This window comes from Arthrobacter sp. cf158, assembly GCF_900106835.1.
Lineage (GTDB): Bacteria > Actinomycetota > Actinomycetes > Actinomycetales > Micrococcaceae > Arthrobacter.
This window is the reverse complement of record NZ_FNNR01000005.1, coordinates 1-57,671: the sequence shown is the minus strand read 5'-3', so window position 1 is coordinate 57,671 and position 57,671 is coordinate 1. Positions and strand designations below refer to the sequence as shown.

At 62.7% G+C, this 57,671-nt stretch carries 45 protein-coding genes and 1 pseudogene (1 of these 46 running past the window's edge); 18 read left to right on the top strand and 28 right to left on the bottom strand.

The window, feature by feature from the left end; genetic code table 11:
• The 5 genes from BLW08_RS11315 to BLW08_RS11295 form a co-directional block, all read right to left on the bottom strand.
• On the bottom strand, positions 1–556 hold the 5' portion of the coding sequence (locus tag BLW08_RS11315; protein WP_091325117.1) for a DUF402 domain-containing protein. 14 nt of this gene lie to the left of the window's left edge; 556 of the gene's 570 nt are visible here — the first part of the coding sequence; it begins with the start codon at positions 554–556; the stop codon falls past the left edge of the window.
• Positions 553–2,526 carry a 1-deoxy-D-xylulose-5-phosphate synthase gene (dxs, locus tag BLW08_RS11310; protein ID WP_090825421.1) on the bottom strand — a complete coding sequence of 658 codons (1,974 nt, stop codon included), beginning with the start codon at positions 2,524–2,526 and terminating at the stop codon, positions 553–555. The genes BLW08_RS11315 and dxs overlap by 4 nt, the downstream gene beginning before the upstream one ends.
• Before the next feature lie 177 nt (positions 2,527–2,703).
• On the bottom strand, positions 2,704–5,511 hold the full coding sequence (gene acnA, locus BLW08_RS11305; protein WP_090825423.1) for an aconitate hydratase AcnA: 2,808 nt from the start codon (positions 5,509–5,511) through the stop codon (positions 2,704–2,706).
• A gap of 232 nt (positions 5,512–5,743) precedes the next feature.
• Complete coding sequence (locus BLW08_RS11300; RefSeq protein WP_091325114.1) at positions 5,744–7,111, bottom strand: class I SAM-dependent RNA methyltransferase; 1,368 nt, start codon at positions 7,109–7,111, stop codon at positions 5,744–5,746.
• The gene (locus BLW08_RS11295) at positions 7,108–9,084 is read right to left on the bottom strand and encodes an APC family permease (protein WP_090825427.1); all 1,977 of its coding nucleotides are present in this window, start codon (positions 9,082–9,084) and stop codon (positions 7,108–7,110) included. The genes BLW08_RS11300 and BLW08_RS11295 overlap by 4 nt, the downstream gene beginning before the upstream one ends.
• Before the next feature lie 114 nt (positions 9,085–9,198).
• On the opposite strand from BLW08_RS11295, the gene BLW08_RS11290 reads away from it, so the two are divergent.
• Entirely contained in the window at positions 9,199–9,870 is a 672-nt protein-coding gene (locus tag BLW08_RS11290; protein WP_090825500.1) for a potassium channel family protein, read from the top strand.
• The gene (locus BLW08_RS11285) at positions 9,870–10,607 is read left to right on the top strand and encodes a potassium channel family protein (RefSeq protein ID WP_091325112.1); all 738 of its coding nucleotides are present in this window, start codon (positions 9,870–9,872) and stop codon (positions 10,605–10,607) included. The genes BLW08_RS11290 and BLW08_RS11285 overlap by 1 nt, the downstream gene beginning before the upstream one ends.
• On the opposite strand, the gene BLW08_RS11280 is transcribed toward BLW08_RS11285, so the two are convergent.
• The 4 genes from BLW08_RS11280 to dut all read right to left on the bottom strand — a co-directional run bounded on the left by BLW08_RS11280 (position 10,574) and on the right by dut (position 13,119).
• Entirely contained in the window at positions 10,574–11,356 is a 783-nt protein-coding gene (locus tag BLW08_RS11280) for a DUF3159 domain-containing protein (RefSeq protein ID WP_091325110.1), read from the bottom strand. The genes BLW08_RS11285 and BLW08_RS11280 overlap by 34 nt on opposite strands.
• Positions 11,353–11,619, bottom strand: coding sequence for a hypothetical protein (locus BLW08_RS11275; protein WP_090825502.1), 267 nt, complete (start codon positions 11,617–11,619; stop codon positions 11,353–11,355). The genes BLW08_RS11280 and BLW08_RS11275 overlap by 4 nt, the downstream gene beginning before the upstream one ends.
• Positions 11,620–11,722: 103 nt before the next feature.
• Positions 11,723–12,469: a DUF3710 domain-containing protein gene (locus tag BLW08_RS11270; RefSeq protein ID WP_091325109.1), complete on the bottom strand. Its 747-nt coding sequence runs from the start codon at positions 12,467–12,469 to the stop codon at positions 11,723–11,725.
• A 110-nt stretch (positions 12,470–12,579) separates the two neighbouring features.
• Positions 12,580–13,119: a dUTP diphosphatase gene (dut, locus tag BLW08_RS11265; RefSeq protein ID WP_091325107.1), complete on the bottom strand. Its 540-nt coding sequence runs from the start codon at positions 13,117–13,119 to the stop codon at positions 12,580–12,582.
• A gap of 103 nt (positions 13,120–13,222) precedes the next feature.
• On the opposite strand from dut, the gene BLW08_RS11260 reads away from it, so the two are divergent.
• A complete protein-coding gene (locus tag BLW08_RS11260; RefSeq protein WP_090825437.1) occupies positions 13,223–13,717 on the top strand; it encodes a DUF3093 domain-containing protein in 495 nt (164 codons plus the stop codon).
• A 20-nt stretch (positions 13,718–13,737) separates the two neighbouring features.
• Here BLW08_RS11260 and BLW08_RS11255 read toward each other — a convergent pair whose 3' ends face one another.
• Positions 13,738–14,037: a DUF4193 domain-containing protein gene (locus BLW08_RS11255; protein WP_090825439.1), complete on the bottom strand. Its 300-nt coding sequence runs from the start codon at positions 14,035–14,037 to the stop codon at positions 13,738–13,740.
• 290 nt (positions 14,038–14,327) lie between these two features.
• Here BLW08_RS11255 and sepH point away from each other — a divergent pair, with 290 nt between their 5' ends.
• Entirely contained in the window at positions 14,328–15,656 is a 1,329-nt protein-coding gene (gene sepH / locus BLW08_RS11250; protein WP_091325105.1) for a septation protein SepH, read from the top strand.
• 15 nt (positions 15,657–15,671) lie between these two features.
• Here the strand turns inward: sepH and BLW08_RS11245 are convergent, their stop codons facing one another.
• From BLW08_RS11245 to BLW08_RS11230, 4 genes are read right to left on the bottom strand one after another with little or no spacing between them, the layout of a single operon-like run.
• Complete coding sequence (locus tag BLW08_RS11245) at positions 15,672–16,376, bottom strand: thymidine kinase (RefSeq protein WP_091325103.1); 705 nt, start codon at positions 16,374–16,376, stop codon at positions 15,672–15,674.
• The gene (locus BLW08_RS11240; RefSeq protein ID WP_091325102.1) at positions 16,369–17,598 is read right to left on the bottom strand and encodes an alkaline phosphatase family protein; all 1,230 of its coding nucleotides are present in this window, start codon (positions 17,596–17,598) and stop codon (positions 16,369–16,371) included. The genes BLW08_RS11245 and BLW08_RS11240 overlap by 8 nt, the downstream gene beginning before the upstream one ends.
• Entirely contained in the window at positions 17,595–18,320 is a 726-nt protein-coding gene (locus tag BLW08_RS11235; protein WP_090825446.1) for a DUF5998 family protein, read from the bottom strand. Before BLW08_RS11235 ends, BLW08_RS11240 begins: the two co-directional genes overlap by 4 nt.
• Before the next feature lie 58 nt (positions 18,321–18,378).
• A complete protein-coding gene (locus BLW08_RS11230) occupies positions 18,379–21,066 on the bottom strand; it encodes a bifunctional acetate--CoA ligase family protein/GNAT family N-acetyltransferase (RefSeq protein WP_091325101.1) in 2,688 nt (895 codons plus the stop codon).
• Positions 21,067–21,121: 55 nt separating this feature from the next.
• Here BLW08_RS11230 and BLW08_RS11225 point away from each other — a divergent pair, with 55 nt between their 5' ends.
• Positions 21,122–23,638: a DNA gyrase/topoisomerase IV subunit A gene (locus BLW08_RS11225; RefSeq protein ID WP_091325100.1), complete on the top strand. Its 2,517-nt coding sequence runs from the start codon at positions 21,122–21,124 to the stop codon at positions 23,636–23,638.
• Positions 23,639–23,716: 78 nt separating this feature from the next.
• Here BLW08_RS11225 and BLW08_RS11220 read toward each other — a convergent pair whose 3' ends face one another.
• On the bottom strand, positions 23,717–24,100 hold the full coding sequence (locus BLW08_RS11220) for a VOC family protein (protein WP_090825451.1): 384 nt from the start codon (positions 24,098–24,100) through the stop codon (positions 23,717–23,719).
• Positions 24,101–24,229: 129 nt separating this feature from the next.
• On the opposite strand from BLW08_RS11220, the gene BLW08_RS11215 reads away from it, so the two are divergent.
• Positions 24,230–24,748, top strand: a complete 519-nt coding sequence (locus tag BLW08_RS11215) for a DinB family protein (protein WP_090825453.1) — start codon at positions 24,230–24,232, stop codon at positions 24,746–24,748.
• Here BLW08_RS11215 and BLW08_RS11210 read toward each other — a convergent pair.
• From BLW08_RS11210 to BLW08_RS11195, 4 genes are read right to left on the bottom strand one after another with little or no spacing between them, the layout of a single operon-like run.
• Positions 24,745–25,764, bottom strand: a complete 1,020-nt coding sequence (locus tag BLW08_RS11210; RefSeq protein ID WP_091325099.1) for a GNAT family N-acetyltransferase — start codon at positions 25,762–25,764, stop codon at positions 24,745–24,747. The genes BLW08_RS11215 and BLW08_RS11210 overlap by 4 nt on opposite strands.
• A 9-nt stretch (positions 25,765–25,773) precedes the next feature.
• Complete coding sequence (cydD, locus tag BLW08_RS11205; protein WP_091325098.1) at positions 25,774–29,178, bottom strand: thiol reductant ABC exporter subunit CydD; 3,405 nt, start codon at positions 29,176–29,178, stop codon at positions 25,774–25,776.
• Between the two features lie 19 nt (positions 29,179–29,197).
• The gene (cydB, locus tag BLW08_RS11200) at positions 29,198–30,283 is read right to left on the bottom strand and encodes a cytochrome d ubiquinol oxidase subunit II (RefSeq protein ID WP_091325097.1); all 1,086 of its coding nucleotides are present in this window, start codon (positions 30,281–30,283) and stop codon (positions 29,198–29,200) included.
• A gap of 18 nt (positions 30,284–30,301) precedes the next feature.
• Positions 30,302–31,900, bottom strand: a complete 1,599-nt coding sequence (locus BLW08_RS11195) for a cytochrome ubiquinol oxidase subunit I (protein ID WP_090825463.1) — start codon at positions 31,898–31,900, stop codon at positions 30,302–30,304.
• A 279-nt stretch (positions 31,901–32,179) separates the two neighbouring features.
• On the opposite strand from BLW08_RS11195, the gene BLW08_RS11190 reads away from it, so the two are divergent.
• Together BLW08_RS11190 and BLW08_RS11185 are read left to right on the top strand one after the other, a co-directional pair.
• A complete protein-coding gene (locus BLW08_RS11190) occupies positions 32,180–32,566 on the top strand; it encodes a BlaI/MecI/CopY family transcriptional regulator (RefSeq protein ID WP_011774471.1) in 387 nt (128 codons plus the stop codon).
• A gap of 5 nt (positions 32,567–32,571) precedes the next feature.
• Positions 32,572–33,558, top strand: coding sequence for a M56 family metallopeptidase (locus BLW08_RS11185; RefSeq protein WP_091325096.1), 987 nt, complete (start codon positions 32,572–32,574; stop codon positions 33,556–33,558).
• A 31-nt stretch (positions 33,559–33,589) separates the two neighbouring features.
• On the opposite strand, the gene BLW08_RS11180 is transcribed toward BLW08_RS11185, so the two are convergent.
• Entirely contained in the window at positions 33,590–34,132 is a 543-nt protein-coding gene (locus tag BLW08_RS11180) for a Chromate resistance protein ChrB (protein ID WP_254779829.1), read from the bottom strand.
• Positions 34,133–34,160: 28 nt separating this feature from the next.
• On the opposite strand from BLW08_RS11180, the gene BLW08_RS11175 reads away from it, so the two are divergent.
• Complete coding sequence (locus tag BLW08_RS11175) at positions 34,161–35,372, top strand: MFS transporter (protein ID WP_254779828.1); 1,212 nt, start codon at positions 34,161–34,163, stop codon at positions 35,370–35,372.
• Here BLW08_RS11175 and BLW08_RS11170 read toward each other — a convergent pair.
• A complete protein-coding gene (locus tag BLW08_RS11170) occupies positions 35,369–37,477 on the bottom strand; it encodes a DNA gyrase/topoisomerase IV subunit B (protein ID WP_091325094.1) in 2,109 nt (702 codons plus the stop codon). The two genes, BLW08_RS11175 and BLW08_RS11170, sit on opposite strands and share 4 nt — an antisense overlap.
• Positions 37,478–37,733: 256 nt before the next feature.
• On the opposite strand from BLW08_RS11170, the gene BLW08_RS11165 reads away from it, so the two are divergent.
• Positions 37,734–37,955 carry a DUF7455 domain-containing protein gene (locus tag BLW08_RS11165; protein ID WP_018778705.1) on the top strand — a complete coding sequence of 74 codons (222 nt, stop codon included), beginning with the start codon at positions 37,734–37,736 and terminating at the stop codon, positions 37,953–37,955.
• Positions 37,956–38,177: 222 nt separating this feature from the next.
• Here the strand turns inward: BLW08_RS11165 and BLW08_RS11160 are convergent, their stop codons facing one another.
• From BLW08_RS11160 to BLW08_RS11145, 4 genes are all read right to left on the bottom strand, one after another.
• Complete coding sequence (locus BLW08_RS11160; protein WP_091325093.1) at positions 38,178–39,491, bottom strand: RNA polymerase sigma factor; 1,314 nt, start codon at positions 39,489–39,491, stop codon at positions 38,178–38,180.
• A gap of 244 nt (positions 39,492–39,735) precedes the next feature.
• Positions 39,736–40,995 carry a DUF4192 domain-containing protein gene (locus BLW08_RS11155; RefSeq protein ID WP_091325092.1) on the bottom strand — a complete coding sequence of 420 codons (1,260 nt, stop codon included), beginning with the start codon at positions 40,993–40,995 and terminating at the stop codon, positions 39,736–39,738.
• Between the two features lie 79 nt (positions 40,996–41,074).
• Entirely contained in the window at positions 41,075–42,442 is a 1,368-nt protein-coding gene (locus BLW08_RS11150; RefSeq protein WP_091325091.1) for an MFS transporter, read from the bottom strand.
• 35 nt (positions 42,443–42,477) lie between these two features.
• Complete coding sequence (locus tag BLW08_RS11145) at positions 42,478–43,416, bottom strand: proteasome assembly chaperone family protein (protein WP_090825477.1); 939 nt, start codon at positions 43,414–43,416, stop codon at positions 42,478–42,480.
• Between the two features lie 323 nt (positions 43,417–43,739).
• Here BLW08_RS11145 and BLW08_RS11140 point away from each other — a divergent pair, with 323 nt between their 5' ends.
• The 4 genes from BLW08_RS11140 to BLW08_RS11125 all read left to right on the top strand — a co-directional run bounded on the left by BLW08_RS11140 (position 43,740) and on the right by BLW08_RS11125 (position 49,307).
• Positions 43,740–45,263, top strand: a complete 1,524-nt coding sequence (locus tag BLW08_RS11140; protein ID WP_091325090.1) for a leucyl aminopeptidase — start codon at positions 43,740–43,742, stop codon at positions 45,261–45,263.
• A gap of 293 nt (positions 45,264–45,556) precedes the next feature.
• The gene (lpdA, locus tag BLW08_RS11135) at positions 45,557–46,939 is read left to right on the top strand and encodes a dihydrolipoyl dehydrogenase (protein WP_090825481.1); all 1,383 of its coding nucleotides are present in this window, start codon (positions 45,557–45,559) and stop codon (positions 46,937–46,939) included.
• Positions 46,940–47,052: 113 nt separating this feature from the next.
• A complete protein-coding gene (gene sucB / locus BLW08_RS11130) occupies positions 47,053–48,804 on the top strand; it encodes a 2-oxoglutarate dehydrogenase, E2 component, dihydrolipoamide succinyltransferase (RefSeq protein ID WP_091325089.1) in 1,752 nt (583 codons plus the stop codon).
• Positions 48,805–48,953: 149 nt separating this feature from the next.
• Positions 48,954–49,307 (top strand): hypothetical protein, encoded by a 354-nt coding sequence (locus BLW08_RS11125; RefSeq protein ID WP_090825484.1) that lies wholly within the window; start codon positions 48,954–48,956, stop codon positions 49,305–49,307.
• 101 nt (positions 49,308–49,408) lie between these two features.
• On the opposite strand, the gene BLW08_RS11120 is transcribed toward BLW08_RS11125, so the two are convergent.
• The gene (locus tag BLW08_RS11120) at positions 49,409–49,792 is read right to left on the bottom strand and encodes a VOC family protein (RefSeq protein ID WP_091325088.1); all 384 of its coding nucleotides are present in this window, start codon (positions 49,790–49,792) and stop codon (positions 49,409–49,411) included.
• A gap of 135 nt (positions 49,793–49,927) precedes the next feature.
• On the opposite strand from BLW08_RS11120, the gene BLW08_RS11115 reads away from it, so the two are divergent.
• Positions 49,928–50,356, top strand: a complete 429-nt coding sequence (locus BLW08_RS11115; RefSeq protein ID WP_090825488.1) for an OsmC family protein — start codon at positions 49,928–49,930, stop codon at positions 50,354–50,356.
• Positions 50,357–50,441: 85 nt separating this feature from the next.
• Here the strand turns inward: BLW08_RS11115 and BLW08_RS11110 are convergent, their stop codons facing one another.
• A complete protein-coding gene (locus BLW08_RS11110; protein WP_091325087.1) occupies positions 50,442–53,924 on the bottom strand; it encodes a S41 family peptidase in 3,483 nt (1,160 codons plus the stop codon).
• 85 nt (positions 53,925–54,009) lie between these two features.
• Here BLW08_RS11110 and BLW08_RS11105 point away from each other — a divergent pair, with 85 nt between their 5' ends.
• A complete protein-coding gene (locus tag BLW08_RS11105) occupies positions 54,010–54,909 on the top strand; it encodes a TIGR01777 family oxidoreductase (protein WP_091325086.1) in 900 nt (299 codons plus the stop codon).
• 45 nt (positions 54,910–54,954) lie between these two features.
• Here BLW08_RS11105 and BLW08_RS11100 read toward each other — a convergent pair whose 3' ends face one another.
• A complete protein-coding gene (locus BLW08_RS11100; protein WP_091325085.1) occupies positions 54,955–56,559 on the bottom strand; it encodes a serine/threonine protein kinase in 1,605 nt (534 codons plus the stop codon).
• Positions 56,560–56,710: 151 nt separating this feature from the next.
• Here BLW08_RS11100 and lipB point away from each other — a divergent pair, with 151 nt between their 5' ends.
• Positions 56,711–57,379: a lipoyl(octanoyl) transferase LipB gene (gene lipB / locus BLW08_RS11095; protein ID WP_090825496.1), complete on the top strand. Its 669-nt coding sequence runs from the start codon at positions 56,711–56,713 to the stop codon at positions 57,377–57,379.
• A pseudogene (locus BLW08_RS11090) lies at positions 57,376–57,671 on the top strand (lipoyl synthase); the annotation flags it as partial. The gene lipB and the pseudogene BLW08_RS11090, both read left to right, overlap by 4 nt.

The window sequence follows — 57,671 nt, the reverse complement described above, 5'->3', positions numbered from 1 at the left end:
TCCTGAACCACTCAGCGCTGGTGCTGTTGGTGCCGGTGATGTCGAATGGTGCTGTCATTGTGTCCACTGCCTCGAAAAGGGCTGCACATTCTGCCCGCATACTGTCCACCATCGCCTGGGGATAGCCCATGGCCACCTGGTGTTCTTCAAACTCGTCTTCGTCATCAACAAACACCCCGTGCTGGGTGGAGCGGATAACGTCCAGGTCCATGTCGATCATGTGGAACTCTGTGACGCCTGGTCTGATGGACTTCCATGCATGCTCTGTGGCGAGATCAACATAGATCCTGAAGTCGCCGGGATACGAATCGTCGTAGAACGTGGCAACGAACTCACCCGCGCGCGGGACCAGCAGGATGGCATCTGAGGCCGTGTAGAAGGCCGCCCCTGGACGGGAACAGAACTCCCCCGCGCCTTGGAAGATCCACCAACCATGGATGTCTTCGCCAAGATAGGTACCGGGCACCACCCAGTGTGCAGTCCCGTTCCATTTCCTGTTTCTCGACACCACAAGATCGCCGGGCTGCAAGTCGCCCGGTCCGCTACCGGCACTCACAACGTGGGCAGACTGCCGGTGGTGGGGTGCTCCTGGCCCGGCAGGGGCCTGGCAAAGGGGACCTTTGTACCCAAAACCTGGGCTACGACGTCGTGAGTTATTTTCTGGGCGGTCAGTCCAACCCGCTCCAGGACCTGGCTGCGGGAGCCGTGGACCAGGAACTCGACAGGCAGGCCGACTTCGTTCAGCGCGGTATCAACGCCCGCGGCGCGCATTTCCTGCCGGATCCGGGAACCGACGCCGCCGGCCCGGACACCATCCTCGATGCAGATCACCAGACGGTGGCGTGCGGCCAGGGCAATGATCGATTTCCGGACAGGGAGGACCCACCGCGGGTCCACCACTGTTGAACTGATGCCTTGGGCGCCCAAACGGCCCGCCACATCCAAGGCGAGCTCGGACATGGCACCGACGCTGACAATCAGGACGTCGTTCTCAGTGGAACCTTCAGGTCGCCGGGCCAGGATGTCCACGCCGTCGTGGAGCCGCTCGATGGCGTCCACCTCTGAGCCGACGCTGCCCTTGGAGAAGCGCACCACGGTGGGAGCATCGTTGATGGCCACGGCCTCGCGCAGTTCCTCGCGGAGCCGGGTGGCATCGCGTGGGGCTGCCAAATGCAGGCCAGGCACGATCTGGACCATGGCCATGTCCCACATACCGTGATGGCTGGGGCCGTCCGGACCGGTGACGCCGGCACGGTCCAGGACGATGGTGACACCGGCCTTGTGCAAGGCCACATCCATGAGGAGCTGGTCGAAGGCCCTGTTCAGGAACGTGGCGTAGACCGCCACCACAGGGTGGAGCCCACCGAAGGCCATGCCCGCAGCGGACGTGAGGGCGTGTTGCTCTGCGATACCAACATCGATGACACGCTCCGGATGACGCTCTGCGAACTTGTGCAGCCCGACGGGAATAAGCATGGCGCCGGTGATGCCCACGATGTCGGGGCGATCATCAGCAATGTCGGCAATTTCCTCGGCGAACACCGATGTCCAGGACCTGGCACCTGGCATCTCCGTGGACTCGCCCGTTTCGGGGTCGATGATGCCCACGGCGTGGAACTGGTCTGCTTCGTTGGCCAGTGCCGGAGCGTAGCCATGGCCCTTCTCCGTCATAGCGTGCACAATAACCGGACCACCATAGGCCTTGGCCGTGCTGAGTGCATGTTCCATGGCCTGGAGGTTGTGCCCGTCCACCGGGCCGATGTATTTCATACCCAGGTCCTCAAACATGCCCTGGGGAGCCCACCAGTCCTTGATGCCCTTTTTCATGGCGTGGAGACTCTTGTAGGTGAACTGACCGGCCGGACCGCCGTTCTGGAGCTTCTTCTTCCACCAGTCCAGCATTCCCTCGTAGGCCGGAGCCGTCCGCAGGGAGTCGATGGTGGGCCGGAGCGACGCGAGGTAGTCGGCAAAACCGCCGACGGTAGGGGCATAGGAACGCCCGTTGTCATTGACCACGATCACCACGCGACGCCGCTTGTCAGCGGCAATGTTGTTAATGGCTTCCCACGTCATGCCACCGGTCAGCGCACCGTCACCAACAACCGCGACGACGAACCGGTCACCTTCGCCGGTGAGCTGACGGGCGCGGGAGATTCCGTCAGCCCAGGACAGCGACGAGGAAGCATGTGAACTCTCCACAATGTCATGCTCCGATTCAGCCCGGTCCGGATATCCGGAGAGTCCGCCTTGCTGGCGGAGCGTGCTGAAGTCCTGGCGCCCTGTGAGGAGTTTGTGCACATAGGACTGGTGCCCGGTGTCGAACACGATGCTGTCCCGTGGCGACTCAAAGCTGCGGTGGACGGCAAGCGTGAGTTCAACGACGCCAAGATTCGGGCCGAGGTGACCACCCGTCGCGGCTACGTTGGTGATCAGGAATGCCCTGATTTCTCCGGCCAGTTCTTCCAGCTCTGTGCTGGACAGTTTGGCCAGGTCCTGTGGATCCTTGACGGTTTCCAAAAGTCCCAACGGCCCTCCTTAGGGTGAATGACGTGCTTGTTAACTTTAGCGCGTGCCCGAGGCACGCGCGTTTCCCACTCCCGCGATCCGGCAGCGGCAAATCCCCGGACGCCAACAGCCCCGGCTGGTCAGGCGACCAGCCGGGGCTGTCTGGCAAACGGAGTCAGCTGGAATCCAGCTGCTTCGCTATGCGGAGATCTGGCGCAGAACGTACTGCAGGATGCCACCGTTGCGGTAGTAATCCGCTTCACCCGGGGTATCGATGCGCAGAACGGCGTCGAAGGACTTGGCAGTGCCGTCCTCAGCCGTGGCCGTCACCTTGAGCGTCTTCGGCGTGGTGCCGTTGTTCAGCTCGGTGACGCCTTCAACAGCGAACGTCTCGGTACCGGTGAGGCCCAGCGTGGCCGCGGACTCACCTGCGGGGAACTGCAGCGGAAGGACGCCCATGCCAATCAGGTTGGAGCGGTGGATGCGCTCGTAGCTTTCGGCGACGACGGCCTTGACACCCAGGAGCGCAGTACCCTTGGCTGCCCAGTCACGGGAGGAACCGGAACCGTACTCTTTGCCTGCCAGGACTACCAGCGGGGTGCCGGCTGCCTGGTAGTTCTGAGCGGCATCGTAGACGTAGGCCTGCGGTGCGCCTTCCTGGCTGAAGTCGCGGGTGAAGCCACCCTCCACGCCGTCCAGGAGCTGGTTCTTGATGCGGATGTTGGCGAACGTACCGCGGATCATGACTTCGTGGTTGCCACGGCGTGAGCCGTAGGAGTTGAAGTCCTTGCGCTCCACACCGTTGGCCAGGAGGTACTGGCCCGCGGGGGTATCCGACTTGAAGGAGCCTGCCGGGGAGATGTGGTCCGTGGTGACGGAGTCGCCAAGCTTCAGGAGCACGCGGGCGCCGGCAATGTCCTTGACAGGGTCCGGCTGCGCCTTCATGCCCTCAAAGTACGGGGGCTTCCGAACGTAGGTGGAATCCTCGGCCCAGGCGAAGGTATCGCCTGCAGGGGTGTCGAGTGCCTTCCAGCGGTCGTCGCCGTCGAAGACGCCCTCGTAACCCTTGGCGAACATGGCTTCGTCGATGGAGGAGTCAATGACTTCCTGCACCTCCGTGGGGTTCGGCCAAATGTCCTTGAGGAAGACCTCGTTGCCTTCGGAGTCCGTGCCCAGGGCATCGGTATCGAAGTCGAAGTCCATGGAACCGGCCAGGGCGTAGGCGATGACCAGCGGCGGCGAAGCCAGGTAGTTCATCTTGACGTCCGGGTTGATGCGGCCCTCGAAGTTGCGGTTACCCGAAAGGACTGCGGTGACGGAGAGGTCGTTGGCCTGGATTGCCTCGGAAATTTCCGGCTCAAGCGGGCCGGAGTTACCGATGCAGGTGGCGCAGCCATAGCCCACGATGTAGAAGCCGAGCTTCTCCAGGTAGGGGGTAAGGCCGGACTTCTCGTAGTAGTCTGTGACGACCTTCGAGCCCGGGGCCACGGAGGTCTTGACCCACGGCTTGGAGGTGAGGCCCTTATCCACGGCATTGCGTGCCAGGAGAGCTGCAGCCAACATCACCGACGGGTTGGACGTGTTGGTGCAGGACGTGATCGACGCGATCGACACAGCACCGTGGTCCAGCTCAAACTCGCGGCCGTCAGCGGTGGTTACCTTGACGGGCGACGACGGACGGCCGTTCGCACCGTTGGCGGCCGATACAACCCGGCTCGTCTCCGTGGTGTGCGAATCGGCGTGCGTGAAGGACGGTGAATCGGAAGCGGGGAAGGACTCGTCCAGGGATTCGTCCACGCTGCCGTCTTCGATGGAGACGTAGTTGTGGATGTCCTTGCGGAACTGTTCCTTTGCATCCGTGAGCTCGATGCGGTCCTGCGGACGCTTCGGGCCGGAGATGGACGGAACAACCGTGGAAAGGTCCAGTTCCAGGAACTCGGAGAAGCGCAGTTCACGGGAGGGATCGTGCCAGAGACCCTGTTCCTTGGTGTATGCCTCCACAAGGGCGACATTTTCCTCGGAACGGCCGGTCAGGCGCAGGTAGTCAAGTGTGACGTCATCGATCGGGAACATGGCAGCGGTGGAACCGAATTCCGGGCTCATGTTGCCGATGGTGGCGCGGTTGGCCAGCGGCACAGCCGCGACACCCTCACCGTAGAACTCCACGAACTTGCCAACCACACCGTGCTTACGCAGCATTTCGGTGATGGTGAGGACCACGTCCGTGGCGGTGGCGCCGGCCGGGATGCTGCCGTTGAGCTTGAAGCCGACAACGCGGGGAATCAGCATGGAAACAGGCTGGCCGAGCATTGCTGCCTCGGCTTCAATTCCGCCAACGCCCCAGCCCAGGATGCCCAGGCCGTTGACCATGGTGGTGTGCGAGTCGGTGCCAACACAGGTGTCAGGGTATGCGCGGACAACGCCGTCTACCTCACGGGTCATGACGGTGCGCGCCAGGTACTCGATGTTGACCTGGTGGACGATGCCGGTTCCCGGGGGAACAACCTTGAAGTCATCGAATGCGGTCTGGCCCCAGCGAAGGAACTGGTAGCGCTCACCATTGCGCTGGTACTCGATCTCCATGTTGCGCTCCAGTGCGCCGGAGTTACCGAAGGCGTCGATCTGGACGGAGTGGTCGATGACCATTTCTGCCGGCGCCAACGGGTTGACGCGCTTGGGGTCGCCGCCAAGTTCCTTGACAGCTTCGCGCATGGTGGCGAGGTCAACGACGCAGGGAACGCCAGTGAAGTCCTGCATGATGACTCGTGCCGGGGTGAACTGGATTTCCGTGTCGGGCTCCGCATTGGGATCCCAACCGGCCAGGGCGCGGACATGGTCCGCCGTAATATTGGCGCCATCCTCAGTCCGCAGGAGGTTTTCAAGCAATACCTTAAGGCTGAACGGAAGGCTGTCGGCGCCTTCTACGGAGTTCAACCGGAAAATTTCATAATCGGTGCCGGCTACATTCAGTACGCCTTTGGAACCGAAGCTGTCCACAGTGCTCATGGCAGGACTCCTCTCGCAACAGTTTCATCTTTGTCGCGTGGTTGGCCGCTAGCCAGTTAGGCGGACCTTACTTAGCCGGGCGGCATCTCTCTTGGTCACCCCGGACCGCGACGATGATTCCTGCGGAGCGGGACTACTACGCCCCATCGTAGTGGCATATATCGCAGGAGGGGCAGGCGTCGCCCCAAGCAGGGCCCGCCCGCCCCTTTCCAGCGGGCGGGCGATACCTGGGCTATGAGGCAGGGACTATGAGGCCCACCGTTTCAAGGTGATGCGTGTTGGGGTACAGATCGAAAGCGCGCAGAGACTCCAGCCGCCACCCACCCTGCTGGAAGTAACCCAGATCACGGGCAAACGAGGCTGGATCGCAGGACACATAGGCAATTGCGCGGGGTCCGGCGGCCATCATCTGCTTGACCACTGCCTTGCCTGCTCCGGCGCGTGGTGGGTCCAGGACCAAAGAGTCGAAGTTTCGCGGCCTCTGGTGGAGTACGCGTTCCACACGCCCCTGGACGATTTCCACCTGGGGTTCGCCATGAAGGTTCTTGCGGGCGTCCCGGCTGGTGCCAGGCGCTCCTTCCACAGAAAGAACCGAGCCGGTAACTCCTACGGCGTCGGCCAGGGATGCCGTAAACAGGCCTGCACCGGCGTAGAGGTCGGCGACGGCAGCACCCGGCTGCAAGTACCCACCGCCCGAAAGATAGTCCGTTACAACGCCCACCAGTGTGTCCGGCGCGTCCTTGTGAATCTGCCAGAACCCTTCGCCGGTGACGCGATACTCATGGCCGGCAGCAGTCTCCTGCACCCACGTCCTGCCCCGCAATTGCAGGACCTCGCCCTTCGAAGGGTCAAAGCTCGCCACGGAGACGTCGTGCGGCAATTGCGAAAGGATGCTGTGCAGCCTCTTGGGACTCGTCGACTCTTCCGGAGCCAGGAGAATCAAGGGCCTAGAACCGTTGGCAGGCACAGCAACCTCGACGCGCGCGATTCCCGAAAGGTCCAGGTCCCACAGTTTGAGTTCATTCAACCCCGGGAGAGCCAAGGGCATCTCCTTGATGGGAAGCACCACATCGGAGCGGTGTGCGTGCATGCCCAACCGACCCTTGGAGGTCACTGCAAAGCTGGCGCGCGTACGCCAGCCGAGTCCGTCGTCGTGGTTGTCACCCACTGCCTCCACCTCGGTGGTGCGCTGGAGCCCCGCCAGACGCTGAAGTTGTTCCGCCAGTACCTCAGCCTTCAACGAGCGTTGCCTCTGCAGCGAAATGTGTCCGAGCTCGGCACCGCCAACAGGCGGCCCGCCACGGCTCCAGGACCCCAGGGAGTCTGCAGGCTTCCAGAAGTGTGGGATGCGGTCGGGCGAGCCTTCCAGGACCTCGACGACGTCGGCACGCCAGAAGCGTGACGACTCACCGGAGTCGGTCAACCGGATGCGGACCTTCTCCCCCGGGATGGCGTGCCGAACGAAGATGACTCGGCCTTCATGCCGTGCCACGAAGTGTCCGCCATGGGCGATCGGGCCAACGTCGACCACGAGGTCAGTGCCGGGAGTGCCCTGAAGGCTGCTGGGTTCGGCGAGCGGGGAATTGTTGTGGGGGGTCATTGGGTATCCTGCAGTGCCTTTGCTTCTTCGGACGACTTCAGCTGCCACGGAACGCTGGCAACCATGACTCCAGGTTCAAAGTGGAGCCTCGTCTTGATTCTGAGTGCTGTCTGGTTGTGGACCAGCTGTTCCCACCATTTGCCCACCACATACTCGGGGATGTAGACCACGATCAGGTCCCGCGGTGAGTCACGGCGCATGTTCTTGATGTAGTCCATGATGGGAGTTACGGTCTCGCGGTAGGGACTGGCCAATACGGTAAGGGGAACCGGAATCTCCAGTTTCTCCCAGTCCCTGACGGTGTGTTCTGTCTCCTCGGAGTTGATGTCAACTGTCACCGCATCCAGGCGGGAAGGACGCGATGCCCGCGCATAGGCCAGCGCCCTCAACACCGGCTTGCGGACGTGTGAAACAAGGAGCACGGCGTGGACGCGGGTTGGCAGCGCACGGGGAGATGAGTCCTCATCCACCGCCAGTTCCCTGGCCACATTGTCATAGTGGGCGCGGATGCTCCACATGATGAGGAAAAGAACGAACATCGCCAGCAGGGCGATCCAGGCACCCTGCTCGAATTTGGTGATCAGGACGATGACCAGGACCAGTGCCGTCATGCCGAAGCCCAACATGTTGATGGTGCGCGATTTGAAGATGCGCCGGCGGACAGCCTTGTCCTTGGCCAATTTCAATTCGCGCCCCCAGTGGCGGATCATTCCGAGCTGGCTGGCCGTAAACGAAATGAAAACGCCCACGATGTAGAGCTGGATCAGCTTGGTGACATCGGCGTTGAACGACAGGATCAGGACCAGTGCACCAGCCGCCAATGCCAGGACGCCGTTGCTGAAGGCCAGCCTGTCGCCCCGCGTGCGCAGTTGGCGGGGAAGGTAGCCGTCCTGGGCGAGGATGGAGCCAAGCACCGGGAAGCCATTGAAGGCAGTGTTGGAGGCGAACACCAGGATGACGCCGGTGGCAGCAACCACCACATAAAAGAGGATGGAGCCGGACCCAAAGATGGTGTCGGCTATCTGGCTGATGGCAGGAGTCTGGATGTACCCCTCCGGAAGCGGCTTGCCGTCCACCAGGAACTCCCGCGCCGGGTCCAGGACGATGTGCACTTTTGTAGCGTTGGCCAGATAGAGAATTCCGGCGAGCATCGATGCGGCAATAACTCCGAGCAGCAGCAACGTGGTGGCTGCATTCTTGCTCTTCGGCTTCTGGAAATTGGGCACGCCGTTACTGATGGCTTCAACACCGGTCAAGGCAGCGGCACCCGAGGAAAAGGCCCGGAGAAGCAGGAATGCGCCCGCCAACCCTACCAGGCCCTCATCAAATCCAGGCTCCGGCACAATGGTGAAGTTCGCGGAAGGCGCCTCCCCCAGGGTTCCTGTGATCGCCTGGAAAATGCCCACGCCGGTCATGCCCAGGATGGACGCCATAAAGATGTACGTGGGGATTGCGAAAACCGTCCCGGCTTCTTTAACACCCCGAAGGTTGACCAGGGCAAGGATGATGACGCCCACCGTAGCGATCAACGCCTGTTGTCCATGAAGGGACGGGATGGCGGTGGTGAGGTAGGTGGCGGCCGAGGACATCGACACTGCGACGGTGAGGACATAGTCCACCAGCAGGGCGGACGCTACAGTCAGACCGGCATATTTGCCCAGGTTGACGTTGGCAATTTCGTAGTCACCGCCGCCTGACGGGTAGGCGTGGACGTTCTGACGGTAGGAAGCCACCACTGTGAGCAAGACCACCATGACGGCAAGGCCCACCAACGGGGAGAATGCCACAGCGCTCACTCCGGCGAGGGCGAGTGTCAGTAAGATTTCGTCCGGGGCATAGGCCACTGAGGAAAGGGCGTCCGAAGCAAAGATCGGCAGGGCGATGCGCTTGGGCAACAAGGTATGGGACAGGCGGTCGTTCCGGACCGGCCTGCCCACCAATACGCGCTTCGCAGCATTCAGAATTGTCAGCACTCCGCAAAGCTACTCTGAATCCCCAGCGATGTCATGACGGTTGTCGCAGGCTTACCCCGGCCGCAAAGGTAAAGTCATACCGAGCGGGACGGACGACAGACAAAAGGAGACATGGTGGCTCACTTCGTGATCATGGGTTGCGGCCGTGTTGGCGCAACCTTGGCACACACTTTGGAGGATGCGGGCCATTCGGTCGCCATCATCGACCAGGACGAGCGGGCGTTCCGCCGGTTGCGCAACACCTTTACCGGACGCAAGGTCACTGGCGTCGGATTTGACCGGGACACCCTCAAGCAGGCCGGCGTGGAAGAGGCGTACGCTTTCGCCGCCGTCTCCAGTGGAGACAACTCGAACATCCTGGCCACCCGTGTAGCGCGCGAGACATTCCACGTTGCCCACGTGGTGGCACGCATTTACGATCCCGGCCGCGCCGAAATCTACCAGCGCCTCGGTATACCCACTGTTGCGGCGGTGCGCTGGAGTGCTGACCAGGTTCTCCGCCGGATTCTTCCTGAGCAACATTTGGCCGGCGACTACCGCGAGCCATCAGGCCGCCTTGTGTTGGCCGAAGTGGACCTGCATGAGGGCTGGATCGGACACAGCCTGCATTCCATCGAGGCGGCCTCAGGCATCCGCATCGCGTTTCTCACACGGTTCGGCGAGGGCCTGCTCCCGGAAGAGGGCACCGCCTATCAGGAGGGCGACACCGTTCATGCGATGTTGAGCCTGGAGCGCTCGTCCGAGATCAGCCGAATCCTCGCCAAAGCACCCGCCAAGGAGTCTTAGTGAAAGTTGTCATCGTCGGAGCAGGCAGCGTGGGCTCGTCTATTGCCCGTGAGCTTCTTGCCCACAAGCACCAGATCCTGCTGATCGATCTGAAGCCCGAGGTCATCGGACGCAGCGGGCTGCGGGGTGCCCGCTGGTTGGTGGGAGACGCCTGCGAACTCAGCACCCTCCAGGACGCAAAACTTGAGGATGCCGACGTCGTGGTTTCCGCCACTGGTGACGACAAGGTCAACTTGGTGGTGTCGCTGCTCGCCAAGACGGAGTTCGGAGTGGGGCGCACCGTTGGACGCGTCAACAACCCCAAAAATGACTGGATGTTCAACGATTCCTGGGGTGTCGATGTTGCCGTCAACACACCGCAGCTCATGACGGCGCTCGTGGAAGAGGCCGTTGAGATCGGCGACATTGTGCGCCTGCTGACCCTGCAGACGGGTGTGGCATCCATAGTGGAGTTCACCGTTCCGCATGACTCACACGTCATTGGCAGCACCGTGGGCGGGATCGACTGGCCGGAGGACTCCACCTTGGTTGCCATTCTGCGGGACCAGGCTCCCATCACGCCCACCCGTGATGACGTCCTGGACGGCGGTGACGAACTCTTCTTCGTCACCACCATTGCGGCGGAGGACGGCCTGCGGGCCCTCTTGTCACCAGCGTCAGATGACGGGAACGAAACCCGCGAGAGTGTTTCGGACGTGGCCGATCAGTCTGCTGAGGACGACGGCTTCGACGGCTGAGGGGCCGGCTTGGTGACCAGCCAAGCCACCCAGAGGCCCAGAATGTAAAGCGGGGCCCCCATCAGCAACCTGGTGGTAGCCAGTGCTGTGAGTCCAGGCTCGCCCATGAAATACAGGGGCACCTGCACCACCAGGCGCAATCCAAGCACGGCCACCACGATCCACGTACCCAACTTGTAGGCCCGGAGCCTTTCCGGGTCCTTTCGCCACTCAAGTCCCTCGTTGCGCACGAAACCAAAGAGCAGTCCGGCGACCGGCCATTTAAGGGCGATGGAGAGCACCATGGCAGCGATGTAGGCCATGTTGGTGAAGAAGCCCAGCACATAGAAATCCTCGGCTTTGCCGGTGGTGTTCGCCAACCAGGCAGAAATGCCAACGCCCACCACGCCGGCCAGCGCCTGCGTCAAGGGGCGGCGTTGGATGAGCCTGACCACGGTGAAAACCGCGGCAGCAACCAAAGCAGCGATGAGGGCAGGCGTCAGGTCGCGCGTGACGGTGAATGCCACCAGGAACACCAGGCCCGGGACAATGCTCTCGGCGATGCCTTGCACTCCACCTGCCGATTTGAGCATGTCCACGTGACCGGCACTGTTCCTGTGAAGGCCCGCTTTCTCGGCATAACCGGCAGCAAGATCCGACATGCTGGGTCCGTCCGCGGCGGATTTCGCCGGAACAGTTATCGGTGATTCATCACTTTGGGGCGTCACATGCCCGGTGTCGTTTGGTTCTGATCCGTTGGCCACGGTTATAGGTGCTCCTGACGGGAAAGTATTTCGTAGCGTGGATTGAACATGGCCGGAAGGCCGTCGAGCTGGGTCACCATGCCCTCGAGGCGAAGCTGCACCCCGGCCTCGATGCCCGGAACGCGGGTCCTGCCCAGCCAGATCACGCGGAGGCGGTCAAAGGGCTTCCTGGCTCCCCCGGCCCCGGCCCCTGGCTGGGTTCCGGGCCGCAAGGCATCCACCACCACAGCGGAGAAGAACGGTTGTTCGCTGGGCGGCTGGTGAGTCACGGATTCGATGAACCCTGTGCATACCGCCCTGCCCCGGCCCGGCAGATCCCTTACGCCCTGCGCCTGGTGCTCTTGGCCGGCCCCTCCGCTGAGGCCCGAAGTGTCAGCCAATCTGGGTGATCTCCGGCCCTCGCTCCGGCTGCTGCATTTCCGGGGCTGCCTGCGGGGCGCCGGCTTGTCCGGGCACTGCTGCGTCCTTGGGGAGGCGGAGCTGCAGGAGTTCGCGCGGAGGCATCGGATTGTCGCCACGTACCACCACAACCCGGCGGAAGAGTTCCTCCAGGCCTGCTGCGGCTTCCCGCTCAAGAGCAGCCTGCCCTCCCAGCACACCGCGGAGGAACCAGCGGGGACCGTCAACACCCATGAAACGGGCCGCACGGAACCCACGGCTGCCATCCGCAGCTTCTGCTGGCAGCTTGGCCACCAATTCAGTGCCGAACGAGCCGGTAATCTCCTCGGTCTCGCCACCTTGGCTCGACACGGATTCCGTGATCTGTTCCCGGATCTCGTCCCACAAACCCTCGGATCGTGGAGCTGCAAAGGCCTGGAGCTGCAAGCTGGAACCCTCGAGGTCCATGGTTACGGCAACCACCCGCTGGGTGGCCTCTTCCACTTCGAGCCTCAGCTGGAGACCTTCGGCCGGAGCAATCAGCAGCGCACCGAGGTCAACATAGCCTTCACGGCTTTCGATCTCATCGATATCCAAGGGGCCCTTGCCCAACCGGAAGTCACCCCGCGTGCCGGCTGCTTCGCCGGCCTCCGGGTCTTGCGCCGCCGCACCGGATTCCTCAACGGTACCGGCGGTTTCCGACCGCTCGTCCTTGGACTTTTTGCCGCGCCCAAAAAGCATTGGGTTTTCTCCTTAGTAGTGGTCTATCCCCAAGTAAACCGCAACCACGCTGAACAACGGCAATGCAGCAGCCATTCAGTCAGCACTGCATGCCGGGTTCGGTAGTTTGCTCAGGCCTTCGTTACATTGAAGCCGCCCGTGGACCCGAACCCGCCGGTGCCCCGAACGGATTCGGACAGCTGGTCAACAGCCACGAACCGCGCGTATTCAACGCGCTGAATCACCATTTGGGCAATTCTATCGCCGCGCTTGAGGTCGATGGCATGGTTTTGGTCCGTGTTCAGCAGCGTCACCGCGATTTCGCCACGGTAGCCTGCGTCAACAGTGCCGGGAGCGTTGACGACGGTGAGACCATGCTTGGTGGCGAGCCCCGACCGGGGGTGGATGAGTGCCACGAATCCGTCTGGCAGGGCGATGGATACGCCCGTGGGAACCAGCTTCCTCTCGCCCGGGGCAAGGTGCACGTCCTCACGGGCTCGAAGATCAGCACCGGCGTCTCCCGGGTGCGCGTATGACGGTGCTTCCAGCCCGGCGTCGAGCATTTTCAGCTCCACCTCCAAGGTTGGTGCACCGTAAGCTGCGGTGGTGTCGCTGCCGTCCGCAGTGGCGGGGGCGGCATCTGAATTGAAAACTGCGGTCTCATTGCTCACAGTGGTCCATTCTACGGGGACAGCAAAGCCAGCCCCTGGCAGGTCCGCGGACAACGGTGCCCACTGGACGCAACGGCACTCCCCTGACCGATAAGCTGGACCCATGCCTACGTCTGACCAGTCTTCGCCCACTCCTGCCCGGAACTCCTCCTCGGCCGGGGTGGTGTACACAGAAAAGCTGTGGCCCTCCGTGTGGATCTGGATCGTGGTGGTAGGCCTGTCCGGCGCGGGCATCCTGATGTTTGGCCCCATCAGCGCTGCCACCGGCATCATCGCAGCTCTGGTGCTGCTGGCCATCATGACCACCATGTTGGTTCTCTCCACGCCAACAATCACTGTGACGTCCGATACCGTTCGGGTGGGCAGGGCGAGCATCGACCGTAAGTTCGTCGGTACCGTCCAGGCGTTCAAGAAAGCCGAGGCAACGGCAGAACGGGGTCCCCGACTGAATGGCCTCGCCTACATGTGCTTCCGTGGTTGGATCGATCCGGTGGTCAAGATTGAGATCACCGACCCCGCAGACCGCACGCCGTATTGGCTGGCGTCGTCGCGCAGGCCGGACGAACTCGTGTCGGCACTGACCACCACGCGCAGCTAAAGGCCGCCAACAAAAGCGGCCTAGCTCTCGCACTCAGTGCAATACAGGTGGCCGTTCCGCTCGGCCGCGATTTGAGACCTGTGCTTGACCAGGAAACAGTTGAAGCACGTAAACTCATCCGCCTGGGCCGGCATGACCTGAATAAGGAGTTCTTCTCCTGAAAGATCAGCCCCGGGCAATTCGAAGCCGTCGGCAAGCTCGGTCTCATCCACGTCCACAGCAGAGGATTGCTTCCCCGACTGGCGCGTCTTGAGCTCCTCAAGGGAATCCTCGCTGGCGTCTTCCTCGGTTTTGCGAGGGGCATCGTAATCGGTGGCCATGGTCCTTCTCAGTCCTCCATACCTGCTGCGGGTGGGATCGCCCGGTCTCGCGGATATATCTACTGCCGGTGTAAGGGTGCAACGTTGGGCACCCCGGTTTTGTGCCCGATATCGGGCAGATTGTCCTCCCCCCAACCCCGGAAGTCCATACCCGCGATCTTTGCCCGAAAGTAGCTGGCATTCGGCCGGTTTCGTCGGAATATCACGGCACGCCCTTGCTCCTAGTAGGAAAAGGGCCCGCCGGGTGGCAGAGTTTCGAATGTCAGTTATGCCATGTGGTGGAGGGTGTTATGCAGGATCTACGACTGGTAGGCGTCCACGACGACGGCGGGCATCTGCTCTTGAGCGGCCCGGGCGGTGCGATGTTCCAGCTTCCGATCGACGAAGCCCTCAGGGCAGCGGCGAGCCGGACCCCTGCCCAAGTGGCCGCGCGCGCCTCCAATGCACCTATCGCCATGTCCCCCAGGGACATTCAGTCCAGGATCCGCAGCGGCGCCACCGCAGCAGAAGTCGCGGAGCTCTCCGGCCTTCCCCTTGCCAACGTCCAGCGGTACGAGGGTCCAGTCCTGGCAGAGCGTGAGTACGTCGCCCGGCAGGCACGGGCCATCGAGGTCGCATCTCCCGTACCTGGCCACGACACCTATCGTTCGGCTTTTGGCGACAATCCGGCCACGCTGGGCGACATGGTGGATCACAGGCTTTCGGCCCACGGCATAGATTCCTCCACCGTCGAGTGGGATTCGTGGCGCCGCCAGGACGGTTCCTGGACCGTCGTCGCACGCTTCGAAACCGTGCCGGGCACCCAGGGCAGCATCGGCGAAGAGCCTCCCGCCATGTGGACGTTCAGCCCCCAGCGCAAGTCGCTGCAGAATGCCAACCGGTGGGCACAGCAACTCAGTGAACTGGAGCCCTTGGACGGCCCCGTGCCGGCACGAAGGCTTGCCGCTGTCTCCGACCGGCCTTTCGACTTTGAAAGCGATGCCGACACAGCCGCGCGGGCCGCAGCCAAGGAATCGGACAGCCTCTTGGAAATGCTCCGGTCGCGGCGCGGTCAGCGCCTGGGCGTGGACGAGGACGGGGATGACGCGTTGGCTGTCCTCCTCAGCAACGTACCCGCTGCCCACCCGCGGCCCGGCGAGGACGTTGCTGACGATCCGCAGGAAACGGCGGCAGCCGATCCGGAGCCCACGCCTCAGGCCGATGAACCCGCCCGCAAGGACGGACGCCCCTCCATGCTGTCGCGTTTGAGCCTGGCGCCGAGGCACGTCGAATCCCATGACGACGACGATTCACTCAAGCTCCATAACGGCGTCAGCACTGAGACGCGGGAAATCACAGTGGTGGCCAGTCCCCTGCGCCCCGTTACATCGCTGGCCGGTCGCAAGCCGGCGGGGCTTGACGAACTCCTCGGTGGCAGCAGCACTCCCCGGGCCGAGGACGAGTCCCCGCGCGACGAGTCCTTCAACGAGAACCACGGAGAAAAGCCCACCGCTGAGGACGCCAAGGATGCCGGGGCTCCCAAGGACGCAGATGCTCCGGCGGAGCGGCAACCGTCGCGGCCCAAGAGGTCCAGCATCCCCAGCTGGGACGAGATCGTCTTTGGGGCCCGCGGAGACTAATTCCGTGGCGAAGCTCTACTGACGGTGGAGTTCGCCCGCGCCGGGCCAGAGGCAGGCGTCAATGTCGAAGGGAAGCGGTTGGTCCGCTCCCGCCATCAAATTGGCTCCATGCGCCGTGACGCGTCGCATGTAATGGCGGCGGCACAGTGTCTCGTAACCCACCACTCCCGCAAACGGAGCATCGTCCGTGGGAGCGACATCGCCCACCATCACTTGCTCGCCCTCCACTACCATGATGCCGTTCAGCGTGCGGGCGTTCTGTGTTGCCCGGCGTCCGCACCAGCACAAAGCTTCGACCTGCAAAACCTGCACCCTGTCGGCGAGCTCGATCAGCCGCTGCGAACCTGGGAACAGCCTGGTACGGAAGTCCGACGTAATGCCAAACGCGAAGACATCCACGTCCATCTCATCAACAACCCGAGCCAGCTGCTCCACTTGGAGCGGCGAGTAGAACTGTGCCTCGTCACAGATGAGATAGTCCACACGAAGTCCACTGGTACGCCGAACCACCACTTCGTCCCAGAAATCGGTGTGGTCTTCCACCTCCACCGCGTCGGTTTGAAGGCCCAGCCTGCTGGAGATGGTGGAATCCCCGGCCCGGTCGTTGCAGCTGAAGCGAACGCCGCCCCGGCCCCGCGCACGGTGGTTGTGGTCCATCTGGAGAGCCAAGGTGGACTTGCCGCAGTCCATGGTGCCTGAAAAGAAGACCAGCTCAGCCACGTTTGCCCTTCCTGCCGGCAGCGGCGAAGCACAGCAGTGGAACCTCACGCTCGGCCTTCGTCAGCGAACCGTGCTGGCCCACTACCTCCAAGGATGCCGGGCGGGCACGGCGGGTGTCGTAGAGTGCCAGGGTGTCGCGGGCGGCAATCATGACATCGCCAATCCGGGGAGCGACCTCCGGACGCACCGTGCCGAACAAGCCTGCTTCCACGGCCTCGTCCCGGCTGAAAGCCCAGATCCGTTCGCCGAAACGCCGACGCCAGGCAGCAAGGAGTGATTCGCGGTGCGAATCGGTGGCATCCGGTTCAAGGTAGAGGTGCACCATCCTCGGCTCCCCCGCGGTGTGCCGGACACCGGCCACCAGCGATTCATCAGCGGAGTAGTCGATCCGCTGGGATTCGGGAACGTCCAGCATTCCGTGGTCGCCTGTCAGCAGAATGGTGGTTCCTGCGGGCAACGTTGCCGAGAGCCTCTTCACCGTGGAATCGAGTTCTTCGAGTTGGTGTTCCCAACGGTCCGACTGGCAACCGTAGCGGTGGCCCGCTTTGTCGAGCTCGTTGACGTAAAAGTACATCAAGGACCGGCCGCCACCGGACATCGCTTCTGCAGCTGCGGCAGTCCGCGCATGGAGAGTGGTGCCGCCCACGAAGCGGCTGCCCCGCAGTGCAGCCTGGGTCATCGGGGAATTGCCGAATTGGGGCAAGCTCACGGTCACAACGTCCAGCTCGGAGGCCAGACGTTCAAAGACTGTTGCATGAGGCTGCCATTGCGCAGGGTCCACCTGCGGATCCCAGTTGCCTAAGAGGTTAACTACCTTGTCCTGCGCGGGATCGAGGACGTCGTATCCCACCATGCCGTGCTGTCCCGCGGGCAAGCCTGTGCCAAGACTCGCGAGCGAAGCCGCCGTGGTGCTGGGGAACGCCGAATCGATCCACTGCGGCACGCTCCTCTGCCCGCCGGCAAGAACCGACCGGATGAACGGCGTATGGGAGGCCTTTTGCTTCAGCAGGCTCCGGCCCAGACCATCCGCCAGGATCACACAGACACGCTGGGCTGACGGCAAGCTGAGGTGGTTGGTGAATCCTGGAATCCCCAGGGAGGCGGCGGAACTCGTGAAGACTTCAGCGATCGACTTGCTCCCGAAGAGAGGGGGCGAAGGGAGGTCGGCAGCGTGCCTCGTCCCGCTTGGAGCGTCGTTCTGGTTCTGTGCAGCGTCCCTCAACGCTGGTGTCCGCGGCTCAGGCGGTTGCTGAAGACGCCCGAACGAGGCCTTGGAGCGGGAATGCTTGCATGCTGGACCGGGCCGGGATTTCCTGTATTGACAGCACGCAGCGCACGCGCAAACAACTTGGCGTCCTGCACGGCCTGCAGCCCGTCCGCCTCGGCGCTGATACGCAAGACGATGTCTTCCTGGGCGATGGTTCCGCTGTAGCCGTGGTCTGCCTCGCATTGGGGATCCCCACAGCTGGCGGGGCCCATATCCAACCGTTGCCCGCCGGACCAGGCGATGGAAACCGTCAGTTCCCGAACGGGATCCGACGGCTTGTAGTCCTGCGGCTGCGAATACATGTAACTGAGGACCACGGAGCGGATTTGGGCAACCGGCACAGATTCCGTAGAGATCTGAGCAACGATCTGCTCACCGGCTTCGTCCAACTGCTGGTCATCAACGTGGGTTATTACCAGCATGTCCTCCGTGAGAACCAGCACAGTGATGTGCCTGCGGACCTCGGCACGGTCGAAGTGCGTTTCCAAGTGCACCAAGTGCGACAGGCACTCCCTGCCATCCAGCGCATCGTCCACGACGTCTGCAACCAACCGCGGGTAGAAACCTGCCTGCTGCAAAGCCTGGTCCAGGCTCTGTCCCTGCGAGCTATGGTTGTGCGAGGTGTGGTGCCCGGTGTTGGACGGGCGTGATTGAGGCGTCGGAGACTGGGTGCTCATTCCCCCATTTTCACAGATCGCTTGGTGACTTCCTAACCGTGCGCTCCGCCCCCTGTGGCTAACTTCGCATCGCGCGGCGGGCACTGTCGGTGCGTTGGGCTGCGTTGCCGATCCACACATCGGCACCCAGTATCGTTGCGCCCGAGGGACCAGCCAGTACGGGGTTGAATTCCACCAAGGCAATTCCAGGGTGGTCATCCTTGAGCTTGGCCAGCCTGGCGGCAATATCTTCCAGGGCTGCGACATCCACGGCAGGCAAGCCTTGGTAGCCGAAGAGTTTCCGGGAAGCCCTGGGTGAGCGAATGACATCATGCAGGTCCGCCGCTGAGAGCGGCGGCACACGATGAGCCCAGTCGTCCAAAAGGTTCACGGCATCGCCGGCCAAACCAAAGGACAGGACCGGGCCCAGCAGAGGGTCCTCCATGGCCCGGAACGTGCAGGCCTGCCCCACCGGAGCCATGGCCTGGACCTCCAGTGACGGCGATCCGTAGGGTTCCAGGGCACGGCGCATCTGGGCTATGTTCTGCCGGAGGGATTCGGCGTCCTGGATATCAAGGCGGACTCCACCCAGATCCAGCCGGTGCCGCAATGCGGGATCGGTGGTCTTCAGCACCACGGGCCACCCCGCGGCATCTGCCGCCAGGACAGCTTCATCCGGTGTGCCGAAGCCGAATGTGGGCACTACCTCGATGCCGTAACCTGCCAACAACGCAGCGGCAGCGCCGGCGTCGAGCTTTCTGATCTTTTCACCCGTGACGCCGGCCAGCATCGTTGTCAATGCTTCCCGCGTGCCGTCGGCATCGCAGCCCCCAGGTTCGACGAACAGTCCTTGATCCCTGTCGCGCCACTGGGCATAGCGGACGATGGCCGCCAACGCGGCAACGGCGGCACCGGCATTGGAGTAGCAGGGCAGCACGGTCCTGCCCGCTGCCCCCACCATCCCCTCCACGTGGACGGAGGGGTCCAGGATTCCCGTGAAGGCGGCAACCACTGGCTTACCAGCCTCGGCACTGCATTCGGCAAGTACTGCGGCCAGGGACTCCACGGTGAGCCCGCGCGCAGGAAGCAGGGCGGCAACCACAGCGTGGACGGACTCGTCTGCCAGGCTCTCCTGCAGGCTGGACCGAAGGGCGGGAAGGGCAATCGACATGCCGGCGTCGAGGTCCACGTCCGTCACCAGACGGTTCACGTCCAATCCAAGCGGACCTGCGCTGTCCGAGACCACTTTGCCCAAGGCCACGGAATTGGAATAGACGGCAACGCCGGGGCCCTTCGGCAGTGCCTGCGAGGACGCGATTTGTGCGATATCCATGAGCTGCTCAATGGTTTCAACGCGGATAACACCGGCTTGGCGCATCATCGCATCAACTGCCGCGGCCGGTGCCTGGGTGGTCCGGACTTCGTGCCCGGGCGGAAGGCTCAGCCCGGTGACATCGGACTTGGCCACGATAACGGGCTTGCTGCGGGACAGCCGGCGTGCCAGCCGGGAGAACTTACGGGGATTTCCGATCGACTCCAGGTAGAGGCCAACGGCGGAAGTATCGGCGTCGTCCTCCCAATATTGCATGGCGTCGTTGCCCGATACGTCGGCGCGGTTGCCCGCGGACAGGAATGAGGAAAGACCGAGCCGACGGCGGCTGGCAGCCGCGTACACGGCCACGCCAACAGCGGCCGACTGGCTGAACAAGCCCAAGCTGCCCCTGGGCGGCATGGTGGGGGCCATGGAAGCGTTCAAGGACACGGCAGGGTGGGTGTTCAGGATCCCAAGCGACTCCGGGCCGATCACGCGCATGCCGTTCGCCCGGGCGCGCCGCACCAACTCATGCTGGCGCATCAAGCCGCGTTCTCCGTCGTCGGCGAATCCTGCCGTCGCCACCACGATGCCCTTCACGCCGGCAGCAGCGCAGTCGTCCACCACCGTGGGCACTTCTTCGTAGGGAACGGCGATGATGGCCAGTTGTACCGGGCCCGGGATTTCGGACAACCTGGCGAAGGAGATCATGCCGGCGAGTTCGAAAGCTTCGGGGTTGACGGCATACACCGGCCCCTTGAAGCCGCCCTCGATGATGTGCTCCAGCAGTTGATAGCCCACCGTCCCCCACTTGCGGCTGGCACCGATAACAGCCACGGACGACGGCGACAACAAGTCCCGGACGCTCCGCGCCTCAGCGCGGTGCTCACGAGATTCCATGACGGCCCTGGACTTCTCCGTGGGGTCGATGTTGAACTCAACGCTGACGACGCCGTCGTCGAACTGGCGCGTGAGGTCATAGCCCGCGTCGGCAAAGACCATCAGCATTTTCCGGTTGTCCGGCAGGACCTCGGCGGTAAAGCGCCGGATCCCGTTCTCCCGGGCCGCCACAGCCAGATGCTCAAGGAGGATCGACCCGATGCCCCGGCCCTGGTGGGCGTCGGAAATGTTGAAGGCAACCTCGGCCTCGGTGGGATCGTCCAACCGGTCGTAGCGGCCAATGCCCATGATCTCGCCACCGATGGTGATGACGAACGCCACCCGGTTGATATGGTCCACTTCCGTGAAGCGCCTGACTTCCTTGCCGGAAAGTTTTGGCTTGAAGGAAAAGAACCTCATGTAGATGGATGCTTGCGACTGGCCGGCGTGGAACGCTTGAAGTGCATCGGCGTCTTCGGGTCTTATTGGCCTGAGGTGGGCTGTTCCGCCGTCGCGCAGGACGACATCGGCCTCCCAATATTCCGGATAAATGCCGACGCCGGGCTGATCCACCATAGGCTTAGCCTAGCTAAAACATCCGCAGTACAACTTTCAAGGATCCACCGACCCCATGGCCCGCAGCCAAACTTCCGCACGCAAAGGCGAGCCCCTCGGAGATTTCACCGAGAACATCGTCGATATCGACGTCACTTCCGAGATGGAAGGCTCCTTCCTGGAGTATGCCTACTCAGTGATTTATTCGCGCGCCCTTCCGGACGCGCGCGACGGACTCAAGCCCGTTCAACGGCGCATTCTGTACATGATGGCGGACATGGGTTTGCGCCCTGACCGTGGCCATGTCAAGAGCGCACGCGTGGTGGGCGAAGTCATGGGCAAGCTCCACCCGCACGGTGATGCCGCCATTTATGACGCCATGGTCCGCATGGCGCAGGACTTCTCCCTGCGCCTGCCGTTGATCGATGGCCACGGCAACTTCGGCTCGCTCGACGACGGACCGGCCGCCCCCCGTTACACCGAGGCACGGCTCGCGGCCGCTGCGCTCACCATGACGGACCACCTCGATGAAGATGTGGTGGACTTCGTCCCCAACTACGACAACCAGCTGACGCAGCCGGACGTGCTCCCGGCCGCTTTCCCCAACCTGCTGGTCAACGGCACCACCGGCATCGCGGTGGGAATGGCCACCAATATGGCTCCGCACAACCTGGTGGAGGTCATCGCTGCGGCACGTCACTTGATCGCGAACCCGGACGCCACGCTGGATGAGATCATGCGGTTCGTTCCCGGACCGGACCTCCCCACCGGTGGCCGCATCGTTGGTTTGGACGGGATCCGCGACGCATACGCCACGGGCAGGGGTTCCTTCAAGACCCGCGCCAAGGTGGAGGTGGAGCAGCTCTCTGCCCGCCGCACCGGCCTGGTGGTCACTGAGCTTCCCTACATGGTGGGCCCGGAAAAGGTCATCGAGAAGATCAAGGATGCCGTCAACGCCAAGAAACTGACGGGCATCAGCGACGTAGTGGATCTGACGGACCGCAACCACGGCCTCCGCTTGGTGATTGAGCTCAAGAACGGTTTCAACCCCAACGCAGTCCTCCAACAGCTGTACCGCTATTCGCCAATGGAAGATTCCTTCGGCATCAACAACGTCACCTTGGTGGACGGCCAGCCGCAAACGCTGGGCCTCCTGCAGCTGTTGCAGGTGTATGTGGAGCACCGCCTGAATGTGGTCCGCCGCCGGACCGCCTTCCGATTGGGCAAGAAGAAGGACCGCCTGCACCTGGTGGAGGGCCTGTTGATCGCGATCGTGGACATCGATGAGGTCATCCAGATCATCCGTTCCTCCGATGAAGCCTCAGCTGCGCGTGAGCGGTTGATGTCCATCTACGACCTCACCGAAATCCAGGCCAACTACATCCTGGAACTGCGGCTGCGGCAGTTGACCAAGTACTCGCGTCTGGAACTGGAGAAGGAACAGGACGAACTTCGCCGGGAAATCGAGGCGCTCGAAGCCATCCTGGCCTCGGACGAGTTGCTTCGCGACCTCGTGTCCGGTGAGCTTGCAGTGATTTCCGAGAAGTACGGCACACCCCGCCGCACGGTGCTTCTTGAATCGGAAGCGGTGTCCCCCACAGTGGCCGCCGCCCTCGCTGCTGCGGTGCCCGGCCCCAAGGGCAAGGCCGCAGCACTTCCCTTGGAGATTCCGGATGACCCCTGCTGGGCTTTGCTCAGTGTTTCCGGCCAGATAGCCCGGACTTCCAACCAGGAGCCGTTGGCTGAAGCCGGACCGCGGGCTAAGCACGACGTCTTCCGGTCAGTGGTGAAAACCACCGCCCGCGGCGAGATCGGGGCGGTCACATCGCAGGGCCGCATGCTGCGCCTTCAAGTGATGGATATGCCCGTGCTGCCGCCGACGTCGGGCCTTCCAAACCTGGCTGGAGGCGTGCCGGCGAAGGACTTCATCACCCTGGTCAAGGGCGAGACCCTGGTTGCCTTCGTTCCCCTGGACGCCATCCTTGCCATTGGCACGGTTCAGGGCGTCGTGAAGCGGGTTCAGCCGGACTATCCGCTGAACCGCGAAGATTGGGAGATCATCGCCCTGAAGGATAAGGATTCGGTCCTGGCTGTGGAACCGGCACAGGACGACGACGTCGATCTCGTCTTTGTGACGAGGCAGGCCCAGTTGCTGCGATTCAGTGCGTCCAACGTCCGTCCGCAGGGACGAACCGCGGGTGGAATGGCCGGTATCAAGCTCGCCGCCGGTGACGATGTGATCCACTTTGGTACCGTACGCGCCAACGATCCTGCCGCCGTCGTGGTGACTATTGCCGGCACCAACGGAGCTTTGCCGGGCACGGCTCCCGGAACCGCAAAGGTGACGGCTTTCGAGGAATACCCCGCCAAGGGCCGGGCTACTGGCGGCGTCCGCGTCCACCGCTTCCTTAAGGGTGAAGACACCCTGCTGCTCGCCTGGGCCGGACATGGTCCCGCAAAGGCGTCGTCCGCGGCCGGTGTCGCACGGGCCCTTCCGCATGAGCATGGCCGCAGGGACGGCTCCGGCGTGCCACTGTCCCAGCCCGTGGAAGCGATCGGCCCGAGCATGGCGTGGGCTGAGGCTGCAGAGTAGACGCAGGCGCAGCGAGGCCCGGCGGTTGTCACCGCCGGGCCTTCGTTGCTGCTGTGGCATCCGGGCCACCTGCATGGGCTAGCCGGTTTGGTTGAGGCTCAGAATGTTTCCTTCAGTGTCAAGGAACCATGCTGCGGCGCTCCCATCCGGCATGGTGGCGACACCGTTCTCAGTCTTCAACCCGGGGAAATCGTAGTCCTCGAACGTGACTCCCTTGTCCCGCAATTCCGCCACCGCTGCGGCGACATCGCTGACCATCCAACCCATTTGCGTGTTCTTGGCAGTCCCCGCATTGGGTGTTTGATAAAGGAAGAATCCGGTCCCATCGCCGCACCTGTATTGGAGGTTGTCATCGGCGTCCGGATTCTCGGGTTCCAACCCGAGCTTTTCGCTGTAATAGGCACGTGCCCGGGCTATGTCCTGTGCCGGTAGAACGGCACCAACCTGCTGATCCTTGAGCATTGTTTTCTCTTTCCGGCTCTCCCCCCGGAACGAACTCTACTCTTGGGCGCTTCGCTTAGAAATCGGAAAACGACACCATATTTCATGGCCCGCAAAGGGGCGTCCGCTGGATCGCCTTAGACTGGCCGCATGCCTATCATGCCTGACGAAAAAGACTGGACCTGGGTCCTCTCCGAGCCCTGCCCCGAGTGTGGTTTCGACGCCGCCACGGTGACTCCCTCCACGGTGCCGGGGACAGTGCTGAACATGCTCCCCCGATGGCGGGCAGTCCTGCGGCGGGAGGACGTAGCGACTCGTCCCAACGATCACACCTGGTCCACCCTTGAGTACGCATGCCACGTCCGCGACGTCTTCAGCCTGTTCGACCAGCGGCTGAATCTGATGCTGGCCGAAGATGATGCCACGTTCGCCAACTGGGACCAGGACCAGGCAGCCATTGACGGCGAATACACCTCGGCCGATCCACGAACCGTGGCCGATGAATTGGACGCTGCAGGACAGGAAATTGCCGAGTCCTTTGCCCGCGTGGTGGAAGATGACTGGCAGCGAACCGGGATGCGCAGCAACGGCTCGTCGTTCACCGTACTGACGTTTTCGCAGTACTTCCTGCATGACGTCGTCCATCACCTGCACGACGTGGACGGCTAGGTCACCGGCAGCACTCTCTCCCAGGTCATGCTGCGGTTCACGGGCGTATAGCCCATGCCGAGGTACAACTCCAGCGCTCCGGTGGGATTGGCTGAGTCCACGTCCAGCGAGGCTACGTCCATGCCTGCTTCCGAATACCGCCGCATGGCGTCGGCCAGCAAGGCTTGGGCAATCCCCCGGCCACGGTATGCCCGCCGCACGCCAAGGAGCTCGGTGTAGCCCTCTGTGAAGCCGCGGTCTGCGGCGGCGTCGGGATCAAAGCTTGCCAACTGGTATCCGGCCACTTCGCCAGTGCCGCCGTCGATAACCACGGCACTGAGGTCATGCCTGGCAGTGGGTTCTTCAATGGTGAACCGCCACGACTCCTGGTCCCTCGGTTCACTCCCCCAGTGATCCCTGAAAGCATCGTTGTGCGCCAGACGGACTGCCTCGAACAGGGAAGCGTCCAGGTTCCTCAGTTCCAGTCCTCCATCAAGCCTTGCGTGCGGGAGCTCCGCGGACAATGGCCGGTGCATTTCGTTGAACCAGCGCACCGCTCCGTAGCCATGCCCCATCAGCAATGCGGCCTGGTGCTCGTGCTGCTCTTCGGTCTGGATACGGAGCCGGGGAGGAGCGGTGGTGTTACCCGCAGCTTCATCGGACTGGAACCGTGCACGGACCTGTGCTTCCTGCCAGGCCAGGACTGCGGAGCCTATGCCGCGCTGCTGCCACTCGGGGTCAACGCATGCCATTCCGGTGGCTTTGTCGCCCGTCGGGTTCTTCATGATGCGCCCATAGGCTCGCGCCACGCCGTCGCCATCCACTCCCAGGAGTGTGCTCGTCTCCGCCGGATTCTTGGAAGACTCCAGGACGTGGATCAGATCGCCTCGTTTCTCGAACCAGGCGGGGTGCTCGACGGCGGCCGTCCGGGCTATCAGTGCAGCCCAGATATCGAGGTCCTCCAGAGTGGCGGGCCTCCACTGGAGGCCCGTCACCGCGACGTCGGGCATGGAGTGGCTTGCGTCTTCGAAAGGCATGCCAACAGGCTACTGAGGAGTAGGCTCTCCCACCAGCTCCGCCGCGCCCGCGCTTGGGGATACGACGCTTCCTGAACCACACAACTCAAGACGCGCATCCGAGGGGTCAATGTCGTCCGGATTGTGTGTGACCAGGACAACCGTGACGTCCTTAAGCCCTTGGCGGAGGATAGACATCATTTCCCGCGCGGAAGCAGCGTCCAGATGAGCCGTTGGCTCATCCAGCAACAACACCGAGGCGCCGGTCAGGAGCGTTCTGGCCATGGCCAGGCGCTGCCGTTCGCCACCGCTGAGGAACGAACCGCCGGGGCCTATCCGCGCATCGAGTCCGTCTGGAAGTCGCTCCACCACTGCATCAAGTCCGACGTTGGCCAGCGCCTTGTGCATCTCCGCCTCGCTGGGTTTCGTCCCGGCAGCCCGGCTCAGGAGCAAATTCCCACGGATCGTGGAGTCAAAGAGATGCGCCTCCTGGGGGCACCACGCGGCAGAACCCGTCAAGTGCGCAGTTCCCTGTGTGAGCGGCAGGAAACCGAGCAGCACGGACAGCAGCGTGGACTTCCCCGCTCCGGATGGTCCTGTGATGGCGAGCCAGCGACCTGGTTCGGCCGCGGCGGTGAGGCCTGTGAAAACGTCAGGTCCGCCGGGCCACGCGGCCGCTGCATTCTTCAACTCGAGCCCTGCCTTGCCGGCGCGGTCAGGCAGTGGCCGCGGTCCGTCGTCGTGGCCTCGCGGACCGTTCACAGCAGCAGGTGCATCCAACGCTCCGGAGGCCGCTACCCGCCCCAGGACCGCTGCGAGCGCGGGGGCTTGGCGTACCGCGGAAACGATGCCGCCGAATGGTTCCACCAGGGCCAGTTGCAGGAGGACAATCACGGCGACGAGCTCAGGGGCTGCGGAGCCGTTGGCTACCGAAGGGGCACTGAGGACGCCGGCCCACAGTGCGGCCAGCGAACAGGCGAGAACGATCACGGCCTGCCCGAGCCCTTCAGCCCAGGCTGAGCGCTGCGCTGAAACGGTGGCGGCACGGTCTTTGGCACGCAGTTCCTCAAGGACAGGCAGTCCCACTGCGTTGGCAGTCAGCTCTGCCCTTGCGTCCAAGGCCGCAGCCACTCCTTTCAGCACCACGGAGCGCATTTGCTGTTCCGCTGTGGCGGCGTTCCGGTCTGCCATGACTGCAAGGAACGGGGCAACCGCTACACCGATCACTGATGCCACCAGCACAGCGGGCAGCGCGGCGGGCAAGACGATGGCGGTGGCTGCCAGCGCGGCTCCCCCCACGCCCACAGCAGTGATGGGAGGCAAGACGACCCGTGGCAGGAGGTCGCGGAGGGTGTCGACGTCGTCCACCACCGAGCCAAGGACGTTGCCGCCTTGGAGGAGCTTCCGGAGCGATAGTGCCCTGCGGCTCAGGCTTGCCCACAGGGCTCCACGGAGACGGGTCATGGCCGCAAACACGGCGTCGTGTGTCAGGAGACGCTCGCAGTACCGGAGGACGGCGCGTCCGATGCCGAAGAACCTGACGCCCACAATGGCACCGAGCAGGTAGAGGATGGGCGGTTGCTCACTGGCCCGGATGATCAGCCAGCCGGACAACCCGGAAAGGGCTACGGCGAACAGGGCCGCCAGGACTGCCACCACACCAGCGGCGGCGAACTTCCATCGGACCGGGGTGAGAACTCCCAGGAGTCGCTTCACGCTCCCGGTTGTGTGCGGGCGCTCCCCCTGAGGCCCGGACCCGTGTGCAGGAATCGACGCGACAGCTGCCATGGTCGTCTCAACCACCAGGCTTTGCTTTCCCTCCCCGGACTCTAACGAGGGGCTGGAGTGCTGAGGTCCCACGGGCACAAGGTGGTCCGCGAGCGCCCGTGTGGCGGCGTCATGTGCCACGAGGATTACCGTGACAGAGCCACGGAGGGATTCGATGGCCTTCCGTACCACGCTGGCGGAGTAGTGGTCCAGGTGGGCGGTGGGCTCGTCGAGCAATAACAGGGTGGCCCCGGCCTCTACCCGTGCCAGTCCCCGGGCGAGTGCAACCCGGCGCAATTCGCCGGGGCTTAGTTCGGCAGGGTGTTTGGCTGCCAAGTGGTCCGCAGATGTCCTCTTCAGTACACGGGCCGCAGCTTCGGCGGTGTCGCCGTTGTACCCGTCCAGGTAGAGCTCGATCTCCTGCTGGACCGTTTCGGCCGCCATGACAGGGTGTTGTGGGACCCATGCCACGGCACGCATACCTGGAACACTGATGTTTCCGGTGACTGTCGCGGCATGCCCGGGTCCAATGAGTCCGGCCAGGACGCCGAGCACGGTGCTCTTCCCGGCTCCGCTGTCACCGTCCAGTGCGGTGACGCTCCCCTTAGGCGCGGTAAAGCTGAGGGGCCCGACGGCGGCTGCTGACCTTCCGCGGTAGGTCACTGTCAGCTTGGTGACCACGGTGTCGGCTGGTCCCGGGTTGTCGCCGTTACCTTGCAATCGCTGATGTGCCGGTGCTTCCAGCACAGCGTTGGTGGTTTCAAGGGCTGCCCGACCGTCGTCGCTGGCGTGATGGGCGGTTCCGAGTTCCCTGAGGGGCAGGTAGCAATCAGGGGCAAGGATCAGCGCCAACAGGCCAGCTTCCAATGCCATATCGCCGTGCACCAGCCGGACGCCGATAAACACAGCCACAACGGCCACTGAGATGGTTGCGATGAGTTCCAGGGCCAGCGCGGAGAGGAACGCCGTGCGGAGGGTGCCCATGGTTCGGCTGCGGTACTGCTCCGAGATGTCTTCGAGGGCGGCGCGCTGTTCGCTGGCCCGCCCCAGGCCCACCAGCACGGGGAGGCCTTTGGCCAGCTCCAGGATGTGTCCCGAGAGCTTGCGAAGGGTGCTCTGCGCGTCCTTGACGCTGTCTTCGGTATGCCGGCCTATCAACACCATGAACAAAGGCACCAACGGCACCGTCAGGACGATCACCACGGCACTGACCCAATCGGCAAACAGGATGCGGGCGCCGATCAGCAGCGGAACGGTTGCGCAGTTCACCAAGGCGGGAAGGTATTGCGTGTAATAGTCGTCCAGCGCATCGAGGCCGCGCGTCGCGAGAATCGCCAGGCCGCCGTCGTTCATTCCCTCCAACGGCGCTGAGCCGCCGTCGGCCAGCGTGCGCTTCAACAAGCCTGCGCGCAGTTCCTCCTTGACGCCCAGGGCGGCACGTCTGGAGGCAATACCCTGGCCCCACACGGTCAGCGACCGCAGGACCGCTCCCGCAGCACCCCATATGAGCCCGCTGTTCCAATCCTCAGACCCGGAGGCGAGACCGGCCAGCATGCCCGCCACGGCTTGTGCCATCAACACCAGGGCAAGCGCCTTGAGCGCGGACATCAAGCCGATCACGTAGAGAGCTGATCGCGTGGCCGGGCCGGAGGGGAACACGGGTTTCATGAAGGGCTTGGTCTCCCGGTTATGACTGGTCGCTGGACTGGTGGCTGGATGCTCCTGGCTCCTTGGACACCAACACTTTGGCGGCAATTGCGGGAAGGAACCCATGTGCCTCGGGGATGTGGGCGGCGCTGACACGCCTCCTGAAGACCCAGTAGGTCCAGGACTGGTATGCAATCACCAAGGGCAGTCCAACGGCGGCAACAATGCTCATCAGACCCAGGGTGTAGTCAGAGGACGAGGCGTTGGAGATGGTCAGGTTGAAGCCGGGATCGATCGTGGAGGGAATGACCACGGGAAAGGCTGCCCCGAAGATCGATGCCGTGGCGCAGACTATGAAGGCGCCGAGCGCACCGAATGCCCGCCCTTCGGAACCGGCTCGTTCCAACTGCCAGGCCAGCACGACGGCGACGATCGCCGCTGCCACCAACGCCCACGTCCACGGTTTCCCGCTGAGGAACTGGACCGCCACCATCCAGCCGAGCATAGGCACTACGGCCACCGGGACCAACCGCACAAACCAACGGCGGGCACGGTGCCGCACCTCGCCGTCGGTCTTCAGGGCGAGGAATGCCAGGGCGTGCACCACGGCGAACGCCACCACCCCAAATCCGCCAAGCAGCGCATAGCCACTGAACCAGGACATAGGGCCACCCACGCGATCGCCGTTGGCGTTCAGTGGCAGGCCCGTTGTTGTCAGCGCCAAGGCCGCACCAATTCCGAACGCCGCAACGAAGGATCCGACGGCGATGGCCCAGTCCCAGCGGTTGCGCCAGCGCTCCGAGTCAACCTTGCCCCGGTATTCGAAGGCAACGGCTCGGAAGATCAAGGCCGCAAGGACGCAGAGGAGCGGCAGGTACAAGGCCGAGAATAAGGACGCATACCAGAGCGGGAAGGCAGCAAAGGTTGCCCCGGCCGCAGTGAGCAGCCAAACCTCATTGCCATCCCATACTGGACCGATGGTGTTCAAAAGAACCCGGCGGTCGGTGTTGTTGCGTGCGAACAGCTTCATCAGCATGCCGACGCCAAGGTCAAAGCCCTCGAGGAAGAGGTAGCCGGTCCACAGGACGGCTATGGCCACGAACCAGATGGTTGGCAACAGTTCCATTGTCAGTTTCCCCTGCTTCTAGTAGGCGAATGCCAGGACGTCGTCGCCGGATTTGTCCGGACCATTTCCGTCGTCGTTCTTGTCGTGGTGATTGTTTGAGTCTTTCGCATGTGCCAGTTCGGGCATTGCTGAGGCCACGCCACCCCTGATGTACTTGACCAGGAGCTTCACTTCCACCACCAGGAGCACGGCATAGATGGCGGTGAGAACCACCAGCGATGTCATCAGTTCGCCCGCGCTGACGCCGGGCGAGACCGCCGCGGCTGTAAACATGAAGACCTGGTCGATGCCGTTCATGTCCGGGTTGGGGGCCACCACGAACGGCTGGCGTCCCATCTCGGTGAAGATCCAGCCGGCTGCGTTGGCACCGAAAGGCGCAAGGATCCCAAAGACTGCCAGGCGCATGAGCCACTTGGATTGGGGGACGACGCCCTTGCGGGTCACCCATAGTGCCAGCAATGCAGCGAAGGCTGCGATGCCGCCGAAACCGATCATCATGCGGAAGCCCCAATAAGTGACTTCCATGACGGGAACGTACTGGATTTCCTGGCCGGCGCGCTCACCGTACAGCGGGTTGTCCGGCAAGTGGGTGCCGTACTTTTCCTTGTACTCGCCCAACAGGCTGTTCACGCCCTTGACCTCTGTGGTGAAGTCGCCCTTGGCCAGGAAAGAAAGGATGCCGGGTACTTCAATGACTGCCACGATGTCGTCGCAGTTTGTGGCGCCAAGGTTGCCAACGCTCAGTACCGAGAATCCGGTGCCATCATGGCAGGCGGCTTCAGCGGCAGCCATCTTCATGGGTTGCTGTTCAAACATCAACTTGCCCTGGAGGTCGCCGGTGACCGCAGTTCCCGCGAAGGAAATCATGGCCACCACGGCACCGATCCTGAGTGACTTCATCCACACGGTGTAATCAGCCTTGTCGCGGCCGGGAATCGCAGCTTCGCCGGGAACCAGCCTGCCGTCCTTGCCCACTACGTCAATGCCGTCGTGGCGGCGGCGCCACAGGTGGTACCAGGCGATCCCCAGCAGGAAGGCCCCGGCAACCCCCAGCGCACCGAACAGTGTGTGGGGGACGGCAACCAGCGCGGTGTTATTGGTGAACACGGCCCAGGCATCGGTCATCACCGGCCGGCCATCCACCATCTCAACGCCTACCGGGTGCTGCATCCAGGAGTTCGCCACGATGATGAAGTAGGCGGAAAAGACGGACCCAATGACTGCGATCCACAGGCATGCCAGATGGACGCCGCGCTTCAGCTGCTTCCAGCCGAATATCCACAGTCCCAGGAATGTCGACTCCACGAAGAAGGCCAATAGAGCTTCGAGGGCAAGCGGCGCGCCAAAAACGTCGCCAACGAAGCGGCTGTATTCACTCCAGGCCATCCCGAACTGGAATTCCTGAACAATGCCGGTGGCTACGCCCATGATGAAGTTGATGAGGAAGAGCTTTCCCCAGAACTTGGTCATCCGTAGGTACTCGGGCTTGCCCGTGCGATACCAGATGGTCTGGATGATGGCCACCACCAGGCCGAGGCCAATAGTGAGGGGCACCATCATGAAGTGGTAGACGGTGGTGATACCGAATTGCCAGCGTGCGATTTCCAAGGCGTCCATGGCTGTCCTTTGTACGGCGGACCGAAGTACGATGACGTTACTTCTACGTAGTGTAGAAAAGTACTCTTCTACACAGTGTAGAACAAACGGCGGAACACCAAACCCATTCTTCAAGTGGCGTTACACACGCGCAAGAGCTCCGCGGAGGACACGGCGCGCCGATAGTTCTACCTCACGTAGAATGAAGGCCTGAAAAGCGGTAGATTTATTGTGGAATGTTGGATCATCGCCCTCGGCAGCAGCCACCTGCACCGGGAAGCGGAAAGTAGGGACGTATAGATGGCAAGTCTTGGGGAACTGGAACGGGCAGTGATGGATCTGCTCTGGGCAGGCCAGGAGGCTGCAACTGCCAACACACTGCGTGATCTGCTCGCGCAGGATTCCGAGGCCGGCGACGGCACTGCGGGCCACCAGGGCAAGGACCTGGCCGTCACCACGGTGCTCACGGTGCTCTCCCGCCTGGAAAAGAAGGGTCTCGTGGAGCGTGAACGCGGAACGCGTCCGCACCGCTACCAGGCCGTTTCAAGCCGGGCAGACCACACGGCCGAACTGATGCACGAGGTCCTGGGCTCCGCTCCGGACCGCGAAGCCGTACTGGCCCGCTTCATTGGATCCGTCACTGAAAGTGAAGCCGCTACCCTGCGCAAACTGCTCGGCTACAATTAGCCACTATGTTCTGGACCTCATACCTGCTTGCGGTCCTGGCATTGATTCTGGCGTGGCCCGTGCCCGTTTTGTTGTCGCGCGCGCAGTGGCCGGCGCGTTCTCCCTTCACAGCCATGGTCCTATGGCAGGCAATCGCCCTCGCCGGCGGCCTGTCCATGATTGGGGCCATGCTCGTTTATGGCCTTGAGCCGATAGGCGAGAACCTCATAGCCGGGCTCAAGAGTCTGGCCGGGATGGTCTTCAACAATGAACCCACAACAGCGCTGGGTTTCTGGCACCTCTTCGCGCTCTCAGCCGCGGCCCTTCTAACCGCACACCTGGTTTTCACCCTGCTGCTGACGTACTACAAAATCGAGAGGCAGCGGAGGCGTCACCGCGAACTGCTGGCCCTGCTGGCTTCACCATCGGAGGACGGTCCGGGGACTGTGGTCATCAACCACGATTCCCCCGTGGCTTACTGCCTTCCCGGCGGCGCCCGCTCGGTAACGGTACTCTCGGATGGGCTCATGGCAGCCCTGGAACCAGCCGAGCTCAGAGCTGTCCTCATCCACGAAAACGCGCACCTGTCCCAGCGCCACGATTTGCTGCTGTGGGCATTCGCGGCCTGGCGACAGGCACTCCCATGGTTTCCGACCACCCGGTTGGCGCAAACAGCCGTGAACTCCCTGATCGAAATGCTGGCCGACGACGTTGCCCTCCGTACCGAGAGCAAGGGCACGCTCATCAAAGCCATTGCGATTGTGGCCAGCGGCACCTCGCAGCCCGCCATCGGAGCCCCCGCCCTCAATGCCGGAGGGGCCGTCGTCGAAGGCAATACAGTCAGCGCCACCGGTGGTGCCGACTCGCCACGTACGACGGCGTCACGCGTCAGCCGCTTGCTCTCACCACAGCCGCCACTCACCAAGGGTCTGCGCCTGCTGGTCCTGGCGGCATCTGCTCTGCTTCTGGCTGTACCAACTGCATTGTTGATCGTGCCGGGATTGTTGGGCTAGAGGAGCCCTTTAGTGCGGCTCTCTGCACCTCTTACTGCGGCAGCGTGGCCTCGTACACCATGGCTGCATACGCCTCCAACGCATCTGCGCAGCCGGCAAGGAGCCCGGCGGCCTCCCCGGCTTGGGGAAGGAGAAGAACGTCGCGGGATTTCAAGTCCCTGTACCAGCGCCTCAAGCGTTCCAGGCTCTGCTCTTCTTCCTCCAACTCGGCAAACGTGAACTTCTCCTGTGAAACCTCTTTGGCTATCTCCTGTTCGAACTTTCGGCAGTCCGACATGAACTCAGCCCACTCCTCCAGCCGCGCAGCCTCGTAGGCACTCCGGAAGGTCTCGGCACCTTGATTGCGCGGTAAGGCGTCTACCAACGTCCAGGAGCCCCCGCCCTTGGCCGCCAGCTCCTCCGCCCGGGCCAAACCAGAGTCGAAAGCCGGGTGCGCAGGCAAAACCCAGGTTCCCGGCGACAACGGCACGGCACCTATGCGACGCAGTTCCCGCCAGACAGCAACACGGTGCCTGGACGGTTGCGATGGAACCTGAACCAGGATTAACAACCAACGTTCATCAATCACAAACATGAATGTAGCAGCTGTTACATTGGGAAGCGTGACCACACCCGAAACTCCCCCGCCCGTACGCCCTGCCGCCGGCCAACGATGGCCGCTCTACGCGGCCGGGTTCACCACAGCCTTCGGCGCCCATGCCGTCGCCGCTGGTCTCGGTGCCGAGAGCGCCGACATCGGGTTGAGCCTCCTGGTCCTGGGAATCCTTTTGGCCCTGTACGACATCGCAGAAGTATTCCTCAAGCCCGTGTTCGGTGCACTCTCGGACCGCATTGGACCGAAACCGGTCATCGTGGGCGGGCTCCTCGCGTTCTCAGCTGCCTCCCTCATTGGCCTCTGGGCAGATCAACCCGCCCTGCTGGCCGCAGCGCGTCTGGGGCAGGGGATGGCAGCCTCGGCTTTCTCTCCGGCGTCGTCCGCAAGCGTTGCCCGACTCGCCGGGACAAAGACCGGTCACTACTTCGGACGTTACGGCTCGTGGAAGGGACTTGGCTACGCGATTGGCCCCTTGCTGGGAGCCCTGGCGATCTTGAGCGGTGGCTTCGGCTTCCTGTTCGGCATCCTGTCCGCCCTGGGGCTGGGCGTTGCCGTGTGGACCATCTTTTCAGTGCCACGCCTGGAACCGCTCCCCCGGCCCCGGTACACCATCGCGGACGTATGGAGGCAAAGCACGGAACGCTCGTTCCTTGGGCCCACCCTGGTGCTGGCCGCAGCTACCGGAGCGTTGGGCGCCGCAGTTGGCTTCCTTCCCGCGTTGGCAGCACGCGAGGGCCTGGGCACGGCGGGGAGCGTTGCCGTGGTTACCGTCTTGGCCGTCGCGTCGTCGCTCGTACAGCCCCGCGTGGGTGCGTTACGGGACCGTGGAGCGCTGGCCGACAAGCCCGGCATGGTAGCCGGCTTGCTCTCCATTGCAGTCGGAACACTAATGGCAGGCTTCCTCCCGGGAGCCGGCTGGATCTATTGTGCCGCTGTCCTCATCGGACTGGGCATCGGCGTGGCCACACCCCTGGCGTTTGCCCACCTCGCGGATTCGACGCCGGCGGAACGACTCGGCCGGACCATGGGCTCGGCCGAATTGGGGCGGGAACTCGGCGACGCCGGCGGACCCCTCCTGGTGGGCGGAGTTGCCGTTGCCGCGGGACTGCCGTGGGGACTCGGCGCTTTGGCGTTGCTGGTGGGGGCGGCGGCAGCTGCTGCCCCTTCCTCCCGCACGGATCCAGCCCGTGAGGCAACTCCGGTTCCACCTAAGAACTAGGCGTCGATGCGTTCCCGGTCCAGAGTGGCCGCGCCGGCAATGATGAACTCCTTGCGCGGTGCAACGTCAGAACCCATCAAGAGGTCGAACACTTCTTCGGCACGCTGGGCACTTTCAATACCCACTTTCCGGAGCGTCCGGTGGCGCGGATCCATAGTGGTTTCAGCAAGCTGCTGTGCATCCATTTCCCCCAAACCCTTGTAACGCTGGATGGGCTCCTTGTAGCGCTTCCCTTCTTTGGCAAGGTTTGCCAGCAGGACGTGGAGCTCGGCCTCGGAGTAGGTGTAGATCATCTCATTGGCCTTCTGGCCCGGGTTGATCACTTCCACTCGGTGCAGAGGCGGGACCGCCGCAAAGACGCGCCCCGCTTCCACCATGGGACGCATGTAACGGAAGAACAGCGTCAGCAGCAGCGTACGGATGTGCGCACCGTCCACGTCGGCGTCTGTCATGAGGATCACCTTGCCGTAGCGGGCTGCATCAATATCGAAGCTGCGTCCGGAACCCGCACCCACCACCTGGATCAGCGCCGCACATTCTGCGTTGGAGAGCATGTCCCCCACGGACGCCTTCTGGACATTAAGGATCTTGCCGCGAATGGGAAGCAGCGCCTGGAAATCGGAAGAGCGGGCCAGCTTTGCCGTCCCCAGTGCGGAGTCACCTTCAACGATGAACAGTTCCGAGCGGGCGACGTCGTCGGTGCGGCAGTCGGCCAGCTTGGTGGGCATCGACGAGGTTTCCAGGGCGTTCTTGCGCCGCTGGGTCTCCTTGTGCAAACGGGCCGAGATGCGCGACTTCATCTCGCTGACCATCTTCTCCAACAGGAGCGCGGACTGCGCCTTGTCGTTGCGGTTGGCCGATGTGAGACGCGAGGTGATTTCCTTTTCAACCACCTTGGCCACGATGGCACGGACCGCGGACGTACCCAGTATCTCCTTGGTCTGCCCCTCGAATTGCGGCTCAGCCAAACGGACCGTCAATACAGCCGTCAGCCCGGCAAGGATGTCGTCCTTCTCCACTTTGTCGTTGCCGGCTTTGAGCTTGCGGGCATTCGTCTCCACGGCCTTGCGGAAGGTTTTCAGCAACGCGGCCTCAAAGCCTGATTGATGAGTGCCGCCCTTGGGTGTGGCGATGATGTTGACGAAGCTTCGCATGGTGGTTTCGTAGCCAATGCCCCACCGCAAGGCAATGTCCACCTCGCAATCCCGCTCAACTTCGGCGATCTTGCTGTGCCCGTTCTCGTCGAGAACCGGGACGGTCTCCTTGAACTTCCCCGAACCGTGAAGGCGCCAGACGTCCGTTACGCCCGCGTCAGCAGCCAGGAATTCGACGAACTCGCTGATGCCGCCGTCGTGGTGGAAGACTTCCTCGTGGGCCCCATTCTCGCCCGGCGTTCCGGCCAACTTTCGCTCATCGCGGACAGTGATCTTCAGGCCCGGGACAAGGAAGGACGTCTGGCGTGCCCTGGATGCGAGATCGTCATAGGAGAATTTGGCATCCGGAGTGAAAATCTGCCGGTCAGCCCAGTAGCGCACCCGGGTTCCGGTGACGCCGCGCTTCGCCTTCCCCACAATATCCAGCACCGAATTTTCAACAAAAGGCTCAAAGGGTGCATCCGGGCCCGGCTTGGACCCTGAGTCCACGAATCGTCCTGGCTCGCCCCGGCGGAAGGACATCTGGTAGGTCTTGCTGCCACGATCCACCTGGACGTCCAGGCGGCTGGACAACGCGTTGACTACCGATGCGCCCACACCGTGCAAACCACCCGACGCGGTATAGGAACCGCCGCCGAACTTGCCGCCGGCATGCAGCTTGGTGAACACAACCTCGACGCCGGACAGGCCGGTTTTGGGTTCAACGTCCACAGGGATGCCACGCCCGTCGTCGTGGATTTCCACTGAGTTGTCGGCATGCAGGATCACCTTGATGTCATGGCCAAAGCCTGCCAGGGCCTCGTCCACCGCGTTATCGATGATTTCCCACAAGCAGTGCATGAGGCCACGGGAATCGGTGGAACCGATGTACATGCCCGGACGCTTGCGGACGGCTTCCAGGCCCTCAAGGACAGAAAGATGCCGGGCGTTGTATTCAGAACTCGGTGCCACTCGCGGTGTGCTCCTTCGGGGGTATATCTCAGGGTGCTTCCCAGCCGTGATTCTGCTGGCAATTCAAGGCAAACACTGCCCATACTAGGCTAGCCGCGGAGGCCTCCCGGCGCGGGTTGCCACTCCCGGGCAAGCCCAGGCTCCATGGTTACGTTACGCACATGTGATACGCGGACAGCGAAAGTGACCCATCCTTGCCATGGATCTGCGTCGAATGCTGGTTATATGGATGTACAGAACTACTAAGGAGGCCGACATGACAACAGCAGTTGCAGACCGCACGCTGAACGCAGCTGACCGCTGTGATCGTTGCGGAGCCCAGGCGTACGTCCGCGTTGTACTCGAGTCCTCCGGCGGTGAGCTGCTCTTCTGCGGCCACCACGCACGTGCAGTTGAAGCTACGCTTCGGCCCATGACTTCTGACTGGCACGATGAGACCGAGCGCCTCAACGAGAAGGCTCCCGTCCCCGTCGACTAGGCAGGGCACTCCGGCGAGGCAGGGCAAATCCGACTCAGTCCGGAAACTACTTTGAACAGGTGATGAGGCTCCTCCCCAACGGGAGGAGCCTCCTTACGTTAAGAGGCTTGTGCTGCTCCGAGCCCGAGCCTAACAATGCGGCCTCTTCAAACTAAGCGGTCCAGCCAAACAAAACGGCCCAGTCGAGGATTCGACCGGGCCGCTTGCGTATTGCTGGAATTTTTAGTCCAAGTAGTCCCGGAGGACCTGGGAGCGGGACGGGTGCCGCAGCTTGGACATGGTTTTGGATTCGATCTGACGGATGCGCTCACGCGTTACTCCGTAGACCTTGCCGATTTCGTCTAAAGTCTTCGGCTGGCCGTCAGTCAGGCCGAAGCGCATGGCAACAACTCCAGCTTCGCGCTCGGACAACGTATCCAGGACGGAGTGCAGCTGCTCCTGCAGGAGGGTGAAGCTGACGGCGTCAGCCGGGACAACTGCTTCCGAGTCCTCAATAAGGTCACCGAACTCGGAGTCGCCGTCCTCGCCAAGAGGAGTGTGGAGCGAAATCGGCTCGCGGCCGTACTTCTGAACCTCGACGACCTTTTCAGGCGTCATGTCCAGTTCCAGGGCCAATTCTTCCGGCGTAGGTTCGCGGCCGAGGTCCTGAAGCATCTGGCGCTGGACACGGGCCAGTTTGTTGATGACTTCCACCATGTGTACCGGGATACGGATGGTGCGCGCTTGGTCGGCCATGGCGCGTGTGATTGCCTGGCGGATCCACCACGTGGCGTAGGTGGAGAACTTGAAGCCCTTGGTGTAATCGAACTTCTCCACTGCACGGATCAGGCCAAGGTTACCTTCCTGGATCAAGTCCAGGAAGAGCATGCCGCGGCCCGTGTAGCGCTTGGCCAGGGAAACCACGAGTCGCAGGTTGGCCTCGAGGAGGTGGTTCTTGGCACGCTTGCCGTCGTGGATGACGAACTCAAGCTCACGCTTGAGCTTGGGATCCATGGATCCGTCGTCAGCATTGATCTTTTCCTCAGCGAAGAGGCCGGCTTCAATTCGGAGCGCCAGATCGACTTCCTGCTCTGCGTTCAGCAGGGCAACCTTGCCGATCTGCTTCAGGTAATCCTTGACGGGGTCTGCGGTAGCTCCAGCCGACATGACCTGCTGTACAGGGGCGTCGTCGTCATCGGCGTCCGAGTAGACGAACCCCGAACCGGAAGGCGCGGCCTTCTCCTTGGCGGCAACCGCACCATCCTCGGCGTCATCTTCTCCGACTTCGACTTCCTCCGCGGCTGCGGGATCAAAGTCTTCATCCTCGGCACTGGCTTCATCGGAATCGGAGCCAGAGGAGTTGTTCGCGGCTTCAGCGGCGGCCTTCGCGCCGGGCTTGGGTCCACGCTTCTTGGGTGCCGGCTTGTCAGAGTCACCCTCTGAAGCCTTGTTGGCAGCACGTGTCGCAGCGCGCTTTGCCGATGTGGCCGCCTTCTTTTCCTCAGCGGACAGTTCGGCCTGGGCGGCGGGTTCCTTCTCGACGGAAGACGGGGTCACAGAAAACCTTTCTAGCGGCGGTCTGTGGAATCACCATACGGGCAACACCACTATGACCCTGTCAAGTCCGCGATCAATTTCAAATGCGATCGCCGTCTGCAGAGTCACTATGTAGAACTCCCGACGACACTGTATTGTTCCCGGATTCCGGGGCAATACAGGCATTCGAACGCGGACCCAACCGGGTCTCGGCATCCATTGTCTCACGGTTTTGCGAAACACACGCCTGATGAATCCGCAACGACTAGGCGTTGGCACCCTCCGAGCCCCGCCAGGCAGAACCGGACCGCCGCGCCCACCCACAAATGGCACCCTGCCCCATGACTTCCATCAGGAGTTCCGCCAGCCTGTATCCCGGAAAGGCCAGTTGTGCCCGGCTAAGACAACCATGGGCAATGGATCCGCTCCCCTTGCACCACGAGATCCACCCTTGAAGAGTCAAAGCCGCCGCGGCCACCTCGCCTTTTTCGTCCACCACACACAGCCTGGAAAGTATGCGGGCCAAGGCATCGAGGTGGCCCCATGACGGCTTGTCCGGCTTCATTCCCAGCAAGACCTCCCCATATCCAAAGACGTTTCCCATCCCGCCCGAATCACCCAATGTTTCAGCGGGTGGCGTTACTCCGGCGAAAGGTAAGCCGAAATCGTCAGGGTCGAAGGGAAGGCCATCCTCGTCATCTTCGACGAACAGGCCGAAGGCCCCCGCCCCCAATTTCGCCGATTCAATACCTGCAGCTGCCATCACCACGACGGCATCCCGCCAGCTAGTGACCGTCATCGTATATCTGAGGAATCCCACGAGCCCGGCATCGGCTGCCAGCTGCGCAGGCTGGCTTTGGCTGCATCCTTGCATCACGTGCATCCACACGGCCAGCACGGCGTCCAAGCAAGCCTCGCTGCGCCATCTGCCGCTCAGGAGTTCCGAGTAGCGGGACTCAGCTGCCAGCACCAAGGGATCCAGTGCCCCCTGCCTCGCCAGCAACGGGTTACCCAATCCGCTTCGCGGCGATGGCCCGATCGCACTTCCCCTGAACACCAGTTCCGCACTGAGCCGGCTGTTCCTGATGCGCTCAACAGGAAGTCCCGGGGCTGAACAGCAGTTTTCATCGGAGCAATACGCGCCACGCCAGTATTCAGGGCCAATCAGCCACGCATCCCGAACCGGGAGACCTACCTCCTGCAAACTCAGCTGCAGAGCGTCCAGCATCGGAGCAGACATGCCCACTACTCTGCCATCGGCCCATCCGGCGTCCGTGTAGACGGCAAGAACCACACCATTGGCGTCTTCGTCGGCGATCAGGTAACTACGGATCAGGTCTGCGAAGCCTGCCAACGCTCGACGGGATCGGTCGGACGGCAGGTCCACGCGAAGTGTGGCACCCAGTACATTCCCTTGCATGGTGATCGCCACGAGGCTGTCTTCAGGCCAGTACCCCAGCATGTGCGGTATGTAGCCAAGGATGTCTTCGGGCTGGTGGATGCTCAACGTTCGATTGGTGGTCATGCCTCCAGCCTGCTCAAGTCGAGGCAGAGGAAACAGATAACACCTTGCCTATGTGGAAAAGCAGGTGGAACCGAAGCCGCTAATGGCTGTTCTGCTGTTCATCTGCCTCATCCGAACGCGATGCACGGCGCCGCTCGATCCGTTCCCGGCGTTGTCTGGCAAGGGTCGCCACGAGCGGAGCCACGTGGATACCCTGTGCGGCCATCTGCCGCCGCACTTTACGTCTCGTCACCAGAATGAGAACTGTGCCGAGGGCAAGGAGGACAAACTGGACACTCAGGGCGATACGGAAAGGTGCAAGGCCGTACAAATCTCCGTCAGAGAAGCCGCTGGCGTTCAAGAGGTCCAGCACCAGGCCAATGAGGTAAATCGCCACCAGCGCAGCAATGAAGCCACCGACGTTAACAATGCCGGTTGCCGTGCCGATCCGGTGCGAGGGATTGAACGTGCGGGCAAAGTCAAAGCCGATCATTGATCCTGGCCCGCCTACAGCCAGTACCACCACAAGGATCACCAGTAGCCACAGCGGAGCACGCTCGGGGAGAAGGAGCACCGCCGCCCACGCCAACGCCGTGGCGAAGGTGATGAGAAGAACCATGGCAGATCTCCGCATGGGGTGCTTTGACACAAAGCGCCCGAAGCCAGGACCCGCGACAATTGCCGTAGCCACGAACAACGCCATTAAAGCCGATACCGTCCCGGCGTCGAGTCCCTGCGCTGACAATAGGAAGGGATAGCCCCAAGTCATCGCAAAAAGGTTCCCGCTGAACTGGACAGTGAAGTGGCTCCACAGCCCCAGCCGGGTACCCGGTTGTTTCCATGCCCGCGACAGCGACACACCCGTCGCCCGGAGGCCTTGGCCGGTTTCCTTGGGCGGGTGCCCTGGCGGCGCATCCCGCAGCAGTGCGAGGACCAGGACGATGGCCACCACGGACATCGCCGCCAACGTCAGGAAGGCCGGCGTCCACCCGGCTGAATGAAGGAGCAGCGCGAAGGGAACCACGCTGAAGAGTTGACCAAGTTGGCCGCACATGCCGGTGAGCTGCGTAACCAACGGAACTTTGGCCGGCGCAAACCACAAAGGGACGAGCCGGATCACGGAGATAAACGTCATGGCGTCGCCGGCGCCCACAAGGACACGGCCCAGGACACCGCCGGGCACGCTGTCCGCAAAAGCCAGTTGCAGCTGGCCCAAACCCATCAGCACTGCTCCGCCGGCCACCATGGCGCGGGAACCGAACCTGTCCACCAGCACTCCGACAGGTATTTGCAAACCGGCGTAAACCAGAAGTTGGAGCACCGTAAAGAAGGAGATGGCGGCAGCGCTGGCGTGGAAGCGCTCAGTAGCCTCCAAGCCAGCGACACCAAACGAGGTCCGTTGCGCCACAGCCACCAGGTAGGCGAACACGCCGATCGTCCAGATGAGCCAGGCGCGGGGAGCATTCACCCCCCAATTATGCCTCCGGTCCCATCAAAGATGATTTATTGAGGCGAGTCTTTACGTGCCAGGTACGCTTCGACGGCAGCCCCGAGGTCCTCTGCGTTGGGCAGCTCATCATTCTCATCAGCCAGCAGGGAGCGACGAACGACGCCTTCGGATTTCTCGTCATAACGGGTCTCAAGATTGGTGACCACCGCCTGCACTTCTTCAGAGGCTTCGATTTGTTCGGCGATCTGGCGCCCCACCTCACGGCCCGCTTCGCGGAGACGGTCCGTGGGCAACATCAGGGACGTGGCCGCACCCAGGTACTCCAGACCGGCTACAGCTGCCGGCGGATACTCGGCTTCGGAAAGATAATGAGGCACGTGGATCACGTAGCCTGCCACGTTGCGCTCTGCTTCCGTGAGCCGAAGTTCAAGAATGTGACCAATGGCGGCAGGAACATCCACCGTGGGCTTCCAACTGGAAATGCCCTCGATGAGTTCGGGGCGGTTGCCGTGAACAGTCACGCCCACGGGCCGTGTATGCGGAACCGGCATGGGAATGGAATGGATCCACGTCACCAGATTGACGTCCAGCATTTCCACAATCCCGATGACGGCCCTCGAGAAACGCTCCCACTGGAGATCGGGCTCGAAGCCGGCAAGCAAAAGGAATGGTTGTCCCAGACCATCGTTCAGCTTGTACAAGCCGAGCTTGGGTGCCTGATAGTCCTGCAGGTGGTCCTCCACGAAGCTGATGTGGGGACGGCGCGAGCGGTAGTCGATCAGCTGGTCGGCGTCGAACATGGCGACGACCTCGGCGTCCAGTTCGTCCAGCAGTTCAGCATTGATCTGCCGAACCACATGACCGGCGTCGGCAAAGCCCGTGAACCCCATGACCATGTTCAGTCCACGCAACTCCGGGCTGTGGAAGGTCTCGATGTTTCGCGCGTACAGCGATTCGGGGTCCAGGAGGGAGCCGGATATCCGTTCAAACACGGCATGTTCCTTTCGCAATGACAAAGTTCGGGAAGGTCCCGGAGCACCAGCTATCTGGCGCTTTCGGGCACCAACGTTGGGCTGAGGGACTCTATTAATCGTTACAACGCTGCACATCCAACAGGCATTCCTGCCCCGGATGTGCGGCAGCTCTCATTTAATTGCTGTCCGCAGCGCTCAAGAGACTACGATCGAAAAGGGCCGCCCCGGCGGCCCTGAAGACCAAGGCCGCCGTCGCAAGAGGACGTCGGGCGCGTACCGGGGCAGGCCGCCAAACATGCGGCCCCGCCATGCAATGCAGAGAGAAGTGAGGACACATCCTCGTGGTCAAGACTACTGACATCATCCTGGGCATCATCGCCAAGGACCTGAAAAAGTCCCCCAGCGACGCGCTGGTGATTGGAGTTACACAAGGTACTGACGGGCCGGTGCTGCTCTCGAATCCTTTGAGCGCAAAGGCAGCCGAGTCAGTGTCGGCCTCCCTGCGGCTTTTGGGGATCACTGGTGCTGCAGACCAGGTACACCGCCTGCCCGGACTGCCGGAGACGGGCTCCGGAATTTTGGTCCTTGCGGGAGTAGGCAAACTGTCCGATGCCGGCATCCTCACCGAAGAGGCGCTGCGTCGGGCCGCTGGATCCGCGGTTCGCCAGCTTGCCGGCGTTTCCTCCGCCACTCTGGCATTCCCGACGACGTCTGTCGCCGAGGTCGCGGCCGTTGCCGAAGGCGCCGCGTTGGGGGCCTACTCCTACACAGAGCACCGCTCCAGCAAGGACGGCCTCAAGGCGCCCGTCGCCAAAGCCCTGATTTTCACCGATGTCGATGCCAAAGCGGCGCAGCCTGCACTGGACAGGGCCCTTGTGCTGGCCCGTGCGGTTAATGCCACGCGGACGCTGGTTAACCAGCCTCCCAGCCACCTTTACCCGGAATCGTTCGCTGAATCCGCCAAGGAACTCGCCAAGGGCCTTCCCGTTAAGGTCACCGTCTGGGATGAGAAGCGCCTGGAAAAGGAAGGTTTCGGAGGCATCCTCGGCGTAGGTAAGGGTTCCACCCGCCAGCCGCGACTGGTCAAGGTCGAATATGCACCCGCAAAGGCCACCAAGAAAATTGCCCTGGTTGGCAAAGGCATCACGTTCGACACCGGCGGCATTTCCATTAAGCCGGCCCTCGGCATGGGTGACATGAAGAGCGATATGGCGGGCGCCGCCGTCGTACTGAACGCCGTTCTGGCCATCGCCTCGTTGGGCCTGCCCATCAAGGCGACGGCGTGGCTCTGCATTGCGGAGAACATGCCCTCGGGTGCCGCGCAGCGGCCGGCAGACGTCCTCACCGTCTACGGCGGCAAGACGGTGGAAGTCCTCAACACCGACGCCGAAGGCCGCCTGGTGATGGCCGATGGCATCGTGGCCGCCAGCCTGGAAGCACCTGATGCCATCATCGATGTCGCAACCCTGACGGGTGCGCAGTTGATCGCCCTGGGTCTCCGCACGGCCGGCGTCATGGGTTCCGATTCCGTGACGGCGGCCCTGAAATCCGCAGCGGATCGTGCCGGAGAGTTGGTCTGGCCAATGCCGTTGCCGGAGGAACTTCGCCCCAGCATTGACTCGCAGGTGGCGGACCTTGCCAACATCGGTGAACGCAACGGCGGCATGATGACCGCTGCGGTGTTCCTACGCGAATTTGTTGGCAAGAATGGCGACGGCCAACAGATCCCGTGGGCACACGTCGATATTGCCGGCCCATCCTTCAACAACGGCAGCCCCTACGGCTACACCCCCAAGCAGGGAACCGGATGCACTGTCCGCACCCTGGTTGCCTATGCCGAGGACCTTCTGGCAGTTTCCGCCTAGGCGTCACCCCCACGCCCTCCCGGCTGTGCGGGCCCCGCGGAAGACTCTGCAGGGCCCGCACAACCCCGGAATTATGCGGCGTGTAGCGCTGTGTCACAAGTGAACGTGAGTCTCGACACAAGCGCTCCACAAACGCCCGCAGAGGGTGGAGCATGGGTAGGTGGTTCGCTAAGGTGAACTCGATAGTCACAAATGCAAGAGAACTTAGGTGCTGGCATAATCACGGCAGAACAAGTTCCAAAGACCAGATGACACGCAGTCCCGTGTCATCATTCACGCGAGGGAGCGTTTTAGTGGCCGATCAGGCAACTGCGCAAGAATTCGACATCCTGGTACTCGGTGGCGGCAGCGGCGGCTACGCCACTGCCCTGCGGGCCGTACAGCTTGGGTTCACCGTTGGCCTTGTGGAAAAGGCAAAGCTCGGCGGAACCTGCCTGCACAACGGTTGTATCCCCACCAAGGCCCTCCTGCACTCGGCTGAACTGGCCGACCATGCACGCGATTCCGCCAAGTACGGCGTGAACGTCACGCTGGACAGCATCGACATGCCGGCAGTGAACGCATACAAGGACGGCATCATCGCCGGCAAGTTCAAGGGCCTCCAAGGACTCATCAAGTCCAAGGGCATCACCGTCATCGAGGGTGAAGGCAAGCTCCAGGGCAACAACACCGTCGTCGTGAACGGCACCGCTTACACGGGCAAGAACATTGTCCTCGCAACGGGTTCCTACTCGCGATCCCTCCCCGGACTGGAAATCGGCGGCAAGGTCATCACCTCTGACCAGGCCCTCACCATGGATTACATCCCCAAGAGCGCCATCGTGCTCGGCGGCGGCGTTATCGGCGTCGAGTTCGCCTCGGTGTGGAAGTCCTTTGGCGTGGATGTCACTATCATCGAGGGCCTCCCCTCTTTGGTTCCCAACGAGGACGCTTCGATCGTCAAGAACCTCGAGCGTGCCTTCAAGAAGCGCGGAATCAAGTTCACCACCGGCATCTTCTTCCAGGGCGTGGAACAGAACGACGACGGCGTCAAGGTCACTTTGGTTGACGGCCAGACATTCGAAGCCGATCTCCTGCTCGTAGCTGTGGGCCGCGGTCCCGTCACCGCCAACCTGGGCTACGAAGAAGCCGGCATCACCATCGACCGTGGCTTCGTTATCACCAACGAGCGCCTCCACACGGGCGTTGGCAACATCTACGCTGTGGGCGACATCGTCCCCGGCGTCCAGCTCGCACACCGTGGCTACCAGCAGGGCATCTTCGTGGCCGAGGAAATCGCCGGTCTGAACCCGGCCATCGTCGAGGACATCAACATCCCCAAGGTGACCTACTGCGAGCCTGAAATCGCCACGGTCGGTTACACCGAAAAGGCCGCCAAGGAGAAGTTCGGCGACGACCAAGTACAGACCCAGGAATACAACCTTGCCGGCAACGGCAAGAGCTCCATCCTCGGTACCGGTGGCATCGTCAAGCTCGTTCGCCAGAAGGACGGCCCCGTAGTGGGCATTCACATGATCGGTTCACGCATCGGTGAACAGATCGGTGAAGCACAACTGATCGTGAACTGGGAAGCATACCCGGAGGACGTGGCCCAGCTGGTTCACGCCCACCCCACCCAGAACGAAGCTTTGGGCGAAGCCCACCTCGCCCTCGCGGGCAAGCCGCTCCACGGCTAAGTCTTTACCCAAGACAAACGGGTCGGGTGCATGCAGCGGAATCTGCCGGATGCACCCGGCCCGGACCAGCAGAATTCATCCGCACAAAGATCAATAAGGAGAACGGGGACGACATGTCTGAATCCGTTAACTTGCCCGCCCTCGGTGAGAGTGTCACCGAAGGAACCGTCACCCGCTGGCTCAAGCAGGTTGGTGACCGGGTAGAGATCGACGAGCCGCTGCTCGAGGTTTCAACCGACAAAGTAGACACCGAAATCCCTTCTCCGATCTCAGGCGTCATCGAAGAAATCCTCGTCGCTGAAGACGAGACGGCCGAAGTTGGCGCCCCCTTGGTCCGCATCGGCGATGGCTCCGGCTCCGCCGCTCCGGCTGCCGAGGCTGCACCGGCTGCAGAAGCACCCGCTGCCCCCGCAGAGCAGGCCGCGCCCGCCGAGGAAGCTCCCGCCGCTCCGGCCGCTGACGAAGCACCGGCAGCCGAGGCTCCCGCAGCTTCCGGCGGCGAGGGCCACGAAGTAACCCTTCCCGCGTTGGGTGAGAGCGTCACCGAGGGAACCGTCACCCGCTGGCTCAAGGCCGTAGGCGACACCGTCGAGGTAGACGAGCCGCTCCTCGAGGTATCCACCGACAAGGTGGACACCGAGATTCCTTCCCCGGTTGCCGGCACCCTGCAGGAAATCCGCGTCAGCGAGGACGAGACCGCTGAGGTTGGCTCGGTCCTGGCAGTTATCGGTTCCGGTGCAGCCGCGCCCGCCGCTGCACCGGCTCCTGCCGCCGCTCCTGCCGCTCCGGCACCCGCTGCTGCCCCCGCCCCCGCGGCTCCTGCTGCCCCGGCACCCGCCGCTGCAGCTCCGGCTCCTGCCGCTGCTGCTCCGGCTCCTGCTGCTGCCGCTCCGGCCGCTCCCGCCCCGGCTGCCGATGCCCCCGCATCGGAGTCCGGCTACGTCACTCCCCTGGTCCGCAAGCTTGCAAACCAGCACGGTGTGGACATCGCTGCCGTCGCTGGCACCGGCGTCGGTGGCCGCATCCGCAAGCAGGACGTTCTGGCCGCTGCCGAAGCCAAGCAGGCCGCTGCAGCTCCCGCTGCATCCGCTCCTGCCGCGGCTCCCGCTGCCAAGACAGCTGCCCCGGTGGTCGCTTCCTCCCTGCGTGGCACCACGGAGAAGGCTCCGCGCATCCGTCAGGTCATCGCCCGCCGCATGCGCGAATCGCTTGAGGTCTCGACTCAGTTGACCCAGGTGCACGAGGTCGACATGACCAAGATCGCCAAACTCCGCCTCAAGGCCAAGAACCAGTTCCAGGCCCAGAACGGCGTCAAGCTGACCTTCCTGCCGTTCATCGCCAAGGCCGTTGCCGAGGCCCTGAAGCAGCACCCCAAGCTGAACGCTGCGTACGACGAGTCCAAGCAGGAAATCACCTATCACAACGCCGAACACCTGGCGATCGCCGTGGACACCGACAAGGGCCTCCTGGTCCCCGTCATCTCCGACGCCGGCAACCTGAACCTCGCCGGCCTGGCCGGCAAGATCGCGGATGTCGCAGGCCGCACCCGTGACGGCAAGATCGGTCCGGACGAACTGTCCGGCGGCACCTTCAGCATCACCAACATTGGCTCCGTTGGTGCCCTGTTTGACACTCCGATCATCAACCAGCCCCAGGTGGGCATCCTCGGCACGGGAGCCATCGTCAAGCGCGCCGTTGTGGTTGCTGACGAAAACGGCGACGACTCGATCGCCATCCGCTCCATGATGTACCTGTCGCTCACGTACGACCACCGCCTGGTGGACGGCGCGGACGCGGGTCGCTTCCTCCAGACCCTTAAGGCCCGCCTTGAAGAGGGTGCGTTCGAAGCAGATCTCGGTCTCTAGGACTCACTGCCAATAGCGCGTTTGAATGACAGCAAAGGAGCAGGTTGCCGGTTTCCGGCAACCTGCTCCTTTGCTTTGTCGCCCACGGGCTTTGTCACCCACGCGTGGCTTTGCTACGGGTCGTAGAACCAACTGGATAAGCTGGGGCCATGAGTATTCTCTTCAACATTCTGGTGTTCTTGCACATCGTCGGCGCAGCCATGATTGTGGGCTACTGGATCGCCACCCTCAGGGAGCCAACCGTCCACCCGCGCCAGCGTGACGGCGCCTTCCTTCAGCTCCTGACGGGCATCGCAATGATGGGTCTTTTCCCCCTGCTGCCTGACGCCGATCCCAACTACTTCAAGCTGGGCGTCAAGTTCGCCATCGGCGTCGCAGTTGCAGTCCTCGCAGTCATCGGCTCGCGCAAGGTCAAAAACGGCGAACCCGTATCAACAGGCTTGGCCCATGGTGTAGGCGGGCTTGCCTTGGTCAACATCGCTATCGCCACCCTCTGGAACTAATGTCAGGCGGGCCTGTTGGTCCTGCCAGCTGAACTGACAGAAGCCGTCCCATTCGTGCCGTTGGCACGTTGGGACGGCTTCTGTCTGTCTTCCCTGCGGTGCTACTCCTGGGCTATGCAAAACTCGTTCCCCTCGGGATCTTGCATGACGTCCCAACAGAAGTGCCCGATGTCGTGCGATTCAACCAAGGAAGCACCCAGAGCCTCAGCTTTTCGCCTCAAAGCTGCAGCATCGGCGTCGTGAAGGTCCAAATGAAGCCGACGACGCCCCTCGGTGGGCGCCGCCAGCTGCTGAAACGCCAGTTGGGGGAATCCAGGCTCGGACGGCTGCAGCCAAATGAACCCTTCATGTTCTGCCGCAACGGGCGTCGCCAACAGTTCCGACCAGAAGCGCGACAACCGTTCTGCATCAACGGCATTAATCATGATGGATGCGATTCTTGGCCCAGTTCGATGGCCGGCAAGTGACTGTTCTTGAGTATCCATTTCGTCAGTCTAGGGGTCACAATCCACTGTCAGCGGAATGGCCGTGCAGTCCTGACGGCAAGTCCCTAGGATTGATCCCGGTGGCACCTGCCAAAGGCTGGTTGCCGACTTACAACGACCCCCCAAGGAGTGGACATGGCAGCAACACGCACCGCACACACGGTTTGGAACGGCAACCTCATCGAAGGCGCCGGCAACACGACGCTGGACAGCTCAGGACTGGGCACGTTCGATGTCACGTGGAAAGCCCGCACCGAACAGTCCGGCGGCAAGACCAGCCCCGAGGAACTCATTGCAGCTGCACACTCTGCCTGCTTCTCCATGGCGTTCAGCCACGCCCTGGCCGGAGAAGGATTCACTGCAGAAGAAGTGAACACGAAGGCGGACGTTACCTTCGTTCCCGGCACCGGCATCACCGGCAGCCACCTGACCATGACCGCCAAGGTCCCGGGTCTCTCCGAAGAGGACTTCCGCCGCATCTCCGAGGATGCCAAGACAGGCTGCCCTGTTTCCGGAGCACTGGCCAGCATTGAGATCACGTTGGACGCCACCCTGGCTTCCTAGCATTAGCCCCAGGCTTAACGCGGAAGAGCCCCGTCCTTTCCAGCAGGGAAGTGGCGGGGCTCTTCTGTGACCGGACCTGGCCCGTCTAGCCCTTCTGCGGCCGGGAGGGCAGCGGTGCAGGGCGAAGCTTCCGGTAACCTTCGCGGCGCGGAGGACGGTCGGTAGGCAGTTCCTGGATCATTTCCTTGAGTGCGCCAATGCCATACTCAAGTTGCGGATCCGTGCCGGCAGCGTAAGCATGCGGCGGGAACACCACCTCGATGTCCGGCTCCACTCCACGGTTTTCGACATCCCAGCCAATCCCACCGCCGAACCAGGTGGCGTATCGAGGCTGCGTGACACCGGTGCCGTCCGCCAGGGCAAAGCGGTTGTCGATGCCCACCACGCCGCCCCAGGTCCGCGTGCCGATCACGGGGCCGATGCCCCTCAACTTGGAGACCTGGGTGATGATGTCGCCGTCGGATCCGGCAAATTCGTCCGTAAGGATGATCACGGGGCCGCGGGGCGCGTGGTCCGGGTAGGTCCGGGGCTTTTCGCCGCGTGGCATGCTCCAACCGGTCACCTTTCGCCCGATGAGTTCAGCAACCAGTTGCGATGTATGCCCGCCGCGGTTGCGCCGAACATCCACGATCAGACCGTCAAGGGCCGTTTCGGTGTCCAGATCCCGGTGCAGCTGCGCCCATCCGTTAGCCATCATGTCCGGGACATGCAGGTACCCGAACGAGCCATCGGACGCCTCACGGACTGTGCGCCGGTTGGCCCGGACCCAATCCTGGTAACGCAACCGTTCCTCGTCGCGAACGGGCACCACGGCAACGCGGCGCTGGATTCCAGCCGCTGCCCCGTGCCCTTCTCCGTTCAACAGCGTCAGTTCGACGGTCCGGCCAGCGGCGCCGACCAACTGCATCGCGGGCGTCACGGCAGCAGAAAGCCCGACGCCGTCAATCGCCAAGAGCACGTCGCCAACCTTGGCGTCCGCACCTGGTCGCGTCAAGGGTGAAGTAGCCAACGGGTCAGAGGACTCCCCTGCCAGGATTCTGGTGATTTCCCAGCCCTTGCTACCCAGCTGCAGTTCAGCGCCCAGCCGGCCCTGACCATTCCGTCCGTTCTCTGTCACGGCCGCCGGCCTCACGTAGGCGTGTGACGTCCCCAGTTCGCCGTGGATTTCCCAGAGCAGGTCCACCAGGTCATCGTGCGATCCGAGCCTGTCCACGATCGGGCGGTAGCGCTTGTACACCGACTCCCAATCCTGGCCTGCCATGTCGGCCGTCCAGAAGAAGTCACGCTGCAGCCGCCAAGCCTCATCAAAGGCCTGTCCCCAGGCAGCAACGGGATCAAGGATGACACGAATCCTGTTGAGCTCCACCTTGACGAGTTCGGCTGAATCTTCCTCAACCTTGCTGTCAGCAGGAACGGAGGTGATTTGTTTGTCCAGGAGGTAAATGATCCGGCTGAGATCGCCGGAGATGCGGTAGCTATCCACCGCGGTGACGAGCGTGGACTTCTTACGCTTCGCAATGTCATAGCGAACCAGGGACGGGGGTGTTTTCTTGTCCTGGAGGGTGCCCTTTCCTTCTCCGGTGACACCGGACAACTCGGTATCCAGCCACAACAGGGAGCCATCACCAACGGCAAGGTCTGAGTAGTTTCCTTGGGGAACCGGGACGGCGATAACCCGATGAGCCAGGCCTTCCTGGTCCACCCGCACTGCCGGGGCGTCGCCGTCGTCGGACTTTGCAGAGGTGACCTGTCCGTCATCAAGCGAGTCCACGGAAGGCCCGAACGGTGACGGCGTGTCCGCCGCCAGCGCCACCAGGTAGGGCTTGATGGGGCTGGGGAACGACAGATCGAACGAGTGACCGTCATAGACGGGGTCAAAGCTCCGGTTGGACAGGAAGGCCAGGAACTTTCCGTCGGGCGTGAAACGTGGTGATTCGTCGCAGAAGCGCCCGTCAGTGACATCAATGATGCCGGATCCAGGCTCAGCAGGGCGGACAATCCGGAGCTTGCTGCGGGACCCGAAGGACGTTACCGGTTCAGACCAGGCAAGCCACTGGGAGTCACTCGACCACGAGAGCTGCTCAATGGATCCCTCGCCAACACTGACCAGCAGTGTCAGTGTTCCGGCAGAAGTGTCGGCCACATAGACGTCCCCGAACGAGGTCCCAACTGCAATCCACCGGCCATCAGGGCTAGCTTCCAAAGCACTCGTGCGGGTGGGCGTCGGGAAGTCAATGCGGAGATCCGCCACGTCCTCTACTGCTGTGGAGGCCGGCTCGGCTGCCACTCCGCTTACCGTGTCCGCTGACTGCCCGGACGTGGCAGCTTGGCCAGGCTCTGAAACAACCTGGACGGGAGCATTGCCCTGTCCCACCACGTTGGAGGCTGACACGGGCTTCGGCAGCGGGTCGGCTTCCGGTGCCGGTGCGGACGGTTCCGTTACGACCTTGGGTGCCTCAACGGGGGCAGAGAGTGGCGACGCGATCTGCTTGACGTACAGAGCTTCCACTCCCCCGTGGTCCGCTACGTAGGCGATCCGGCCGTCCGTCAGCGGGCGTGGCAGGCGGGCCCGGACACCCGGCGTAGCCTCCACCACCCGTGAGGGTCCGTCCTTGTGACGCAGCCAGTGAAGGGTACCGTGCGACTCCACGGCGCTGGCCGTGCCTGCAATGTTCGGAACAACGTCGCCAAGATGCTTCGATGCTTTGAGGGGTGCCGGCCGGCGCGCAGGGGACGCAGAACCCAACGTGATGGGGATTTTTGTTGCCACTGCATCGGCGTCCAACGACGGAATGACCCAGAGTTCACCGGCGGATTCGAAGATAACCCTGTTCCCGTCAGTGCTGGCGTGCCTGACGTAGAAGTCCTCGTGGTCCGTGTGGCGGCGCAAGTCTGAACCGTCAGGAAGAACCGAATAGAGGTTGCCATACCCCTCATGGTCGGAAAGGAAAGCAATCCGCCCCTTGACCCACAGCGGATCGGTCAGGTTACCGTCGAGCTCAGGGACCAAGCGCTCAAACTCGCCGTTGCCGTCTGAGTCGATCCAGAGTTTTCCGGCCGTTCCGCCACGGTAACGCTTCCACCACGCGGGTTCGCGGGAGAGGACGCTGGCCAGGACAACGGGCTTCTCGTCACCGATCTCAGGGCCGAAAGCCACCGCTTCCACGGGACCGAAGGGAAGTCCGACGGCGGCGCCACCGTCCAAGGGGAGGCTATAGGCATGCGTGTGGCGGCTTTCCGCTTGCTGGAATGCACTGGTCACCACAACGTTTCCAGCGGGCGTAAAACCCTTGACCTTCGTAGTGCTGTGGCCGAAGTAGCTCAGCTGCCTGTACCCGCCGCCGTCGACCTGTGCTGTCACCACCTCGGGTGACGTACCCACAACAGCCGTCCACACCAGGGACTTTCCGTCCGGAGTGAACCGGGGGTTCCTGGCCGGAAGTTGCTGGGAGGAAACCCGCCAGGCACGGCCTCCGGAAAGAGGGGCGACCCAGATGTCGTCTTCGGCCACGAAAGTGACCAGATCGCCGTGCACATGCGGGAAACGGAGGTAGCTGGAGGAGGTCATTGTTCGATCATAGTCAAGAGGCAGCCGTCGATTGCGGTACCGACAGGCGTTTCCGCCGCATGCCTTCGCCATGGTGAGATGGGTCATGCGAATCGTGATGTCCGGAGCCTCGGGAATGATCGGAACAGCGTTGGCGGAGCATCTGACCGGCCAAGGCCATGAAGTGATCCGCCTGGTCCGGCGGCCAGCCAGGAACTCCGCGGAATGGACATGGGATCCGGCCGCGGGAGAGCTCGACGCCGCCGTACTGGAAGCCACAGACGCCGTTGTCAACCTGTCCGGCGCCGGCATCGGAGACCGCCCATGGACAAAACGGAGGATCCAGGTTCTCCGGGACTCCCGGGTCCAGGCCACCCAGACCCTGACGGCGGCCATGCGCAGCCTCAGCGCACCGCCCCCGGCTTTCATCAGCCAATCGGCGTCCGGTTATTATGGCGCCTCCCGCGACGGCGTGCTGCGGGAGGATTCAGGCCCCGGTGGCGGCGTCCTCGGCAGTTTATGTGTTGAGTGGGAACGTAAGGCCCATGCAGCCCCGCCGGGTGTTCGGGTTGTTACGCCCAGAACCGGAGTTGTGCTCAGCGCCTCAGGTGGGGCGCTGGGGCCGCTGCTCCCTCTGTTGAAACTAGGACTGGGCGGGCCTTTCGGAAACGGACGCCAATTCTGGCCGTGGATCACGTTGGCGGATGAGGCCAGCGCCCTTGCCTACCTCCTTACATCTGACCTTGAGGGTCCAGTCAACGTCTGCGCCCCTGAAAGCGCGGACGTCAACGCGATTGTCGCTGCCCTGGCAAAGGCCTTCCACAGGCCCGCAGCGTTCCGCGTGCCGCGACCAGCCCTGAGATTGGTCCTCGGCACATTGGCCGATGAACTCGTTTTGGCCAACCAACAGATGGAGCCCGCCAAGTTGGCCGAAGCAGGCTTTCAATGGCAGCACCCTTCCCTGTCCGATGCCATGAACTGGCTGGTCACGGAAACAGAACGCTAAGGGAGACTCCTGATCCGCTCATCCGACCGGGCCAGGGTGCGGCTGCTACCCGACGCCGCTGGGAGCCAGAATTTCGAACAGCCACCACCGCCCGTCCGAACGAAGCAAATGCAGGCGAAGATCACGGGGAGTCCCGGCCCCCTGCGTCCTGACAATTTCACCGGACTGGATCCGCTCCTCATAAGCTGAGGTGGAGGCAGTCACCGCTACCAGCACGTCGTCGTCCGCTGAGGGCTCTTCCACCGTCACGGCCGACAACGACGTGATGAATCCGCTGAATACTGCGCCGGTCTCCCTCAAGTGATTGGTCACCAGCTCGTCCGCCGCTGCCGCAGGTGATCCTGGCGCGTTAATAAGGGCCAGAAGCTCCAACTGGCCCTGCCGAAAGGCCATGTCCCGCACGGAAGACATCGCTCGCACAGCCGCCGCAGGATCCGCGGATCCCAGATCCCGGCTCAATCCGACGGGCAGGTCCGCGGAATCCGAGCTGGTTGATGCCTCGCCGGATGGTGCTTCGCTGCCGGCCGTCGACTCCTGCTTCGGTGCCACCGTCACGGACACGTATTGTTGCCAGGCAATCCATCCCGCCACCCCCAACAGCACCCCTGCCATGGCGAGTCGGACCGCCATTCCAGTCGGCCAACTGATTCGCTGCCACCTCGGCCGCCCAGACTGTCGGCGCAGGAATCGTAGCCGGACTGGCCGGAACTTCCGCAGAGACCTCATCCACGACGTTCCGGGGCGCGGCGGACGCCGACGGGCCTGCCTGCGTGTGAGTAACTCGGGAATAACGGACGGGTGCACCGCACCGGATAAGTCCAAGGCCTCAGGAGCCGCACTTCGGAAAATTGCCGTTCCCAATTCCCCCGCCGAGGGCCGCATGTGGGGATCCTCGTCCAAGGCCGCCTCCAGTGCGGCAACCAAGGACTGTGGAACACCCGGAACAAGCAGGGACAAGGGTGGGCGGTGCTGCACTGGCTCCGGAGTGGTTCCAGTCATGCAATACCAACCGACGGCAGCCAGCGAATAGACGTCACGCTGGGGCCGCAACACCCCGTGACCCGGCTGTGCCTGCCACTCCAGCTTTACGGGCTCGATGAACCCGGGGGTGCCACTGTCCGTGTCCCCGGAAGGGCCACCCAATACCGAGGCGATGCCCAGATCCGCCAACAGAGGCATTCCCTCGGCCGTGAACAATATGTTCCCCGGCGATACATCCCCGTGCACCGCGCCGTTGACGTGGAGGTACTCCAAGGCTTGCGCGATCGGAGTCAACATGGTGACTGCTTCACCTATCCCCAGTTTCCGCCGCCCGGCCAGGAGGTTCGCCAACGAGCCACCCGCTGCATAGTCCATGACGATTCCGCTGGTTGCTCCACCCGGACCAGCCACAGGAACAACGTCGTGAACCCGGACAAGGTGCTGATGCCGGAAACCCAACAGGAGCTGTACCTCGCGGGATATTTCCACGCCGGCCTGCGCATCTGACACCGCCCCACCAACTCCGGCACACTTAATCGCGAACCGTGCCCCGTCCCTGTCCCTCGTGGCAAGCCACACCGTGCCGCTGCTTCCCTGGCCCAGCTGGCGCGTTACCAGATAGCCCGGAATAACCGGAACCACAGGGGCGGGAGTATCCAAAGTTTCCATAGGAACAGGTCTACCGGACCTTGCGATTCGCCGCAGAAGTTATCCACAGGCGGGTCCCGCCCACCGGCGCCCCTGGCAACAGCGCCGGATGCGACTGAGAGCTTCACCACAAAACCATGGCGCGTCTGCTGCTGGGTCTAAGCTTGAACCCATGACTCTTGAGTTTTCACAATTGGGTCTTGCCCCGGATTTCGTAGATTACATGCAGGGCTGGGACCTGCAGCGCGAAATACACAACAAGGTTGTTGCGGGCGAGAAGAACAGCACGGTCTTGCTCCTGGAGCACGCCGCCGTCTATACGGCCGGCAAACTCACGGAAGATCATGAGCGCCCCTTCGACGGAACGCCCGTAGTTCCGGTGGATCGTGGCGGGAAGCTGACGTGGCACGGCCCCGGACAGCTGATCGCTTATCCCATCCTCAAACTCAAGAACCGGGCCGGCATCCGCGATTATGTTGAACGGCTCGAGGCAACCATGATCGCCGTCATGTCGGACTACGGCATCAAGGCTGTCACCGTAAAAGGCCGTGCCGGCGTATGGATCCTTGCCGATGACAAGGGTCCTGACCGCAAAATTGCGGCTATTGGCATTCGCGTTCTGGACGGCGTCACCATGCATGGTGTCGCCATCAACTGCAGCAACGACTTGGCACCCTACGCACAGATCATCGCCTGCGGGATTACCGACGCCAGTGTCACCACCATGACTCTGGAAACAGGCAGGACCATCAATCCGGCCGACATCGTTGACCGCTTCGTGGAAGAATTCCGCAAGCATGAACAAGCACTCGTTTCCACACCCGAAGGAGCACTCCAGTGACCTTGGCACCTGAAGGCCGTAAGTTGCTGCGCGTTGAGCAGCGTAACTCGGCGGTACCGGTTGAACGTAAGCCTGAGTGGATCAAGGCCAAGGTCCAGATGGGTCCTGAGTTTGTCCAGCTCAAGAACCTGGTGAAGAAGGAAGGCCTGCACACGGTCTGTGAAGAGGCCGGGTGCCCGAACATTTTCGAGTGCTGGGAAGACAAGGAAGCGACGTTCCTGATCGGCGGGTCCGAGTGCACCCGGCGCTGTGATTTCTGCCAGATCGATACCGGTAAACCCTCCCCGGTGGA

Coding starts and splice junctions, on each gene's coding strand:
- acnA (WP_090825423.1), bottom strand. CDS start 5,511: ATGAGCACTGTGGACAGCTTCGGTTCCAAAGGCGTACTGAATGTAGCC.
- BLW08_RS11300 (WP_091325114.1), bottom strand. CDS start 7,111: ATGACCCCCCACAACAATTCCCCGCTCGCCGAACCCAGCAGCCTTCAG.
- BLW08_RS11270 (WP_091325109.1), bottom strand. CDS start 12,469: ATGCTTTTTGGGCGCGGCAAAAAGTCCAAGGACGAGCGGTCGGAAACC.
- BLW08_RS11260 (WP_090825437.1), top strand. CDS start 13,223: ATGCCTACGTCTGACCAGTCTTCGCCCACTCCTGCCCGGAACTCCTCC.
- BLW08_RS11255 (WP_090825439.1), bottom strand. CDS start 14,037: ATGGCCACCGATTACGATGCCCCTCGCAAAACCGAGGAAGACGCCAGC.
- sepH (WP_091325105.1), top strand. CDS start 14,328: ATGCAGGATCTACGACTGGTAGGCGTCCACGACGACGGCGGGCATCTG.
- BLW08_RS11235 (WP_090825446.1), bottom strand. CDS start 18,320: ATGAGCACCCAGTCTCCGACGCCTCAATCACGCCCGTCCAACACCGGG.
- BLW08_RS11230 (WP_091325101.1), bottom strand. CDS start 21,066: ATGGTGGATCAGCCCGGCGTCGGCATTTATCCGGAATATTGGGAGGCC.
- BLW08_RS11225 (WP_091325100.1), top strand. CDS start 21,122: ATGGCCCGCAGCCAAACTTCCGCACGCAAAGGCGAGCCCCTCGGAGAT.
- BLW08_RS11220 (WP_090825451.1), bottom strand. CDS start 24,100: ATGCTCAAGGATCAGCAGGTTGGTGCCGTTCTACCGGCACAGGACATA.
- BLW08_RS11215 (WP_090825453.1), top strand. CDS start 24,230: ATGCCTATCATGCCTGACGAAAAAGACTGGACCTGGGTCCTCTCCGAG.
- BLW08_RS11210 (WP_091325099.1), bottom strand. CDS start 25,764: ATGCCTTTCGAAGACGCAAGCCACTCCATGCCCGACGTCGCGGTGACG.
- cydD (WP_091325098.1), bottom strand. CDS start 29,178: ATGAAACCCGTGTTCCCCTCCGGCCCGGCCACGCGATCAGCTCTCTAC.
- cydB (WP_091325097.1), bottom strand. CDS start 30,283: ATGGAACTGTTGCCAACCATCTGGTTCGTGGCCATAGCCGTCCTGTGG.
- BLW08_RS11195 (WP_090825463.1), bottom strand. CDS start 31,900: ATGGACGCCTTGGAAATCGCACGCTGGCAATTCGGTATCACCACCGTC.
- BLW08_RS11190 (WP_011774471.1), top strand. CDS start 32,180: ATGGCAAGTCTTGGGGAACTGGAACGGGCAGTGATGGATCTGCTCTGG.
- BLW08_RS11185 (WP_091325096.1), top strand. CDS start 32,572: ATGTTCTGGACCTCATACCTGCTTGCGGTCCTGGCATTGATTCTGGCG.
- BLW08_RS11180 (WP_254779829.1), bottom strand. CDS start 34,132: ATGTTTGTGATTGATGAACGTTGGTTGTTAATCCTGGTTCAGGTTCCA.
- BLW08_RS11165 (WP_018778705.1), top strand. CDS start 37,734: ATGACAACAGCAGTTGCAGACCGCACGCTGAACGCAGCTGACCGCTGT.
- BLW08_RS11155 (WP_091325092.1), bottom strand. CDS start 40,995: ATGACCACCAATCGAACGTTGAGCATCCACCAGCCCGAAGACATCCTT.
- sucB (WP_091325089.1), top strand. CDS start 47,053: ATGTCTGAATCCGTTAACTTGCCCGCCCTCGGTGAGAGTGTCACCGAA.
- BLW08_RS11125 (WP_090825484.1), top strand. CDS start 48,954: ATGAGTATTCTCTTCAACATTCTGGTGTTCTTGCACATCGTCGGCGCA.
- BLW08_RS11120 (WP_091325088.1), bottom strand. CDS start 49,792: ATGGATACTCAAGAACAGTCACTTGCCGGCCATCGAACTGGGCCAAGA.
- BLW08_RS11115 (WP_090825488.1), top strand. CDS start 49,928: ATGGCAGCAACACGCACCGCACACACGGTTTGGAACGGCAACCTCATC.
- BLW08_RS11110 (WP_091325087.1), bottom strand. CDS start 53,924: ATGACCTCCTCCAGCTACCTCCGTTTCCCGCATGTGCACGGCGATCTG.
- BLW08_RS11105 (WP_091325086.1), top strand. CDS start 54,010: ATGCGAATCGTGATGTCCGGAGCCTCGGGAATGATCGGAACAGCGTTG.
- BLW08_RS11100 (WP_091325085.1), bottom strand. CDS start 56,559: ATGGAAACTTTGGATACTCCCGCCCCTGTGGTTCCGGTTATTCCGGGC.
- lipB (WP_090825496.1), top strand. CDS start 56,711: ATGACTCTTGAGTTTTCACAATTGGGTCTTGCCCCGGATTTCGTAGAT.